The organism is Fusibacillus kribbianus (assembly GCF_030053595.1).
In the GTDB taxonomy this organism is placed as follows: domain Bacteria; phylum Bacillota; class Clostridia; order Lachnospirales; family Lachnospiraceae; genus Lientehia; species Lientehia kribbiana.
In genome coordinates this window covers 1-57,671 of the sequence record NZ_JASGBQ010000014.1, presented here as the reverse complement: position 1 = coordinate 57,671, position 57,671 = coordinate 1, and the positions used below count along the sequence as shown (strand labels likewise).

53 protein-coding genes, 2 tRNA genes and 1 rRNA gene (1 of these 56 running past the window's edge) are annotated in these 57,671 nt (G+C 51.9%); 47 read left to right on the top strand and 9 right to left on the bottom strand.

Annotated features, from left to right (window positions below):
• The 3 genes in view from ispE to QJ036_RS08730 are tightly spaced (at most 3 nt apart) and all read left to right on the top strand, a layout consistent with a single transcriptional unit that may run on beyond the window.
• Nucleotides 1-487, top strand: the 3' portion of a protein-coding gene (gene ispE / locus QJ036_RS08740) for a 4-(cytidine 5'-diphospho)-2-C-methyl-D-erythritol kinase (RefSeq protein ID WP_283231007.1). Its footprint begins 401 nt before the window's first position; the window shows 487 of its 888 coding nt (coding positions 402-888); its start codon lies beyond the left edge, outside the window; the stop codon is at nt 485-487.
• Between the two features lie 3 nt (nt 488-490).
• On the top strand, nt 491-1,165 hold the full coding sequence (locus QJ036_RS08735; RefSeq protein ID WP_283231006.1) for a GntR family transcriptional regulator: 675 nt from the start codon (nt 491-493) through the stop codon (nt 1,163-1,165).
• The gene (locus QJ036_RS08730) at nt 1,162-1,356 is read left to right on the top strand and encodes a hypothetical protein (RefSeq protein WP_283231005.1); all 195 of its coding nucleotides are present in this window, start codon (nt 1,162-1,164) and stop codon (nt 1,354-1,356) included. Before QJ036_RS08735 ends, QJ036_RS08730 begins: the two co-directional genes overlap by 4 nt.
• Here QJ036_RS08730 and spoIIR read toward each other — a convergent pair.
• A complete protein-coding gene (spoIIR, locus tag QJ036_RS08725; protein ID WP_283231004.1) occupies nt 1,353-2,015 on the bottom strand; it encodes a stage II sporulation protein R in 663 nt (220 codons plus the stop codon). The two genes, QJ036_RS08730 and spoIIR, sit on opposite strands and share 4 nt — an antisense overlap.
• 137 nt (nt 2,016-2,152) lie before the next feature.
• On the opposite strand from spoIIR, the gene QJ036_RS08720 reads away from it, so the two are divergent.
• From QJ036_RS08720 to QJ036_RS08710, 3 genes are read left to right on the top strand one after another with little or no spacing between them, the layout of a single operon-like run.
• Nucleotides 2,153-3,214 carry a D-alanine--D-alanine ligase family protein gene (locus QJ036_RS08720; protein ID WP_283231003.1) on the top strand — a complete coding sequence of 354 codons (1,062 nt, stop codon included), beginning with the start codon at nt 2,153-2,155 and terminating at the stop codon, nt 3,212-3,214.
• The gene (murI, locus tag QJ036_RS08715) at nt 3,215-4,036 is read left to right on the top strand and encodes a glutamate racemase (protein ID WP_283231002.1); all 822 of its coding nucleotides are present in this window, start codon (nt 3,215-3,217) and stop codon (nt 4,034-4,036) included.
• 24 nt (nt 4,037-4,060) lie between these two features.
• Nucleotides 4,061-4,507 (top strand): YwiB family protein, encoded by a 447-nt coding sequence (locus QJ036_RS08710; protein ID WP_283231001.1) that lies wholly within the window; start codon nt 4,061-4,063, stop codon nt 4,505-4,507.
• 21 nt (nt 4,508-4,528) lie between these two features.
• Here QJ036_RS08710 and QJ036_RS08705 read toward each other — a convergent pair whose 3' ends face one another.
• Both QJ036_RS08705 and QJ036_RS08700 read right to left on the bottom strand, forming a co-directional pair.
• Nucleotides 4,529-5,275 carry a pseudouridine synthase gene (locus tag QJ036_RS08705; RefSeq protein ID WP_283231000.1) on the bottom strand — a complete coding sequence of 249 codons (747 nt, stop codon included), beginning with the start codon at nt 5,273-5,275 and terminating at the stop codon, nt 4,529-4,531.
• Nucleotides 5,276-5,277: 2 nt separating this feature from the next.
• Nucleotides 5,278-6,483, bottom strand: a complete 1,206-nt coding sequence (locus QJ036_RS08700; RefSeq protein WP_283230999.1) for an MFS transporter — start codon at nt 6,481-6,483, stop codon at nt 5,278-5,280.
• Nucleotides 6,484-6,721: 238 nt separating this feature from the next.
• Between QJ036_RS08700 and QJ036_RS14340 the strand changes: the two genes are divergently transcribed.
• The 18 genes from QJ036_RS14340 to QJ036_RS08610 all read left to right on the top strand — a co-directional run bounded on the left by QJ036_RS14340 (nt 6,722) and on the right by QJ036_RS08610 (nt 28,508).
• Complete coding sequence (locus tag QJ036_RS14340; protein WP_283230998.1) at nt 6,722-7,585, top strand: DUF1653 domain-containing protein; 864 nt, start codon at nt 6,722-6,724, stop codon at nt 7,583-7,585.
• Between the two features lie 160 nt (nt 7,586-7,745).
• Nucleotides 7,746-8,159 carry a 30S ribosomal protein S12 gene (gene rpsL / locus QJ036_RS08690; protein WP_283230997.1) on the top strand — a complete coding sequence of 138 codons (414 nt, stop codon included), beginning with the start codon at nt 7,746-7,748 and terminating at the stop codon, nt 8,157-8,159.
• 154 nt (nt 8,160-8,313) lie between these two features.
• Nucleotides 8,314-8,784 (top strand): 30S ribosomal protein S7, encoded by a 471-nt coding sequence (rpsG, locus tag QJ036_RS08685; protein ID WP_283230996.1) that lies wholly within the window; start codon nt 8,314-8,316, stop codon nt 8,782-8,784.
• A 15-nt stretch (nt 8,785-8,799) separates the two neighbouring features.
• Complete coding sequence (gene fusA / locus QJ036_RS08680; RefSeq protein WP_283230995.1) at nt 8,800-10,917, top strand: elongation factor G; 2,118 nt, start codon at nt 8,800-8,802, stop codon at nt 10,915-10,917.
• Nucleotides 10,918-11,025: 108 nt separating this feature from the next.
• Complete coding sequence (gene tuf, locus QJ036_RS08675; RefSeq protein WP_283230994.1) at nt 11,026-12,213, top strand: elongation factor Tu; 1,188 nt, start codon at nt 11,026-11,028, stop codon at nt 12,211-12,213.
• 220 nt (nt 12,214-12,433) lie between these two features.
• The gene (locus tag QJ036_RS08670; protein ID WP_283230993.1) at nt 12,434-12,853 is read left to right on the top strand and encodes a hypothetical protein; all 420 of its coding nucleotides are present in this window, start codon (nt 12,434-12,436) and stop codon (nt 12,851-12,853) included.
• A 142-nt stretch (nt 12,854-12,995) separates the two neighbouring features.
• A complete protein-coding gene (locus QJ036_RS08665) occupies nt 12,996-13,631 on the top strand; it encodes a TetR/AcrR family transcriptional regulator (RefSeq protein ID WP_283230992.1) in 636 nt (211 codons plus the stop codon).
• Nucleotides 13,632-14,726, top strand: coding sequence for a radical SAM protein (locus QJ036_RS08660; RefSeq protein ID WP_283230991.1), 1,095 nt, complete (start codon nt 13,632-13,634; stop codon nt 14,724-14,726). It begins immediately after the preceding gene.
• A gap of 107 nt (nt 14,727-14,833) precedes the next feature.
• A complete protein-coding gene (locus tag QJ036_RS08655) occupies nt 14,834-15,673 on the top strand; it encodes a MerR family transcriptional regulator (protein ID WP_283230990.1) in 840 nt (279 codons plus the stop codon).
• A gap of 141 nt (nt 15,674-15,814) precedes the next feature.
• Complete coding sequence (locus QJ036_RS08650; RefSeq protein WP_283230989.1) at nt 15,815-18,661, top strand: translation factor GTPase family protein; 2,847 nt, start codon at nt 15,815-15,817, stop codon at nt 18,659-18,661.
• Nucleotides 18,606-19,508: an RluA family pseudouridine synthase gene (locus tag QJ036_RS08645; protein WP_283230988.1), complete on the top strand. Its 903-nt coding sequence runs from the start codon at nt 18,606-18,608 to the stop codon at nt 19,506-19,508. Before QJ036_RS08650 ends, QJ036_RS08645 begins: the two co-directional genes overlap by 56 nt.
• Entirely contained in the window at nt 19,505-20,146 is a 642-nt protein-coding gene (locus QJ036_RS08640) for a trimeric intracellular cation channel family protein (protein WP_283230987.1), read from the top strand. Before QJ036_RS08645 ends, QJ036_RS08640 begins: the two co-directional genes overlap by 4 nt.
• Before the next feature lie 45 nt (nt 20,147-20,191).
• The gene (gene ltaE / locus QJ036_RS08635) at nt 20,192-21,220 is read left to right on the top strand and encodes a low-specificity L-threonine aldolase (RefSeq protein WP_283230986.1); all 1,029 of its coding nucleotides are present in this window, start codon (nt 20,192-20,194) and stop codon (nt 21,218-21,220) included.
• Between the two features lie 24 nt (nt 21,221-21,244).
• Nucleotides 21,245-22,570 (top strand): sodium-dependent transporter, encoded by a 1,326-nt coding sequence (locus QJ036_RS08630; RefSeq protein ID WP_283230985.1) that lies wholly within the window; start codon nt 21,245-21,247, stop codon nt 22,568-22,570.
• Between the two features lie 209 nt (nt 22,571-22,779).
• Nucleotides 22,780-23,958 (top strand): alanine dehydrogenase, encoded by a 1,179-nt coding sequence (locus QJ036_RS08625; RefSeq protein WP_283230984.1) that lies wholly within the window; start codon nt 22,780-22,782, stop codon nt 23,956-23,958.
• A 22-nt stretch (nt 23,959-23,980) separates the two neighbouring features.
• Nucleotides 23,981-25,390, top strand: a complete 1,410-nt coding sequence (locus tag QJ036_RS08620) for a Na+/H+ antiporter NhaC family protein (protein WP_283230983.1) — start codon at nt 23,981-23,983, stop codon at nt 25,388-25,390.
• 334 nt (nt 25,391-25,724) lie between these two features.
• Nucleotides 25,725-27,044, top strand: coding sequence for a C40 family peptidase (locus QJ036_RS08615; protein WP_283230982.1), 1,320 nt, complete (start codon nt 25,725-25,727; stop codon nt 27,042-27,044).
• A 189-nt stretch (nt 27,045-27,233) separates the two neighbouring features.
• Complete coding sequence (locus QJ036_RS08610; RefSeq protein WP_283230981.1) at nt 27,234-28,508, top strand: C40 family peptidase; 1,275 nt, start codon at nt 27,234-27,236, stop codon at nt 28,506-28,508.
• A gap of 63 nt (nt 28,509-28,571) precedes the next feature.
• Here the strand turns inward: QJ036_RS08610 and QJ036_RS08605 are convergent, their stop codons facing one another.
• Nucleotides 28,572-29,486, bottom strand: coding sequence for a LysR family transcriptional regulator (locus QJ036_RS08605; RefSeq protein ID WP_283230980.1), 915 nt, complete (start codon nt 29,484-29,486; stop codon nt 28,572-28,574).
• 123 nt (nt 29,487-29,609) lie between these two features.
• Between QJ036_RS08605 and QJ036_RS08600 the strand changes: the two genes are divergently transcribed.
• Both QJ036_RS08600 and QJ036_RS08595 read left to right on the top strand, forming a co-directional pair.
• The gene (locus tag QJ036_RS08600) at nt 29,610-31,346 is read left to right on the top strand and encodes an ABC transporter ATP-binding protein (protein ID WP_283230979.1); all 1,737 of its coding nucleotides are present in this window, start codon (nt 29,610-29,612) and stop codon (nt 31,344-31,346) included.
• A gap of 1 nt (nt 31,347) precedes the next feature.
• Nucleotides 31,348-33,108: an ABC transporter ATP-binding protein gene (locus QJ036_RS08595; RefSeq protein ID WP_283230978.1), complete on the top strand. Its 1,761-nt coding sequence runs from the start codon at nt 31,348-31,350 to the stop codon at nt 33,106-33,108.
• Here QJ036_RS08595 and QJ036_RS08590 read toward each other — a convergent pair.
• From QJ036_RS08590 to hpf, 3 genes are all read right to left on the bottom strand, one after another.
• Nucleotides 33,103-33,408 carry an AzlD domain-containing protein gene (locus QJ036_RS08590; protein WP_283230977.1) on the bottom strand — a complete coding sequence of 102 codons (306 nt, stop codon included), beginning with the start codon at nt 33,406-33,408 and terminating at the stop codon, nt 33,103-33,105. The genes QJ036_RS08595 and QJ036_RS08590 overlap by 6 nt on opposite strands.
• Nucleotides 33,398-34,120: an AzlC family ABC transporter permease gene (locus QJ036_RS08585; RefSeq protein WP_283230976.1), complete on the bottom strand. Its 723-nt coding sequence runs from the start codon at nt 34,118-34,120 to the stop codon at nt 33,398-33,400. Before QJ036_RS08585 ends, QJ036_RS08590 begins: the two co-directional genes overlap by 11 nt.
• Nucleotides 34,121-34,454: 334 nt before the next feature.
• The gene (gene hpf, locus QJ036_RS08580) at nt 34,455-34,982 is read right to left on the bottom strand and encodes a ribosome hibernation-promoting factor, HPF/YfiA family (RefSeq protein WP_283230975.1); all 528 of its coding nucleotides are present in this window, start codon (nt 34,980-34,982) and stop codon (nt 34,455-34,457) included.
• Nucleotides 34,983-35,543: 561 nt separating this feature from the next.
• Between hpf and secA the strand changes: the two genes are divergently transcribed.
• Both secA and prfB read left to right on the top strand, forming a co-directional pair.
• Nucleotides 35,544-38,120 carry a preprotein translocase subunit SecA gene (gene secA, locus QJ036_RS08575; protein WP_283230974.1) on the top strand — a complete coding sequence of 859 codons (2,577 nt, stop codon included), beginning with the start codon at nt 35,544-35,546 and terminating at the stop codon, nt 38,118-38,120.
• Nucleotides 38,121-38,164: 44 nt separating this feature from the next.
• A protein-coding gene (gene prfB / locus QJ036_RS08570; protein ID WP_283231014.1) for a peptide chain release factor 2 occupies nt 38,165-39,284 on the top strand; the annotation gives its coding sequence in 2 pieces (ribosomal slippage) (nt 38,165-38,239 and nt 38,241-39,284; 1,119 coding nt in all).
• Nucleotides 39,285-39,416: 132 nt separating this feature from the next.
• Here the strand turns inward: prfB and QJ036_RS08565 are convergent.
• Nucleotides 39,417-40,175 (bottom strand): GntR family transcriptional regulator, encoded by a 759-nt coding sequence (locus tag QJ036_RS08565; RefSeq protein WP_283230973.1) that lies wholly within the window; start codon nt 40,173-40,175, stop codon nt 39,417-39,419.
• 120 nt (nt 40,176-40,295) lie between these two features.
• Here QJ036_RS08565 and deoC point away from each other — a divergent pair, with 120 nt between their 5' ends.
• From deoC to QJ036_RS08485, 16 genes are all read left to right on the top strand, one after another.
• Complete coding sequence (gene deoC, locus QJ036_RS08560; RefSeq protein WP_283230972.1) at nt 40,296-40,979, top strand: deoxyribose-phosphate aldolase; 684 nt, start codon at nt 40,296-40,298, stop codon at nt 40,977-40,979.
• Complete coding sequence (gene xylB, locus QJ036_RS08555) at nt 40,957-42,480, top strand: xylulokinase (RefSeq protein WP_283230971.1); 1,524 nt, start codon at nt 40,957-40,959, stop codon at nt 42,478-42,480. Before deoC ends, xylB begins: the two co-directional genes overlap by 23 nt.
• Nucleotides 42,481-42,705: 225 nt before the next feature.
• On the top strand, nt 42,706-43,149 hold the full coding sequence (locus QJ036_RS08550; protein ID WP_283230970.1) for an ACT domain-containing protein: 444 nt from the start codon (nt 42,706-42,708) through the stop codon (nt 43,147-43,149).
• A gap of 12 nt (nt 43,150-43,161) precedes the next feature.
• A complete protein-coding gene (locus QJ036_RS08545) occupies nt 43,162-44,373 on the top strand; it encodes a homoserine dehydrogenase (RefSeq protein ID WP_283230969.1) in 1,212 nt (403 codons plus the stop codon).
• Nucleotides 44,374-44,414: 41 nt separating this feature from the next.
• The gene (locus QJ036_RS08540) at nt 44,415-45,626 is read left to right on the top strand and encodes an aspartate kinase (protein ID WP_283230968.1); all 1,212 of its coding nucleotides are present in this window, start codon (nt 44,415-44,417) and stop codon (nt 45,624-45,626) included.
• 6 nt (nt 45,627-45,632) lie between these two features.
• Nucleotides 45,633-46,073 carry a DUF2752 domain-containing protein gene (locus tag QJ036_RS08535; protein ID WP_283230967.1) on the top strand — a complete coding sequence of 147 codons (441 nt, stop codon included), beginning with the start codon at nt 45,633-45,635 and terminating at the stop codon, nt 46,071-46,073.
• 23 nt (nt 46,074-46,096) lie between these two features.
• Entirely contained in the window at nt 46,097-48,238 is a 2,142-nt protein-coding gene (locus QJ036_RS08530; RefSeq protein WP_283230966.1) for a Tex family protein, read from the top strand.
• 13 nt (nt 48,239-48,251) lie between these two features.
• Nucleotides 48,252-48,773, top strand: coding sequence for a YcxB family protein (locus QJ036_RS08525; protein WP_283230965.1), 522 nt, complete (start codon nt 48,252-48,254; stop codon nt 48,771-48,773).
• 2 nt (nt 48,774-48,775) lie between these two features.
• Entirely contained in the window at nt 48,776-49,234 is a 459-nt protein-coding gene (tsaE, locus tag QJ036_RS08520; protein ID WP_283230964.1) for a tRNA (adenosine(37)-N6)-threonylcarbamoyltransferase complex ATPase subunit type 1 TsaE, read from the top strand.
• Entirely contained in the window at nt 49,215-49,931 is a 717-nt protein-coding gene (gene tsaB / locus QJ036_RS08515) for a tRNA (adenosine(37)-N6)-threonylcarbamoyltransferase complex dimerization subunit type 1 TsaB (RefSeq protein ID WP_283230963.1), read from the top strand. The genes tsaE and tsaB overlap by 20 nt, the downstream gene beginning before the upstream one ends.
• Nucleotides 49,928-50,452: a ribosomal protein S18-alanine N-acetyltransferase gene (gene rimI, locus QJ036_RS08510; protein ID WP_283230962.1), complete on the top strand. Its 525-nt coding sequence runs from the start codon at nt 49,928-49,930 to the stop codon at nt 50,450-50,452. The genes tsaB and rimI overlap by 4 nt, the downstream gene beginning before the upstream one ends.
• Before the next feature lie 22 nt (nt 50,453-50,474).
• Nucleotides 50,475-50,699: a hypothetical protein gene (locus QJ036_RS08505; RefSeq protein ID WP_283230961.1), complete on the top strand. Its 225-nt coding sequence runs from the start codon at nt 50,475-50,477 to the stop codon at nt 50,697-50,699.
• Nucleotides 50,700-50,715: 16 nt separating this feature from the next.
• Nucleotides 50,716-51,630: a ribonuclease Z gene (locus tag QJ036_RS08500; RefSeq protein ID WP_283230960.1), complete on the top strand. Its 915-nt coding sequence runs from the start codon at nt 50,716-50,718 to the stop codon at nt 51,628-51,630.
• Nucleotides 51,631-51,633: 3 nt separating this feature from the next.
• The gene (gene tsaD, locus QJ036_RS08495) at nt 51,634-52,674 is read left to right on the top strand and encodes a tRNA (adenosine(37)-N6)-threonylcarbamoyltransferase complex transferase subunit TsaD (RefSeq protein ID WP_283230959.1); all 1,041 of its coding nucleotides are present in this window, start codon (nt 51,634-51,636) and stop codon (nt 52,672-52,674) included.
• 38 nt (nt 52,675-52,712) lie between these two features.
• On the top strand, nt 52,713-53,423 hold the full coding sequence (gene ispD, locus QJ036_RS08490) for a 2-C-methyl-D-erythritol 4-phosphate cytidylyltransferase (RefSeq protein ID WP_283230958.1): 711 nt from the start codon (nt 52,713-52,715) through the stop codon (nt 53,421-53,423).
• Nucleotides 53,424-53,600: 177 nt separating this feature from the next.
• Complete coding sequence (locus QJ036_RS08485; RefSeq protein ID WP_283230957.1) at nt 53,601-54,236, top strand: hypothetical protein; 636 nt, start codon at nt 53,601-53,603, stop codon at nt 54,234-54,236.
• A gap of 88 nt (nt 54,237-54,324) precedes the next feature.
• Here the strand turns inward: QJ036_RS08485 and QJ036_RS08480 are convergent, their stop codons facing one another.
• Nucleotides 54,325-55,731 (bottom strand): amidophosphoribosyltransferase, encoded by a 1,407-nt coding sequence (locus QJ036_RS08480; RefSeq protein ID WP_283230956.1) that lies wholly within the window; start codon nt 55,729-55,731, stop codon nt 54,325-54,327.
• A 305-nt stretch (nt 55,732-56,036) separates the two neighbouring features.
• Between QJ036_RS08480 and QJ036_RS08475 the strand changes: the two genes are divergently transcribed.
• The 3 genes from QJ036_RS08475 to QJ036_RS08465 all read left to right on the top strand — a co-directional run.
• A tRNA-Ser gene (locus QJ036_RS08475) sits at nt 56,037-56,122 on the top strand.
• 36 nt (nt 56,123-56,158) lie between these two features.
• Nucleotides 56,159-56,248 (top strand) — tRNA-Ser (locus QJ036_RS08470).
• Between the two features lie 297 nt (nt 56,249-56,545).
• Nucleotides 56,546-57,671: ribosomal RNA gene (locus QJ036_RS08465) — 16S ribosomal RNA — on the top strand; the annotation flags it as partial.

Here is a 57,671-nt window from a genome sequence, read left to right as displayed (position 1 = left end):
CCTGGGTGCCGATATTCCCTATTGCATCATGAGGGGAACAGCTCTGGCAGAGGGAATCGGGGAGAAGCTTACGAAGCTTCCGCCCATGCCGGATTGTGCGATCCTGTTGGCGAAGCCACCCATCAGTGTATCCACAAGATTTGTTTACGGAAATCTCAGGGCGGACAGTCTTCCCTGGCATCCGGATATTGACGGGATGACGGAGGCACTGGCGGAGGGAAGTCTTTCGGGAATCACGGCCCGTCTGGGCAATGTGCTGGAGACGGTAACTATTCCGGCCCATCCCCAGATTCAGAAAATAAAAGATGTGATGTCGGAAAACGGAGCGGAAGCGGCGCTGATGAGCGGCAGCGGCCCCACGGTTTTCGGGATCTTTAAGGATAAAGAAACGGCAGGCAGGGCAGGCAGGAAGCTGCGGTCTGCAGGATTGGCAAAACAGATTTATACGGTGAGGCCATTTAATGTGTGCAGAAATGGCCGGAGGTGACAGATGGACGGACTGAAAGTGAATGAAAATGAATATTTACCGCTGCGGGACGTGGTGTTTAATACCCTTCGCAGGGCGATCCTTCGGGGAGAACTGGTACCCGGGCAGAGACTGATGGAGATTCAGCTGGCGGAAAAAATGGGAGTCAGCCGTACCCCGGTGCGGGAAGCCATCCGCAAGCTGGAGCTGGAGGGGCTGGTGGTAATGATTCCGAGAAAGGGAGCTGAGGTGGCACATATCTCCGGCAAAAATCTCCGGGATGTGCTGGAGGTGCGGCGTGCGCTGGAGGAACTGGCCGGAGAGCTGGCCTGTGAGCGCATGACAGAGGAGGAATTCCGCCTTCTGGAGCAGGCCAATCATAAATTTACTGGGGTTGTGGGCAGCGACGATATCACAGTCATTGCCCAGGCGGATGAAGCCTTCCACGGACTGATCTATCAGGCCACGGAGAATGAACGGCTGATCCAGATGGTGAACCATCTGCGGGAGCAGATGTATCGGTACCGGATCGAGCACATCAAGGACCGCTCTCAGAGAAAAGTCCTTGTACAGGAGCACCAGGAAATCATGCGCGCATTGGCGGCTCGGGATGTGGAGGCTACCAGGAGAGCCATACGCAATCATATTAACAAGCAGGAAGTGGCTGTGTCAAAAAATATCAGGGAGCAGGAAAAATGACATTTAAAGAACGATATCTGGCCGGAGAGATCGAATTTGAGGGAATCGATGATTATATTGCCGACTGGAATGAAAGCGACGATCTTCGTACGCTTCGGGAGTATCTGGGACTGAATGCAGAAGAGGAGGACGTCTGGATCGACGAAAGTGACGAGGCGCTCAAAGCGCTTTTGGACAGACAGAGGGGCTAAAACAGCCCCTCCAGCCATTCTATGAGACGAAAGCGGACCCGAATCTCTTTCGGGGAGCTGTCGGAGGTGTCTGAGGCAGAGCGGTCCTCTGTCTGGAGAGCCGCATAGGTGTCCTCGTCCAGAATGGTGCGCAGCTCCTCCTTGGATTCCTCCGGCACAACGCCCCAGGCGGCATCCACGAAGCAGAGGGAGGGGTAGAGAACACACCACCAGTTTTTACCGGCACCGTCTCCGATGACGATGCGGAAGGCCTCATAGGTGCCGCAGGGGAAGGTGAGATCTCCGTAGACCTTAGTGGGAAAATACCAGGGTTCCAGAAAGAGGGACACAGGATAGTCAAAGCCCTCCTTTTCAATGACTGCTTCGGCAGTTTTTTGTATTTCTGTTTTATGGGTCTTTAAGAAGGCCTTCGTCTCCTCAAGTCCGGAATCTTCGGGAAGGTTTTCTTCAATATAATGGAGCACGGCAGCCTTGACGGTAAGCTTGAGGGCCTGATCCTCGTCGGAATCGCTGTTGGCGAGAATATGGAACCGGAGGATCTTTTCAGAAAGCTCCTGGTGGATGGCCGTCACGGTTCGGGAGGCGGAAAAGCAGAGAAAGCCTGCGCCTGCACAGAGAAGGAAAAGCAAAAGGGAAAGAATGATCCGTTGTTTTTTCATAAATAGCAGCTCCTTTATGTAGATTGGTATAAAAAGAGTTTTCCCTGTTTTCGGAATTTATTACAATTAAACATTGAAGAAGTGAAAAAAGCAGGGTACAATGAGAAGTGAAATTTTGACAGAAAGAAGGAATGAAAGTGGAAAAACAGACAGTGGCAGTACTCTTTGGAGGACAGTCGTCCGAACATGAAATTTCCTGCATTTCAGCAGCGACCGTGATTGAGAATATCAATCGGGATAGATACGATGTGATTTTGATCGGCATTACCGAGGACGGAAGATGGCTTCTCACCGAATCGGTGGAGGAGATCCGTTCCGGCGCGTGGAAAAACGGAACCGTCAGGGCGGTCGTTTCTCCCGACAACGGACACCACGGCGTACTTCTCATTGACGGGGAGCAGATAACCTGCCGGAGAGTGGATGTGGCGTTTCCAGTTCTCCATGGCCTTTACGGCGAGGACGGCACGGTTCAGGGTATTTTTGAACTGGCCGGGATCCCGTATGTGGGCTGCGGCGTGCTGGCATCGGCCGTCTCCATGGATAAGCTTTATACAAAAATTATCGTGGATACTTTGGGAATCCGTCAGGCCGGATATGTGGCTGTCCGGAAAGAGGAGCTTTCCCGCATGGATGAGGTGACGGCACGGGTGGAAGCAGCCCTTGCTTATCCGGTGTTCATAAAGCCCTGCAATGCAGGCTCTTCCAAGGGCGTTTCCAAGGCGGGCAACAGGGAGGAACTGATTTCCGGTCTTCTTGAGGCCGCAAACCATGACAGAAAGATCCTGGTGGAGGAGACCATCATCGGCCGGGAGATCGAGTGTGCAGTCCTGGGAGGCACCGAGGTGAAGGCCACCGGTGTCGGAGAGATCCTGGCAGCGGCAGATTTTTATGATTTTGAAGCAAAGTATCACAATGCCGAGTCCAAAACCGTTCTTGATCCGGAGCTTCCGGCGGAAACGGTGGAGGAGATCCGGAGAGATGCCGTTGCCATTTTCAAGGCGGTGGACGGCTTTGGTCTTTCCCGGGTGGATTTCTTTGTCACCAGAGACGGGGGCGAGGTCGTGTTCAATGAGATCAACACCCTTCCCGGATTTACCGCCATCAGCATGTATCCCATGCTTTGGGAAAACAGGGGGATCGCAAAGCCTCAGCTGGTTGAGAAGCTGATCCAGATGGCGTTTTCCAGAAAGGAGAGATAAATGGGAGTCAACGCACCCATTGGAGTCTTTGATTCCGGAGTGGGAGGGCTTACGGTGGCCCGTGAGATCATGCGGCAGCTTCCCGATGAGCGCATGGTTTATTTCGGGGACACGGCGCGGCTTCCCTACGGAACCAAGTCCAAGGAGACAGTGATCCGTTTTTCCAGGCAGATCGTCCGTTTTTTAAAAACAAAGAATGTGAAGGCCATTGTGGTGGCCTGCAATACGGCCACGGCCCAGGCACTGGAGGAACTGAGAAAGGAATCGGACATTCCCGTCATCGGCGTCATTGATGCGGCGGCCAGGGTGGCCAGCACGGTTACCAGAAATGACCGGATCGGGGTGGTGGGGACCACCGGGACCATCGAGAGCGGGATGTACACAAGGGTCTTAAAGGAGTATAATCCCAGAGTCCAGGTATATGGTAAGGCCTGTCCGCTTCTGGTATCTCTGGTGGAGGAGGGATGGCTCCATGATCCTGTCACCGAGGAGGTGATCAGTCGTTATCTGAAGGACCTGGAATATAAATCCATTGATACGCTGATCCTTGGCTGTACCCATTATCCGCTGCTTCGTTCTGCCTTCCGTAAGGTGGCAGGCGAGGATGTGACGTTAGTGAATCCGGCCTACGAGGTGGCTGTGGAGTTGAAGGAGATTCTGGACGAAAAAAAGCTTTCCTGTGACGGGGAAGTGGATCAGGCAGGGAAAAAGTATGAGTTTTTCGTCAGCGATGCTGCAGAAAAATTCTGTGATTTTGCAAATTCGATTCTGCCCTATGACATAGAGCGGGTTCAGCAGATCAACATCGAAGATTTTGACTGAGGAAAGCTTTCAAGAGGAGAGTACATGCAGAAAGATGTGATTCTGTTTATGGCGAGCCGCCAGGCAGGCGGTGCCATAGAAGAAGACCGGGTGGAGGTCATCACCGCAGGTCAGTATTATAAGAAAAACGGAGCTCATTTCGTGGTTTATGAGGAGCTTTCCGAAGATGGCCGAACGGCAGCCAGAAATATGATAAAGATCCGGGACGGAAAAACCGAGGTCATAAAAAATGGAGAAGCCAGTGTCCATATGGTCTTTGAGCTCCATAAAAAGAATTTTTCCTATTATGATATGCCTTATGGAAAAATGATGGTGGGTCTTGAGACGGAAAGAATGGATTGTACGGAGGAGGAAGACAGGCTTTCTCTGCTGCTTCAATACCGCCTGGAAGTGGATTATCAGTATATGGCAGACTGTACGGTGGAAATCAGAATTGAATCAAAAGATACCTGTGAAATAAAGCTGGGGTGACGGCAATGGCCGCCGCCCCTTTTACAATTCATGGAGTTCGGAAATTTCGTCCTTTGTCAGGGGACGAAAGGCACCGGGAGCCAGCGCTTCATCCAACACAAGGGAGCCCATAGAGACACGCCTGAGATGGGTCACAGGTTTTCCGATGGCCTGGAACATCCGTTTAACCTGATGGAATTTTCCTTCGTGGATGGTAAGTTCTACCAGACTGGAAACGGCTGGCTCTGCTCCTTTGACGGGACAGAGATCGGAGGAGAGCAGCCTGGCCTTTGCCGGCAGGGTGGGAGCCTTTTCTCCGATGTCGACCCCGGCTTCCAGCTTTCTCAGATCGCTGTCGGTGACAGCTCCGGCGGCCCGGACCAGGTAGGTTTTGTCCACATGGTGTCTGGGAGAGAGCAGATGATGGGCAAGGGCTCCGTCATTGGTAATGAGGAGCAGCCCTTCGGTATCCTTGTCCAGACGGCCGACCGGAAAAAGCTCCTTTCCAGGGGCATCCTTCAAAAGGCTCAGCACCGTGGGAGCCGTATTGTCGTCGGTGGCGGAAACGTATCCGGCCGGTTTGTTGAGCATATAATAAAAAAATTCCGTGTAGGTAAGCTGCCGGCCCTGACAGACCACCAGATCCCTGTCCGGCGATATTTTCTGCTCCGGCTTTTTTACCGGCTCTCCGTTGACCGTGACAAGGCCCTTCCGGAGAAGCGTTTTTACCTGGCTTCTTGTGCCGACGCCGGAATCGGCCAGAAATTTATCGAGTCTTACCGGTTTCATGGTCACTCCTTTTCTGCAGCTGCCCTGGCAGGGGAAACGTCGATCTTCCTGGCGAACAGTGCAAACAGGAAAGCTGCTGAAGCGAAGGCGAAGCAGAGCCAGAATACTGTCCGGCTTCCCGATGCCTCATAGACGCCGCCGAAGATCAGACTGAAAATGGCACGGCCTCCCATGAATACAGCGTTGTAAATGGAGGCGGCGGAGCCGATGGAATCCTCAGGGACGACCTTTCCGATATACTGTACATTGAGCCCTGTGGTGCAGGCGGTCGTCAGGAAGGTGAGGAGGGACGCCGCAAAGAAGAGCGGGACATTGGGTACCCAGGCAAACAGGAACATCCGAATGCTCATGGCTGCAGCAGAACAGAGGAAGAGCCTGCGGAAGCCCAGCTTCGGCAGCAGATATTTATTTAATAATAGAAGAAACAGGATCTCCGGACCTGCACCGAGCATGGAATAGATGCTTACCAGATATTCCGGTGCATGGAGGGTGGAAACCAGATGAAGGGAGGCATAGGCGGTTACCACCTCCGCCAGTCCTCCTGTCAGCAGAGCGAAAATAATAATGAAGAGAAAACGGGAATTCTTCAGAAGAGAACGGATATCTCCCGATTTCACTTCCTCTTTTTCCTTTTCCTGGGAAACCGGTTTTTCCGATTTCTTCGGCAGGAAGAAAATGTTCACCAGGGAACAGGCCATGGCTGCCATGAAGAAACGGAAGAAAATGTGATCGAGTCCAAACTGGCGTACAAGAAACGCGCAGAGAGCGCTTCCGGTGATCCAGCCGATGCAGCCAAAGCAGCGGATGCTGCCGTAGGGGCTCCCGGAATCGGTGCAGTAGCGGATGGTCTGAGTATCCGCCATGGCAAGAATGGAGCATCGGTTCAGTTCAAAACCGATTCCCATGATGATCAGCAGGGCAAAGCCTGTCTGCATGGAAAGCAGAAAGGAAAACAGAATGGTTCCTGCGGTACAGATCATCAGAATTTCCCGGTATTTGCCGGTCCTGTCGCCGATGGCGCCGTAGAGCGGCATGATCACAAGCCCGGCTACCATGGAGACGGAGATAAAGCAGCCGATCTGAAATCCGCTCATATGCATGTACTGCTCCAGATAAACGCTGATGTAGGAGTCGTAGCAGCATAAAGCGATCAAAGTCAGCAGATAATAGAGACGGAAACGATTGGAATAATTCTTGGTCTGGTTCATGACGGTTCCTCTTTCTTCTCGCGAGTGATCAAGTGCCGGGAAAGTGATATGATTAGCCGCACTGTTGAGACGATTCTATCATGGACGCAGGGAACATGCAACCGGTTTTTCTGCTTTCCGGAAGGCGGACAGAACATTGACTGGAAGGGCAGATTCAGTTAAAATAAGAGAGGTGTTATATTAATGAAGAAACTATGCTGAAAACAAGGCACCGGGCAGGAGAGGAGACAGACGGAATATGGCAGAACGGATACCGAGAGCGGGGGAATTTTACCGGCATTTTAAGAACAGGCTGTATCAGATTGTGGCCGTTGCGGAGCATTCGGAGACCGGCGAAGCGATGGTGGTATATCAGGCAATGTACGGGGATTTTAAGATTTATGTGCGGCCTCTTGAATTGTTCACCGGAAGGGTGGACCGGGATAAATATCCGAAAGTGATTCAGGAGTACCGTTTTGAGCGGGTGAATCCTGCAGAGCTTTCTGACCGGAGCGGAAGGGAAGAAGAGCGTCCTGTGTTCAAAGCCCGGGGAAATGAGAGAACGGAAACGGGAAAAGTCCCTGCGGACGAGACAAAGGCGGCAAGGAGAGTTCTTCGAAAAAAAACAGAACGGGTACCTGTTGAGGAGACAAAAGGTCAGGAAAGGCAACGGGAAGAGGATACCTGGAAGAAGCCGGTCATAGGCATCCAGGTGATGCACGGACCTCTCACCGATTACGAAGATTATGGGGAAGCGGAGTTTGTTGCTGCCCAGGAGAAGGTGGTGATCCCCAGAGGCGGACGGGCAGAGCGGGCAGAGGATGAGCTTTGGGAATCTCTGACCGATGAGGCTTTGCAGGCTGCAGAGGCCTGTGGTGAGGAGGGACTTCAGGGCGGCGATACAGTCAGCCCCAAATTCCTTGATTTTCTGGAAGCCAGGACCTATGAGGCCAAGGCGGTGATCCTGGAATCTCTCCGCGAGGAGCTGGATGATGAGATGATCGACGGCCTTGCCATGGCTGTGGATGTGGAGATCCCGGCAGGCTCTCTGGATGAACGGTATCATCAGCTGGAGCAGTGTCTGAAAACCATGGCGCGGTACGAGGACACGCGGCTTCGATAGGCCTGTTTACCTGGTCTTATCCGAGAAATTCCGTAAAATTATGAAGATTTTTATTGACATTCTTTTTTTCACTATATATAATGATATGGCGTGCATAAAAGCAATGCTGTTTTTTGTGCGCAAAAACCGATAGTTACCAATTATACAGGAGGTGAAAAACATGCCCACATTCAACCAGTTAGTAAGAAAGGGTAGACAGACAACCGTAAAGAAGGCAACCGCTCCCGCTCTGTTAAAGGGATACAACTCTTTAAAGAAGAGAGCAACTGACGAAGCAGCTCCCCAGAAGAGAGGCGTCTGCACCGCAGTAAAGACCGCTACCCCCAAGAAGCCTAACTCAGCACTGAGAAAGATTGCCAGAGTACGTCTTTCCAATGGTATCGAAGTAACAAGCTATATCCCCGGTGAAGGCCACAACCTTCAGGAGCATAGCGTTGTACTGATTCGTGGCGGCCGTGTAAAGGACTTACCCGGTACCAGATACCATATCGTCAGAGGAACCCTCGATACAGCAGGTGTTGCCAACAGACGTCAGGCCCGTTCCAAATACGGCGCTAAGAGACCGAAGAAGTAAGGCAGTCATTGAAATTTGTATAAGTGCACGGAATGTAGCATATTTTTCCCTGTAAAACGGGTCCAAAATAGAGTTCACATAAACCGGGCGCGAACATACAAAAACGTGTGAGTACCGACGATTTAATGTAATCATAATTAAGGAGGGAAGTAACGTGCCGCGTAAAGGACATACCCAGAAAAGAGATGTGTTAGCAGACCCGCTTTACAATAACAAGGTTGTTACAAAGCTGATTAACAACATCATGTTAGACGGCAAGAAGGGTGTTGCTCAGAAGATCGTATACGGAGCCTTCGAGCAGGTAGCAGAGAAGACCGGCAAGCCTGCACTGGAGGTATTTGAAGCAGCAATGAACAATATCATGCCTGTACTGGAAGTAAAGGCTAAGCGTATCGGTGGTGCCACCTATCAGGTGCCCATCGAGGTTAAGCCCGAAAGACGTCAGGCGCTGGCTCTTCGCTGGATCGTTCTCTACTCCCGCAAGAGAGGCGAGAAGACCCAGGAAGAAAGACTGGCAAACGAGCTTATGGATGCAGCCAATAACACCGGCGCAGCCGTAAAGAAAAAAGAAGACATGCACAAGATGGCAGAAGCAAACAAGGCATTTGCGCATTACAGATTCTAAAAGGAGGAAAATCCCTTGGCTGGAAGAGAATATCCATTGGAGAGAACCAGGAACATTGGTATCATGGCTCATATCGATGCGGGTAAGACCACTCTGACAGAGCGTATCCTGTACTACACAGGCGTTAACTACAAGATTGGCGATACCCACGAGGGAACAGCCACCATGGACTGGATGGAGCAGGAACAGGAGAGAGGTATTACCATCACCTCCGCTGCAACCACCTGCCACTGGACACTGGAAAAAGAAACCAAACCCATGCCGGGCGCTCTGGAGCATCGTATCAATATCATTGATACCCCCGGACATGTTGACTTTACCGTTGAGGTAGAGCGTTCCCTGCGTGTACTGGACGGCGCTGTAGGCGTGTTCTGTGCAAAGGGCGGTGTAGAACCTCAGTCAGAAACTGTATGGCGCCAGGCTGATAAGTATAACGTACCCAGAATCGCATTCATCAACAAGATGGATATCCTGGGCGCAAACTTCTACAATGCAGTGGAGATGATCAAGACCCGTCTTGGTCACAACGCTGTGCCTGTTCAGCTGCCGATCGGCAAGGAAGATGACTTCAAGGGAGTAATCGATCTGTTTGAGATGCAGGCCTACATCTACAACGATGAGAAGGGCGACAACATCTCCATCACTGAGATCCCCGAAGACATGAAGGAGCAGGCAGAAGAATACAGAACTGCAATGATCGAATCCATCTGCGAGACAGATGATGATCTGATGATGGAGTATCTGGAGGGCGAAGAGCCTTCTACAGAAGCTCTGAAAGCAGCTCTGAGAAAAGCAACGATTTCCGTTGAAATTATCCCCGTACTGTGCGGTACTGCTTACAGAAACAAGGGCGTACAGAAGCTTCTGGATGCCGTTATCGAGTACATGCCCGCACCTACGGATATCCCTTCTATTAAGGGAACCGATATGGATGGCAATGAGGTTGAGAGACATTCCTCCGATGAGGAGCCTTTCTCCGCACTGGCATTCAAGATCATGGCTGACCCCTTCGTAGGAAAGCTGGCATTCTTCCGTGTGTATTCCGGTACCATGAATGCAGGCTCTTACGTGCTCAATGCCACCAAGGGCAAGAAAGAGCGTGTCGGCCGTATTCTGCAGATGCACGCCAACAAGAGAGCTGAGCTTGATAAGGTTTACTCCGGCGACATCGCAGCAGCAGTTGGATTCAAAGTAACAACAACCGGTGATACCATCTGTGACGAGCAGCATCCGGTTATCCTGGAATCCATGGAATTCCCGGAGCCCGTTATCGATATCGCCATTGAGCCCAAGACAAAGGCCGGTCAGGATAAGATGGGCGAGGCTCTCGCAAAGCTTGCAGAGGAGGATCCCACCTTCCGTGTATCCACCAACAAGGAAACAGGACAGACCATCATTGCCGGTATGGGCGAGCTCCATCTGGAGATCATCGTAGACCGTCTCCTTCGTGAGTTCAAGGTGGAAGCAAACGTTGGTAAGCCTCAGGTTGCTTATAAGGAGACCTTCACCAAGACCGTTGAGGTTGACAGCAAGTATGCAAAGCAGTCCGGCGGCCGCGGTCAGTACGGTCATTGTAAGGTTCGTTTCGAGCCCATGGATGCCAATGCTGAGAAGACCTACGAGTTCGCTTCCGAGGTTGTCGGCGGTGCTATTCCCAAGGAATACATTCCTGCTGTTGACGCAGGTATTCAGGAGGCTGCCAAGTCCGGTATCTTAGGCGGATTTGAAGTGCTTGGTATCAAGGCAACTGTATATGATGGTTCCTACCATGAAGTCGACTCTTCCGAAATGGCATTCAAGATCGCCGGTTCCATGGCCTTCAAGGATGCAATGGCAAAGGGCGGCGCAGTGCTTCTCGAGCCCATCATGAGAGTGGAAGTAACAACTCCCGAGGATTACATGGGCGACGTTATCGGCGATATCAACTCCCGCCGCGGACGCATCGAGGCTTTCGAGGATGTGAACGGTTCCAAGCTGATCAAGGGCTACGTTCCACTGTCCGAGATGTTCGGATATGCAACTGACCTGCGTTCCAAGACTCAGGGACGTGCAGCCTACTCCATGTTCTTTGAAAGATACGAGCAGGTACCGAAGAACGTTCAGGAAAAAGTTCTTGCCGAAAGAGGCAAATAAGGCTTGAAAAACCTGTAGTTTTGCAATATAATTGTATTCAGTCGTGAAACTTTGAAACGTAAATAAAATGAGAAGCCCGCCAGGGCAAATTTAAGGAGGACTTTTAAAATGGCTAAGGCTAAATTTGACAGAACAAAGCCGCATTGTAACATCGGTACAATCGGTCACGTAGACCACGGCAAAACCACTCTGACTGCTGCTATCACCAAGGTTCTGGCAGAGAGAGTTGCCGGAAATGAGAAGGTTGATTTCGAGAACATCGATAAGGCTCCCGAAGAGAGAGAGCGTGGTATCACCATTTCTACCGCTCATGTTGAGTATCAGACTGAGAAGAGACATTACGCACACGTTGACTGCCCCGGACATGCTGACTATGTAAAGAACATGATCACCGGTGCTGCTCAGATGGACGGTGCTATCCTCGTAGTTGCTGCTACTGATGGTGTTATGGCTCAGACCAAGGAGCACATCCTTCTGTCCCGTCAGGTAGGCGTACCTTATATCGTAGTATTCCTGAACAAGTGCGATATGGTTGATGACGAAGAGCTGATCGAGCTGGTTGAGATGGAAGTTACCGAGCAGCTGGAAGAGTATGACTTCAATGACTGCCCGATCGTAAAGGGTTCCGCTCTGAAGGCTCTGGAAGATCCCATGGGTGAGTGGGGCGACAAGATTATGGAGCTGATGGACACTGTAGACAGCTACATTCCTGATCCTCAGCGTGATACTGACAAGCCTTTCCTTATGCCCATCGAGGATATCTTCTCCATCACCGGCCGTGGTACCGTTGCTACCGGTAGAGTAGAGAGAGGTACTGTTCATGTATCTGATGAAGTTGAAATCGTTGGTATCAAGGAAGAGACCCGCAAGGTTGTAGTTACCGGCGTTGAGATGTTCCACAAGCTGCTGGATGAAGGTCAGGCTGGTGATAACATTGGTGCTCTGCTTCGTGGTGTTCAGAGAACTGAAATCGAAAGAGGACAGGTTCTTGCTAAACCCGGTTCTGTAAAGTGCCACAGAAAGTTTACCGCTCAGGTATACGTTCTGACCAAGGATGAAGGTGGACGTCATACTCCTTTCTTCAACAACTACAGACCTCAGTTCTACTTCAGAACAACTGACGTTACTGGTGTTGTAAACCTTCCCGAAGGCACTGAGATGTGCATGCCTGGCGACAACGTTGAGATGACCATCGAGCTGATCCATCCCATCGCTATGGAGCAGGGTCTTACCTTCGCTATCCGTGAAGGCGGACGTACCGTAGGTTCCGGAAGAGTTGCTTCCATCATCGAGTAATCTGCGCGAAAGCAATGAGATAAGCGCCAGTTAAGGCGATAATAATAGGGACTCCAAGTTCACTTGGAAGTCCCTATTTTATTGCCTGCGCGGGCATTTGACGAATGCCCGCGACCGAGGAAATGCGAAGCATTTGCGAGGGCGCTTATCGGCTTGCAGGCATTCCACTATCTTTATTTTTGCGATCGCCTTTGGCGATTTGAAGGAAAGCTTGCGATCTATGTGTCGGGAGCAGCCGGTTATTGTGCAGTTATCGCTTGCGGCGGCCGCAATCAATCTGATATTAAGTGCACTGGTCATGATCGGGCTGCCGGTGATCATCACGCAGATGCTGGAATTGGACGGTGAAACGTCAAATCGTCTGTATGGATATGCCGAAAGTGTCTTTGCCATGGGGGCCTTGTGCGGCGGAGCGGGAGCCGGTTTATTTGCTAAAAGGATAAAGGCAAAACACGGATATCTTTTACTGCTGTATGATGGATTGACTCTGATTCCGATCGGTCAGGCAATTTATGGAGGCTTGTTCGAGGTGCTCGGGAAACGAATATTCCTTTTGTTTTTTGCAGCTATGCTGTTGACGGGAATGCTGGCGTTATTGTTGAAAAGGATATTTCAAAAGCTGGAAGCGTTGCTGGAGTGATTGTCTTCCGGTATTACCGGGACTCCTGTTTCGGACGGCCTGATTATTAGTCACTTGACAACTAGTGAACACTAGCATATAATAAAGGAAGACTAGTGATCACTAGGATCTAGACGATTGAAGATATGGAAAGAGGAAACATATGACAACAAAGGAAAAGATCACAGAAGAGGCGCTGACCCTTTTTGCCCAAAAGGGTTATAAGGGAACAAGCGTTAAGAATATTGCCGATGCGGTCGGAATCAAAGACGCTTCCTTATATAACCATTTTAAGAGTAAGCAGGAGATCTTTGACTCGATCGTCGAATTGATCATGGAGCATATCTCCGGCCTTTCTCAGACACTGGGAATCCCGCAGTATGACAAATCGGATGCTCCTATCTCGGGTTTTTATATCAAACTTGATCTGGATGGTCTGAAAAAAATTACGAACGAAGCTTTTGTGTTTTATCTCACGGATCCATATATTTCCCGGTTCTGGCGGGTCGCTCATATGGAGCAATATGGAAATCCTCAGATCTATACCATGTTTCGAAAAATCTTTATGGAAGATGCGATTGCCTACCAGGAAAAGCTTTTTGCAGAGATGATGGAGCAGGAGGTGTTTTATCCGGGAGATGCAAAAGCAGCGGCAATCAGCTTTTATTCACCGATCTATCTGCTTTTGTCCATGTACAGTGATCAGCCGGAACGCAAGGAGGAGGCACTGGAAATACTTGACAGACAGATTGAAGAATTTTTTCGGATTTATCGAAAGAAGGATGAGGAGGAAGATTAAATGGGAGGAACGTGGAGCATACAGGAATATATGACGGCCGGTGTTGAGAATCTCGTCAAAAACGCAGTAAAAGTCACCTTGACAAATCCGGCACAAAGTGTTTTTATGGCCAGATTTGCAGCAGCGTCCAGAGCGGCATCCAGGAAACGGAAAATATCTGAGCAGGCAGGAGAACATATTCCGGCTTTTCTGATTGCCAGTATTACAAGCAGCTGCAATCTTCATTGTGCAGGCTGCTACGCCCGGGCAGTCCATTCCTGTACAGATGAGAAGCCGAAAGAGCAGCTTTCGGCAGAGGAGTGGGATGCTGTTTTTGCACAGGCAGAGGAGATGGGAATCAGCTTTATTCTTCTGGCAGGAGGAGAACCGATGATCCGCACAGATGTGATCGAAAAGGCCGGCAACAGACAGAATCTCCTGTTTCCGATTTTTACAAACGGAACGCTTTTGGATGATACCTATATGAGAATGCTGAAAAAATGCAGAAATCTCCTTCCCATCTTCAGCATCGAGGGAAAAGAAAAACAGACAGACGGCAGACGGGGAGAAGGGGTATATGAGAGGGTTCTTGCTGCCATGGAAGACCTGCAGAAAGAAAAACTGCTGTTTGGCTCTTCTGTAACGGTCACGAAAGAAAATCTGGAAGAGGTGACATCCGATGAATTTCTGAAAAAGCTGGAAGAACGGGGCTGTAAGGCACTGTTCTATGTGGAATTTGTGCCGATGTCGCCGAAACTAAAAGGTCTGGCACCAGGGGATGAAGAAAGAAAATACATGAACCGGCGCCTCTCGGAGCTCAGAAATAAATATTCGGATATGATCTTCCTGTCTTTCCCGGGAGATGAAATCTCCTCTGGAGGATGTATCGCTGCGGGAAGAGGCTTTTTCCATATCAATTCCCATGGCGGTGCGGAACCGTGCCCTTTTTCACCTTATTCCGATGTGAATGTCAGAGATACGTCTTTGAGAGAAGCACTTCATTCCGGGTTATTCATGAAATTACAGAATAACGGAACATTGACGGGAAATCATGAGGGGGGCTGTGTATTGTATGAGAAACGGGACGAGGTGGAAAGCTATTTGATACGTTTTTAGGCAATCGGAGGCTTTTTTGCGGAACGGATCATAGAAAAAGGTTGACTGTAAACCTGGTTTATACCTTACAATAATACATACAGAACTTTCTGCATGGAGGATTTGGTATGACAATAAAGGAAACAGAACAGATAACCGGTTTGACACGCTCCAACATTCGGTTTTATGAAAAAGAAAAACTGATCACTCCGATCAGAAACGAGGAAAATGGATATCGCGAATATTCAGAGGAAGATGTAAAAAATCTGAAAAAAATAGCTTATCTGAGAACCCTGGGAATCTCGATAGAAGATATCCGAAGACTTGTAAATAAAGAAGCCGATTTATTAGAGGTGGTAAAAAAGCAAAAAGGAATTTTAGAGGGGCAGATGTCGGAGCTGGAGCATGCAAAAATTCTCTGTGAACGTATGCTTCAGTCGGGAGAAGAGATAGATTATGCGGATCTGGATGTGGAGCAGTATGTTGCCGATCCGGACGATTACTGGAATAAAAACCGCAGCCTTTTGAAGTGGGATTCTGTCAGCTTCTTCTACCTGTGGGGCGGGAAGCTTGTATGGATCATCATAACAGTTGTCAGTCTGTTGACGGCGGCGGTTTCTTTCCGGTATCTGCCGGCGGAGATCCCTGTTCAGTGGAGCCATGGTATGGCAGTTTCCTTTGCGGACCGGAAATTCGTGTTTGCCTTTCCTGCTGCATGTGTCGTGATCCGGTTTCTGCTTCGACCATTCATTTGGAGATGGCTGAAAAAGAATATCATTGACTGTGATATGAGGGCAGACTACATTGCCAATTATTTGTGCTTTGTTGTCTTATCCGTAGAACTGTTTATCCTTCTCTATGTGAAAGAAATCGTAAGGCATGTGACCATCGTGCTTGCAGCGGACACGATTGTATTTTTCGGATTATTATGGATGGCTTTCCGTAAAAAAGCGGGGGACAGGCGGTGAAGCCGGTCTGACGCTTCAGCGGAAACAGGAATCGTAAAAAACTATAAAAAGATACAGCTTCTCATCGAGGCTGCATCTCGACTATTGCCTCTTCTTGTGGTATAATGCTTCTATTATGCAGTCACGGGAGGAGGCGTTTTCATGGGCGGACAGGAGACTGCAGGAACAAAATCCCATATCTGTATCGGCCTTTTGGCCCATGTGGATGCTGGCAAGACAACTCTTGCGGAGAGCATTCTTTATCTGACCGGCAGTATCAGAAAACCGGGGCGGGTAGATCATGGAGACGCCTTTCTGGACACGTATGCGTTGGAAAAGGCGAGAGGGATCACCATATTTTCCAAACAGGCGGAGTTTAAGCTGGGAGATCGGGATGTGACCCTTCTCGATACTCCGGGCCATGTGGATTTTTCGGCGGAGATGGAGCGGACTCTGCAGGTACTGGATGCGGCGGTGCTTGTCATCAGCGGTGCGGATGGGGTCCAGGGCCATGTGGAAACCCTTTGGCGGCTGCTGCGTCGCTATGATATCCCCACATTTCTGTTTATTAATAAGATGGATCAGCCGGGAACCGACAGGAACGGGATCCTTCGGGAACTGGAAAAAAAGCTTTCGGAGCATTGTCTGGACTTCGGTCAGAGCCTTTCGGATGAGACGTTTATGGAGAGCCTGGCCATGTGCGACGAAGCTCTTCTGGAAAAATATCTGGAGGAGGGCAGGATCGGGAATGCGGATCTGGCTTCCCTTATTAAAGAACGCAAGGTATTTCCCTGCTATTTCGGCTCGGCTCTGAAGATCCAGGGGGTGGAGGAGCTTCTTGACGGGATCGGAGCTTATGTCTCAGACCGGGAATATCCGAAGGAATTCGGGGCAAGAGTTTACAAAATTTCCCGTGACGGACAGAATACGAGACTTACCCATATGAAGGTGACCGGCGGAACTCTGAAGGTGAAAATGCCGGTGGAAGGCGAGAAAGCGGATCAGATCCGGATTTATTCCGGTGCGTCCTTCCGCATGGTCAATGAGGCACCGGCCGGAACTATCTGTGCCGTCACCGGACTGGAAAAAACCTTCAGCGGTCAGGGGCTGGGAATCGAAGAAACCGTTTTGGCGCCGGTCCTTGAGCCGGTGCTCAATTACCGGATCGACCTGCCGGAGGGAAGCGATGTTCATGCGGCGTTTTTGAAGCTTCTGGAACTGGAGGAGGAAGAACCGCTCCTTCATATCGCGTGGGAGGAGCAGCTGAATGAGATCCATGCCCAACTCATGGGAGAGGTTCAGATCGAGATTTTGAAAACCATGATCAGGGAACGGTTCGGCATGGATGTCTCCTTTGGCGCCGGTAATATTGTATATAAGGAAACGATCCGGCAGCCGGTGGAGGGAGTTGGCCATTTTGAACCGCTGCGCCACTATGCGGAAGTCCATCTTCTGATGGAGCCGGGGGAGCCGGGCAGCGGACTGCAGTTTGCGGTCTCCTGCAGTGAGGATCTGCTGGATAAAAACTGGCAGCGGCTGATCCTGACCCACCTGGAGGAAAAAAAGCACCGGGGCGTGCTGACCGGTGCGGAGATCACCGATATGAAAATTACTCTGGCTTCCGGGCGTGCTCATTTAAAGCACACAGAGGGTGGGGATTTCAGACAGGCCACTTACCGGGCGGTCCGGCAGGGCCTTAAACAGGCAGAATCGGTACTTCTGGAGCCGGTCTATGAATACCGGCTGGAGATCCCTGCAGAAAATCTGGGACGTGCCATCCATGATCTGCAGCGGATGAACGGGAGCTTTTCGGCACCGGAAACAGACGGCGATACGGCGGTGCTTCACGGCACGGCGCCGGTGGCCTGCATGCAGGGCTATCAGGCAGAGGTATTGTCCTATACCAGGGGCCGGGGGCGGCTGTTTTGCGTGCTCAAGGGCTATGAACCCTGCCACAACGCAGCGGAGATCATTGCGGCAGCCGGTTATGACGCGGAAACGGATCTGGAAAATCCCACCGGTTCTGTGTTCTGCGCCCATGGAGCCGGCTTTACGGTGCCCTGGGATCGGGTGCCCGAATATATGCATCTGGAAAGCGTTCTGAAGAAAACGGAGGATGGGCCGGAGCAGACGGACAAAGACACCGGACAGAGGGGTGTTCCCGGAACTGCGGGAGCGCTGGCCGGTATTCCGGAGACGGGAAAACGTCCTGCGGTTCGGCAGGACTTCTATGCCATGCAGGCCGATGACAGGGAGCTGGAAACGATTTTTACCAGGACCTACGGTGCCGTGGAGAGAAAACGAAGCGGCTTTGGGAAAACGGTCTGCTCCGGAAGCGCTGAGGTGAAAAAGCTTTCCGTCCAGGGAATGTCTCATCGGCCCGGAGGAAGCGGCAGTGCGGACGGGAGAAGGAGAAGCACTCCGTTAAAAGAGCCGGAAAAGGAATATCTCCTGGTGGATGGTTATAATATTATTTTTGCCTGGGAGGAGCTTAAGGAACTGGCCGCTAAGAATATCGGGGGCGCCAGGGGAAAGCTCATGGATATTTTGTCCAATTACCAGGGCTTCCGGAAATGTACGGTGATCCTTGTGTTTGATGCTTACAAGGTGGAGGGCGGCGTCGGAGAGATCTTCAAATACCACAATATTCATGTGGTATTTACAAGGGAAGCAGAGACGGCAGATCAGTATATTGAAAAAACGGTCCATGAGATCGGAAAGAAATACAGGGTGACTGTTGCGACCTCCGACGGCCTTGAGCAGGTGATCATCATGGGACAGGGGGCCGGACGGATGTCGGCCCAGGATCTGAAGGCGGCCATTGAAGCGGCCAATATTGAAATCAGGGAAATCTGCAGTGCAAAGCCGGGAGGCGGCAGAAATTATCTCTTTGACCAGCTGTCCGATGAGATGGCCGGCTATGTGGAGGAGGTACGTCTGGGTAAAAAGGCATATGGAGAGAAGAATAACCTACAGAACGGCGGAGACGGAGGCGGGACTGCGCATTGAGCAGTTCCTTCGGAGACGAGGGTACTCGAGAGGATGTCTGGCCCTTTTGAAACGGACGCCGGACGGCGTTGCCGTGGACGGATGTCATCGCTATCTCAATGAACGGCTGAAGGCAGGAGAGCTTCTGGCGGTTCACATCTGCGAGACAGAAGTGTCCGATCATATTGTTCCGGTGAAGCTGCCGATAGAGATCGTCTATGAAGATGAGGATATTCTTGTCATCAACAAGCAGGCCGGAATGCCGACTCATCCGTCCATGAACAATTATGACAATTCACTGGCCAACGGTCTGGCCTGGTATTTCAAGGAGCAGGGAAAGCCCTTTGTCTTTCGGTGCACCAACCGGCTGGACCGGGATACGTCGGGGCTTACGGTGGTGGCAAAGCATCTCCTCAGCTCCTGTATTCTGGCAGATATGGCGGTGAAAAAAGAGATGGGACGGGAATACCGGGCGATCGTGCGGGGCCATGTGACTCCTTCGGAGGGAACGATTGACGCACCGCTCGGAAGAAAGCCGGGTTCCATCATCGAGCGGGAGGTGGATTTCGTCTGCGGAGAGCGGGCGGTGACCCATTACCGGGTACTGGAGGAGAAAAACGGGCACAGCCTGGTGGCTCTTACCCTTGAGACAGGACGGACCCATCAGATCCGGATCCATATGAAATATCTGGGATTTCCGCTTATTGGGGATTACCTTTACAATCCGGATATGGAATATATCACAAGGCAGGCTCTGCATTCCTTTCGCCTTGCCTTTCGCCATCCGGTGACCGGGGAATCGATGATGTTTGAAGCGCCGCTGCCGGAGGATATGAGGAGCGTGCTGGAAGAAAGGGAAAATGTATGATAGATTCGTTTATGTTTCTGATGGATGTGATCGGTACGGTGGCTTTTGCAATTTCCGGAGCCATGGCAGCAATCTGCAAGGAAATGGATATTTTCGGAGTCAATATCCTTGCGCTGACCACGGCCACAGGCGGCGGGATCCTTCGGGATATCCTGATAGGAAGAATTCCGCCCCTCATGTTCCGGACTCCCATCTATGCCATGACCGCACTGGCCACGGCAAATGTGGTTTTTGTTGTGCTGTATATCCGGAAAAAGCGGGGCAGAAAAGCACGTGCCGGAGCCTACGAAAGGATCCTGTTCTGGATCGATACCCTTGGACTTGCCGCCTTTACCGTGGAAGGAACCATAGCAGGAGCGGGAGCTCTGGGCGGCACAGGATTGTTTCTCATGTCCTTTGCCGGGGTGATCACCGGTGTGGGAGGCGGCGTGATGCGTGATGTGATGGCGCAGGAGCTTCCGTCGATCTTCGTGAAGCGGATCTATGCCTGTGCTGCACTGGCGGGAGCTGTGACGGTGGCAATACTTTCTTATTATATAGACCAGAAGCAGGCCATGATCATCGGATTTGTCCTGATCATCGTTATCCGGTGTCTGGCAGCCCATTTCCGCTGGAATCTTCCGCGGATCACTCAGTGAATAACGTAATGCCGGTGACAAACGGTATTAAGAAAGGATAGAGATATGAAAGTAATCGATGTGCGAAGTGATACGGTGACAAAACCCACCAGAGAAATGCGGCTTGCCATGGTCGACTGCCCGGTGGGGGACGATGTGTATCAGGATGACCCGACGGTCAATGAGCTGGAGGAGGAAGCGGCACGCATCCTCGGGAAGGAGGCTGCCCTGTTTATGGTCAGCGGAACCCAGAGCAACCAGACCGCGGTCATGACCTGGGCCGGACGCGGCGAGGAGATCATTCTGGGGGAGGAAGCCCATATTGCCTGCCACGAGGTGGGCGCCGTTGCCGTTTTGGCAGGGGCCAATATGCGGACTCTTCATTTTGAAAACGGGATGCCAGATTGTGCCATGATCGAGGATGCCATCCGTGAGGAGGACATCCATTGTCCTGTGACGGCGCTGATCTGTCTGGAAAATGCTCTGGCAAACGGACGCGTGGTGCCGGTTGCCGTCATGAAGGAAATCTATGAGATGGCAAAGAGACACGGAATTCCGGTACATATGGACGGGGCGAGGTGCTTCAATGCGGCGGTGGCCCTCGGTGTGGATGTAAAGGAGATCACCCGGTATACGGATTCTGTTTCCTGCTGCCTTTCCAAAGGACTTTGTGCACCGGTTGGTAGTGTTCTGGCCGGAAGCCGGGAGTTCATTGAGCGGGCGAGAAAGAACAGGAAGCTTCTGGGAGGCGGCATGCGGCAGGCCGGCGTATTGGCGGCTCCGGCGCTGATCGCCATCAAAGAGATGCCGAAGCGTCTCCATGTGGATCACGAAAACGCCAGGTGCCTGGCGGAGGGCCTGAAGGAGATTCCGGGAATCTGCTGCGACAGTTCAGCCGTGGAGATCAATATGGTGTTTTTCCGGATCAACGCCGATGAAGCCGTCTGGAAAGGCCTGTCCGGATATCTGAAGGAGCGGGGTATCCTGGTGAATCCCGGGCAGAAGGGCGAATTCCGTATGGTGACCAACGCCGGCGTGAACCGGGAGGACATCGACACGATACTCCGTGAAGTGAAAGCATACATGGAACAATAAAAGGATAATTGTGAGGGGGATTTTATGAGTCAGAAAAACCATGTAAACGGTGGATTTTCCAGTTCTTTTGGTTTTGTCCTGGCCTGCGTCGGATCGGCGGTGGGGCTTGGAAATATCTGGATGTTTCCCTACAGACTCGGGCAGTACGGAGGGGCAGCCTTTCTGGTTCCCTACTTTCTCTTTATTGCCCTGTTTGGCCTGGTAGGCCTCTCAGCGGAGTTTGCCATCGGAAGAAGGGCAGGAACCGGAACTCTCGGCGCATATGAATACTGCTTTGAACGGATCAAAAATGGAAAGTTGGGCCGCCTTCTCGGCTGGATCCCGCTTCTGGGATCCCTCGGCATAGCCATCGGCTATTCCATCATCATCGGCTGGGTGCTTCGCTCTTTTGCAGGTTCCCTGACGGGAGCGATCCTGGCGGAGGATTCTGCGGCCTATTTTGCCCAGGCTACAGGCCATCTGGGAAGCGTGCCCTGGCATGTGGCGGTCGTTGCAGTCACGGTGGTGATCCTCATTGCCAATGCGGCTTCGGGAATCGAGAAGGCCAATAAGATCCTGATGCCGATCTTTTTCCTGCTGTTTGCAGTGCTGGCCGTTCGGGTGGCTTTTCTTCCGGGCGCATGGGCCGGCTATGAGTTTTTGTTTGTACCCAAGTGGGAATATCTCCTGCGGGCGGACACCTGGATCATGGCCATGGGACAGGCCTTTTTCTCCCTGTCCATCACCGGCTCCGGAATGATCGTGTACGGCTCCTACCTGAAGAAGTCTGAGGACATTCCAAAGGCCTCAGTGCGCACGGCGGTGTTTGACACGGTGGCAGCGCTCCTGGCAGCCCTTGCCATCATGCCTGCAGTCTTTGCCTTTGGGATCGAACCGGGCAGAGGGCCGTCCCTCATGTTCGTCACCCTTCCCAATGTGTTCCGGCAGATGCCCATGGGACGGCTTTTCGCAGCCATCTTTTTCCTGTCGGTGTGCTTTGCCGGGATCACGTCCCTGATGAATATGTTTGAGGCGGTGATCGAAAGCTGGCAGACAAAATTCGGCCTGGGAAGAAGGCTTTCCGTGCTGCTCTGCGGCGGTACAGCGCTCGCAGTGGGACTCTTCCTGGAGAACGAGATCGTTGTGGGAACCTTTATGGATTTTATCACCATTGTGATCGTGCCCATCGGTGCGGTGATGGGAGCCGTCTCCATCTATTATATTTACGGCTACCGGCGGATCAGGGAAGAACTGGACCTGGGAAGGGAAAAGCCGCTTTCTCCGGTCTTCGGCTTCCTTGCAAAGTATATTTATGTTCCGCTGACGGTCCTTGTTCTGATTCTCGGTTTTATTTATAAGGGAATCGGCTGACATTTATTGACAATTCCGGAGGACTGGGATAGAATAAAGCGAACGTATTTCAGAAAGTGCAGGATTGCTTTTACCGGACGCCATCCGGAGAAAAGAGAGCTGAGATACGTTAGGCGAAAGAAACATACGGCGATTTTGTACAGTCCGGGGGCTCTTTTGCTTCCGGGCTGCTTTTATTTCACCGGAATGATCATATGGAGGAAAAGAAAATGGTATTTGGTTTATTGAAGGACATTAAAAACGGCGAATACCGTGTGATCGCGACACCGTCGGAGATTGCGTCCATCGTGGCAGACGGCCATACGGCTCTGGTACAGAAGGGAGCCGGTGAGAAGGCCGGATTTGAGGATGAGGAGTACGTACGGGCAGGCGCAGAGCTGGTGGATACGGCAGAGGAAATGTATGCGCGGAGCGATTTCCTGACAAAGGTCAAGGAATTTGAACCCTGCGAGTTTGATCTGCTCAGGGAAAATCAGATCGTGTTTACCTGCATTCATCCGGCAGCTCATCCGGAGGAGGTACAGGCTCTTCTGAACAAAAAGGTGATCGCCTTTACGGCGGAGGATTCTCATCGTTACGGTTCTCCCAACTGTGAGGCAGCCGGCAAACAGGGAGCCCTCATGGGACTGGAGTCCATGCTTTCCATCAATGGAGGCAAGGGCAAGTTCGTCAGCGGTCTGGGCGGAGCTCCCGGCATGAAGGTGCTGATCCTCGGCGGCGGCGTTGTGGGACAGGCAGCTCTTTCTGTTCTCCATGCCCTCGGAGCCTGGGTGACCGTGATGGATATCAACATCGGTACCCTCAGAAGCATCAGCCGTCAGTATCACGAGCAGGTCAATACGATGATCTCCACCAAGGAGAATATTGCAAAGCTGCTGCCGGAGACCGATATGGTTCTCAACTGCGTGAAGTGGCCCAAGAACCGCACCGATCATCTCATTGACCGGGCGATGGTGAAGACCATGAGCAAGGGCTCGGTCATTGTTGACATCAGCAATGACGTGGGCGTGATCGAGACCTTCCACGAAACGACTCACGAAAATCCCCGCTATATCGAGGAGGGAGTGGTTCATTACTGTGTAAGCAACATCCCGGGAGCCATTGCAAATTCCACTTCCGTGGCTTATGCGGCCTCCGTGCTGCCCCATTTCAGAAGCATCATGAATCAGGGCGTGGCTGCAGCCTGCGCGAAGGATGGCTTCCTGAGAAGAAGTCTGACGGCCTACAAGGGTTATCTTACTCATGAGGAGACCAGTGCCCTGCAGGGAAGACCCTGGATCCGTCCGGAGGATATTCTGGGGCTGACTGGTCAGAACATCGATCCGGCTCCGCCGGCAACGGTGACCCGTTCCGAAAACTTCATTCCCCTGGAGGATGTGAAGCTGTAAATAAACATAAGGGAGAAAGAGTATGGAAGAGTTAGTAAATATGGGATTTATATCGGTTATCCCGCCCATTCTTGCAATCGTGCTGTCCTTTGTGACAAAAAACACCATTGTATCACTTGCCATTGCATGCATCACCGGTACACTGCTGGCAGGACAGGGGATTTTAGGATTTCCCACACTACTTAAGGAAAGCCTGGGTACCACCAGTTTTGCCTGGGTGATGTTACTGAATACCTTTATCGGCATTCTGGTGGCTTATTTTCAGAAAACAGGCGCCATTCAGGGCTTTTCCCAGTGGGTCCATGACAAGCATCTGAGCAGGAGAGGCGCCCAGCTCATGGCGTGGGTGCTCGGTATGTTCGTGTATTTCAGCGACTCCTTCAGCCCCCTGTTTGTGGGCTGCACCATGAGAAGCATCACTGACAAGGCCAGAATTTCCAGAGAAAAGCTTGCCTATATCGCAGACTCCACCTCGGCACCGGTCAGCGTACTGGTTCCCATCACCGGCTGGGCCGCATATTTGAGCGGTCTGGCAGTGGGGATCGGCTGCATCGTGACCCAGGCGGACGGAGCAGCGCTGTTCCTCAAGGCGATTCCTTTTAATTTCTATGCACTGCTTGCCGTGATCTTTGTGGGACTCATCGGATCCGGCATCGTTAAGGATTTCGGCCCCATGAAGAAGGCGGAGAAGCGTGCCATGGAGGAAGGAAAGGTACTGGCTGACGGGGCGACTCCCCTGACCGGAAAGGAACTGACTGATATGGAGCCTTACCCCGGCTTTAAGCCCAGGGTATTTCTGAACTTTGTTCTTCCGGTACTCATGATCATCTCGGCGGCCCTCGGCACCTACATTGCCTTTAAGTCGGCGAAGACCATGGAAGCGTTTCTGTATGTGGGAATTTTCATGATGATCAGCATGATGATCCAGGGCATTCCCTTCAAGGAAGTCATGAACACCATGATGGACGGCATCAAGGGAGCACTTCCCGCCATCGTGCTTCTGGCGCTTGCTTATTCAGTCAATGCCCTGAGCAAGCAGATGGGAACTGCCAATTATATTATCTCACTGTGTGAAGGCTTCTTAAGCCCTAATGTGCTTCCGGCTCTGATCTTCATCGTGGCGGCAGTCATGGCCTTTGCCACCGGTTCCTCCTGGGGGACCTTCGCCATCTGCATGCCCATCGCTCTGCCGTTAGCCTTCAGCGTCACCGGCGGTGAGCTGAACACCATCGTTGTGGCTGTGTTTGCAGCTGTGGCAGGCGGCGGTGTTTTCGGCGATCACTGTTCTCCGCTGTCCGATACGACGATCCTGTCTTCCATGGGCTCGGCATCGGATCATCTGGACCATGTAAAAACGCAGCTTCCCTATGCGATGGTCTGCGGGACTTTGGCGGTCGTCGGCTATCTGATCGTTGGTTTTGTGGCTGTATAGTTCTGTAACAATATAGTAAAAAAGAATGGGAAAGAGGACATTTTTCGGAGCGAAATCCGGGAAATGTCCTCTTTTTGAGAAAATATTACAAAATTGTTGACACCCCTTTGGAACGCTGGTATAATTTATTGCGTATAGAGCATATTGTGCTTTTTGCAGAAATGTGACAAAGTTGTTACATTGCTGTAAAAGAGTCCCGAGTCCTTTACCGAAAATTGGAACTGTTTTTTGTCGGAGAGCGGTTGACAGGGACAGGCACAGCGGCTATAATAATAACAGATGTAATAATTTTGTAACAAATGGGGCGGTTGAAAAACACTGGAGGATGATTTATATGAGAAAAAACAGGATTGCAGTCACAGTCGGCTGTATGTGCGCATCCGTGTTGATAGCGGGAATGCCCATCGCCAATGCGGCAAACAAGATCGAGATCGATTCCGCAGTAGCAGGCCTTTCCGTAGCGATGAACAACTTTTATGCAGGATCGGAGAATCCGGAGAATGAACTGAAGGATTATCTTCAGAGCACACCGACCGTTCAGGCAGCGGCTCCGGCCCCGGAGGTTTCTCCTTATGAGAATATCGCAGTATCCAGAGTCGGCGACGACGAAGGATATGTAAATATTCGTACAGATGCCAGCACAGAAGCAGAGGTAGTCGGAAAGATCTACAACAATTGTGCAGCGACCATCGAGGAGACCGTTTCCAGGGAAGATGGTGACTGGTACAAGATCAAATCCGGTACGGTTGAGGGCTACATCAAGTCTGATTTCTTTGTGACCGGCGATGAGGCTGAGAAGGTTGCCATGGAGATCGGCAAGAGCTTTGCAGAGGTTTCTGAGGGCGGTCTGAGGCTCAGAGAGGAGCCCAACACCGAGAGCGAGGTTATCGACACTCTGTGGCAGGGTGATATCTACACGGTAGTAGATCAGCAGGACGGCTTCGTGAAGCTGTCTCTTGGAAAAGACGATGACGGAAACGATGTGGTAGGATATGCCTCAAAGGAGTACGTGAATACATATGTAAAATTCGATGAGGCCATTTCTCGTGAGGAAGAGCAGAAGATGCTGGAAGAGAAGGCCAGACTGGAGGAAGAGGCCAGAAAGGCTGAGGAAGAGCTGAAGAAGGCTGAGGAAGAGGAGAAGCGCAAGGAAACTGAGGCGGCCAAGAAGGAAGAGACGGAGGCCACCAAGAAAGAGGAAACCAGTGCTTCCAGAGAGGAAACAACCTCAGCACCTACAAAGGAGGAGACGGAGGCTCCCAGACAGGAGAAACCGGAAGCTCCCACTGAGGCAGTTTCCAACGCCACTAGAAGCGCGGTTGTTGCATATGCAAAGCAGTTTATCGGAAATCCTTACGTTTATGGCGGAAACAGCCTGACTAACGGTACTGACTGCTCCGGCTTTACCAGAGGTGTATATTCCCACTTCGGTATCGGACTTCCCAGAACCTCCCGTTCCCAGGCGGGGGCCGGCACAAGAGTTTCCATCGGAAACATTCAGCCCGGAGATCTGGTATTCTACGCTCGGGGCGGAAGCATCTACCATGTGGCGATCTACATTGGCGGCGGACAGATCATCCACGCAATCGATGAGGCTCATGGCATTGGCATTTCCGGACTCGGAAGCCCCTACTGTGCAATATCTCTTCTGTAAATAAGAAATGAGATGATTTTTGCGAGACATAGGAATCGATCCTATGTCTCGTTTTTATATGGAGCTTTGCAAAGCAGCAGAAAGCCAGGGTTGACAAGCCTATAGGTCCCTGCTATAATTGTAATTGGTTGTAATAAATTCGTAATAAATAGCACCAAAATACAGCGAAAACAGGTCTGGAGGAATTCGATGAGAAGAACGAGGAAGTTGATTGTGGCAGGCTGCTTATGTGCGGCGATGGTGATGAATACCACTGCTTTTGCAATGCCTGGTGCAACAAGCCTGGTGACGGTAGCTCCCAAGACGGAGTCATCCGCCTCCTCAAATCATACAGAGGAACCGCAGAGTGCGGCAGTTCCGGAAAAAAGAACAGCGAATAAGGTGACAGCCGGTGCAGCATCCCTGACCCTGGCTGCCAATGTCAGCGTATCTGCAGGAAAGGCGGAAACTGAGGAAGCTCAGAGCGTTTCACAGACTTCGGAGACCGGAGATGAGGCCGCACAGCAGGAAGCAGTTCCCGCGGCAGCCCAGGTGCAGGAGGAGGAACCTTCTCCCTATGCCAATGTGGCAGTTTCTCAGGTGAATGGCGATGAGGATTATGTAAACATCCGTGATGCGGCCAGCACAGAGGGAGAGATCCTCGGAAAGATCTACAATAACTGTGCAGCCACCATTGAGGAGACCGTGGAGGCTGAAGACGGAACCTGGTACAAGATCCATTCCGGTTCTGTGGAGGGTTACATCAAAGCAGAATATTTTATCACAGGTGATGAGGCAGAAGCTCTTGCACTGGAAATCGGCAAGATGTTCGGATATGTGGAGGAAGGCGGCCTTCGGGTGCGTACAGAACCCAATACCGAGAGCGATATTATCACAACTCTCTGGAGCGGCGAAACTTATACTGTGGTGGAGAGCGGCAAGGATGGCTTTGTGAAGCTTTCCCTTGGTGATGATGATGACGGAAATCCCATTACCGGATATGTGGCAGAGCAGTATGTCCAGGTTTATGTGAAATTTGACAAGGCGATTTCGCTGGAAGAAGAAAAAGAGAAGATCGCGGAAGCAAAGAGACGTGAGGAAGAGGCAAAGGCAGCGGAGAGAAGCTCCACAAGAAATGCAGTTGTGGCATATGCAAAGCAGTTTATCGGGAATCCTTACGTTTGGGGCGGCACCAGCTTAACCAATGGAACCGACTGCTCAGGCTTTACCAAGAAGGTCATGGCCCATTTCGGAGTCGGACTTTCCAGAACCTCCAGAGAGCAGGCATATGATGGTTATCAGGTACCTCTTAGCAGTGTGGAACCCGGAGATCTGATCTTCTATGCCAGCGGCGGAAGTATCTTCCATGTGGCTATTTATATCGGCGGCGGAAAAGTGATTCATGCCATCGATGAGGCACACGGCATCGGCATCTCCTCCATGTACTGCATGACTCCTTACTGTGCAGTGGATGTGTTGGGATAATCAAAGCGAGAATAATGATTGGCGGTACGGCAGACAGGCTGTACCGCCTTTTTGCGGCCTTTGTCAGGAACCGGACACTCCGTAGAGCTCCCGGAGGTATTCGCCAAAGGCTTTGGCTGCGGCAGAAAGATAGGAGTTTTTGCCGTGGATCAGGGTGATGGTGGAGGTGAGTTCCTCGTCGTCAATGGTTTTCCAGACAGTTTCAGGATTGCGGAACAGGGAAACTGCCGATTCCGGCAGGATCCCCACGCCAAGGCCTGCATCTGCCCAGAAGGCGGTGGTTCTGGCATCATCATTTTTGCAGAGAGGTTCCAAGGACAGATTCCTGGAATGAAAGGCTTCTTTCAAAACCGGCTCCCACCGACGGTAAAGGATCAGAGGAAGCGCGGATAAAGCTTCCAGAGAAATTTTTCCGTCGGACGAGGGAGATATTTTATGGGATATATCCGGATTTTGGAAGAGGTGTTTGTGGCCGGCAGCCAGGATCGCCTCTTTTTTCAGTGGAATACACTGAAAGTCGCCTGACGGAAAAGGGGTGCGGACAATGGCCAGCTCGATGAGTCCGTTTCTCAGTTTGTCAAGAAGCCCGTAAGTGTTATCCTCGGAAAGCTCAAACTGGATGTCCGGATGAGATTCGTGGAAACCGCGGAACCATTGACAGAAAAGGGTACTGTTTACGGAGGAGACGATGCCCAGACGCAGAGTGCCATGGGATCCGTGCCGATATTCCCGAAGCTCTTCCTTCAGGAGGGAAGACATATGAAGCAGGGTGACGGCCCGCTCATACAGCATTTTTCCGGCATCGGTCAGCCGGATGGAGCGGGGGCCGCGCTCAAACAGCAGGCAGCCGGCTTCCTCCTCCAGAAGCTTCAGCTGGGTACTCAAAGGAGGCTGAGTCATATGAAGCTTCTCGGCAGCGGCGGAAATGGTTCCTTCATTGACGACGGTGACAAAGTAACGGAACTGTTTTAAATCCATGGGCTTCCTCCTATATGAAAAAAATATAAATACTATATAAATATAATAATTTTAATATATTGCTTTCTATGGTAGTATAAAGGGCGGAAAAAAGCAACAAAAATAATACAGAGGTGACAAACTATGAAACGACTTCTCGTTTATTTGAAGGATTACAGGAAGGAAAGCATCCTTGGTCCGTTGTTCAAGCTTCTGGAGGCTTCCTTTGAGCTTCTGGTTCCGCTTGTCATGGCGGCGATCATTGATAAAGGAATTGCAAACCGGGATACGGGATATGTGATCCGGATGTGTCTTGTTATGGTTGCTCTGGGCATCATTGGACTGATCTGTTCGGTGACAGCTCAGTATTTTGCGGCTAAGGCGGCAGTTGGCTTTGCCACGGGGGTGCGTCATGCGCTGTTCTCCCATATTCAGAAGCTGTCTTATACGGAGATCGATACCCTCGGTACCTCGACTATGATGACAAGAATGACCAGTGATGTCAATCAGGCCCAGTCCGGCGTCAATATGACCCTGCGGTTGTTTCTCCGGTCACCGTTCATTGTGTTTGGCGCCATGATCATGGCTTTTACCATCAATGTGAGAGCGGCAATGATTTTTGTGGTGACGATTCCCCTGCTGTCCATTGTGGTCTTTGGGATCATGCTGATCACCATGCCTCTGTATAAAAAGGTGCAGGCCGGACTGGATAAAGTCCTTGGAACCACCAGAGAAAACCTGACCGGTGTCCGGGTCCTTCGGGCCTTCAATAAGGAAGAAGAGGAACGGGAACGGTTTTCTGAGCGAAACGAATCATTGACGAAAATGCAGATTTTTGCCGGCCGGATCTCGGCCCTTATGAATCCGATCACCTATGTGATCATCAATGGCGCTGTGGCGGTGCTCATCTGGACCGGCGCCATCCAGGTGGACAGTGGGATCATTACCCAGGGGGAAGTGGTGGCTCTGGTCAATTACATGTCTCAGATCCTGGTAGAGCTGATCAAGCTGGCCAATCTGATCATCACCATAACCAAGGCACTGGCCTGTGCCGGTCGGATCGCAGCAGTTCTGGAGACAGAACCCGATATGACAGCGTCTGCTCCGGAGGAATGGAAGGCAGATCAGGACACCGGCCTTCGGGGGACTGTGGAGTTTTCCCATGCAAGTCTGATCTATAAAAATGCAGGTGCAGAATCCCTGACGGATGTGAATTTCCGGGCTGAGCGGGGACAGACCATCGGCGTGATCGGCGGCACCGGATCGGGAAAAACATCCCTGATCAATCTGATCCCCAGATTTTACGATGTGAGTGATGGTGCGGTTCTGGTGGACGGCGTCAATGTCAAGGATTATCCCTTTGAGGTACTTCGGGAAAAGATCGGTGTCGTTCCTCAGAAAGCGGTGCTTTTCAAGGGAACCATCGCTGAGAATCTGAGATGGGGAAAGAAGGACGCCGATGAGAAAGAAATGTGGGAGGCGTTGGAGCTCTCCCAGGCGAAAGAATTTGTGGAGAAAAAAGAGGGAGGACTTGACTGGTCCGTGGCCCAGGGCGGAAGGAATCTGTCCGGCGGCCAGCGCCAGAGACTGACCATAGCCAGGGCCCTTGTGAAAAAACCGGAGATCCTGATTCTGGATGACAGCGCTTCCGCTCTGGATTTTGCCACCGATGCAAGGCTCAGAAAGGCCATTCGGGGAATGAAGGAAAAACTAACCGTATTTATTGTTTCCCAGAGGGCTTCCTCCATTCAGTATGCAGATCAGATCGTAGTTCTGGATGACGGAGCGGTAGTAGGAATCGGAACTCACGAAAAGCTCCTGGAAAGCTGTGGGGTGTATCAGGAAATCTATTATTCCCAGTTCCCGAAGGAGGTGGAATGACATGAAGGAATACAGAAAAGCAGCGGGAAGGAAGGATACCTTCCGAAAGATACTGAAATACATTAAAAAATACCGTTTTTCCGTGGTGCTGTCCCTTCTCTTTGCAGCGGTGACGGTAGCCCTCACCCTTTATATCCCCATTCTGACCGGACGGGCCATCGACTATATTGTGGGGCCGGGAAACGTGGATTTTGCAGCAGTGGGGAAAGTTCTGGTGACCATTGTCATTGTCATTTTGCTGACAGCTGCCGCCCAGTGGATCATGAACGTATGCAATAACCGCATCACCTATCACGTTGTCCAGGACATCAGGCGGGATGCCTTCGCAAAGATCGAGATCCTGCCTCTCAAATATATCGACGGTCATTCCAACGGTGAGATCGTCAGCCGTGTCATTGCCGATGTGGATCAGTTTGCTGACGGCCTGCTCATGGGCTTTACCCAGCTGTTTACCGGAGTCATGACTATCGTGGGGACGCTGTGCTTCATGCTGTCGGTCAACGGGATGATCACCCTGGTGGTGATCCTTATCACACCGGTGTCCCTGTTTGTGGCAAGCTTCATTGCAAAGAAGACGTATTCCATGTTTAAGCTCCAGTCGGAGACCAGAGGGGAACAGACAGCACTCATTGAGGAGGCCATCGGAAATCAGAAGGTGGTCAAGGCCTTCGGCCATGAGGAGGAGACAAAGGCACGGTTCGATGAAATCAACGGAAGGCTCCAGAAATGCTCTCTTCGGGCGATCTTTTTCTCATCTCTGGTAAACCCCTGCACCAGATTTGTAAACAGTCTGGTGTATACCGGCGTGGGGATCGCGGGTGCTCTGGCGGCCATTGGCGGAATTATCAGTGTTGGACAGCTGGCCTGCTTCCTCACCTATGCCAATCAATATACGAAGCCCTTCAATGAAATCTCCGGAGTTGTGACGGAGCTTCAGAACGCCATCGCATGCGCCGCGCGGATCTTTGAGCTCATCGAGGAAAAGCCCCAGAGCCCTGATCGGGAGAATGCAGCGGAGCTTTCAGAGGCAGAGGGCCGTGTGAAACTGGAACAGGTGTATTTTTCCTATAATCCGGAACAGAAGCTGATCGAGAACTTCAATCTGAAGGTGGAGCCCGGACAGAGAGTAGCCATTGTGGGGCCCACCGGCTGCGGAAAGACTACCGTCATCAATCTTCTGATGCGGTTTTATGATGTGGACAGCGGAGAGATCCGGGTCGATGGAATAGAGACGCGGGATCTGACGAGAAAGAGCCTGCGGCAGAATTACGGAATGGTCCTTCAGGATACCTGGCTGAGAAACGGGACCATCCGGGAGAACATCGCCATGGGGCGGCCGGACGCCACCGAGGAAGAGATCGTGGAGGCGGCAAAGGCTTCTCATGCCCACAGCTTCATCAAGCGTCTGCCGAAGGGCTATGATACGGTGATCTCTGAGGACGGGGACAATCTGTCCCAGGGGCAGAAGCAGCTTCTTTGCATCACAAGGGTCATGCTGTGTCTGCCGCCCATGCTGATTCTTGACGAGGCCACTTCTTCCATTGATACAAGAACGGAGATCCGGATCCAGAAGGCCTTTGCCACAATGATGAAAGGCAGAACCAGCTTTATCGTAGCTCATCGTCTTTCCACGATCCGGGAGGCGGATATTATTCTGGTAATGAAGGATGGAAACATCGTCGAGCAGGGAAATCACAAAGAGCTCCTGCAGAAGGGGGGCTTCTACGCGGAGCTCTACAACAGTCAGTTTGCAGGATTATAAAAACAGTTCAGCAATATAAACGACGATGCAGGCGCATCCCGCCACGGTCAGAAGGCTTTTTCCCAGATACGCAAGGCAGGCGGCGGCGAGAAAGCCGAGGGCAGCGGAAACGGTGCTGGCTGTGGAATAGAGGATGGCCGGAAAGGTCATGGCAGCCAGAGTCGCATAGGGCACATAGTGAAGGAAGGACCGGATAAAGGGATTTTTGATCTCCCTGCGGATCAGGGTCAACGGCAGCATACGGATCAGATAGGTCACAGCAGCCATGACCAGAATATAAAGATAGATATTATGACTCATGGGACACCTCCTCTGCAACCGGAAACAGAAGCGCTGCCGCTGCTGCAGTCAGAACCGTAATGATAATGATCTGAAAGCCCGGAGAAATGGCGTTTAATCCGGGAGTATAATAAAACACTGTGCTCAGAAATACGGCACAGAGGACAACTGCCAGAACAGGCTTTTCTGCCCTGGCGACCGGAATGACGATGGCCAGGAACATGCCGTAAATGGCAATGCCAAGAGCGCTGATGATGCTTTCGGGCAGAAGGCTGCCGGAAATGACGCCGAACAGTGTGCCGAGGACCCAGCCGGGGACCGCAATGCTGATGAGGCCGTAGGAGTGGGCCGGTTCCAGTGGGCCGGGCCGACAAACGCTGACGGCAAAGATCTCATCGGTGACTCCGTAGGCGATGCCGAAACGGTGCCCCATGGCTGTTTTCTTTGTGAATTTCTGGGAAAGAGCACAGGACATCAGGCAGTAGCGCAGATTGATGATGAGCTGCGTCAGTGCCATTTCAAAATAAGGGGCGCCGGCAGCGATCAGCTGCAGAGACGCGTACTGGCCCGCCGAGGTCACATTGACAGCGGACATGAAAGCGGCCTGAAACGGAGTCAGACCGATGCCTTTGGCTTGAATGCCGAAGGCGAAGGATACCGCAAAATATCCAAGACAAATAGGAAGGCCGTCCTTCAGGCCGGCTTTCCAGGCATTAAATTTATTATATGACATAATTTTCCCTCCAAAGACAAGTATATACTCACTTGTACAGGAAGTAAACCTCAAAAATGAAACAGGCGCAGGATTATGCTTGTAGATGAGTTTAGCTCCTGCAGCTGCCAAAGTACCGCCGTAAAAGCTTGAAAAGTGATAATGCGGCGGTACGGATCAGGAGCAGAGTACCGCCGGCTCCGCGGAATCCCTCAAAGAGGCGGAAAAATCTTCCCAAAACAAAAGACTCCCGCACAAACAAAAAGCTCCACAGAAGCAATAAAAAGGAGCCATTGCCCCATTTGAAGCAATGGCTCCTTTACAATCAAAACATCCATCAGAATTCAAACTTTTATCAGAATTCGGGCTCAATCAGTCCGTAGGTATTGCCCTTTCTCTTATATACAACATTGACCTCGTCTGTTTCCGCGTTGCGGAATACGAAAAAGCTGTGGCCAAGAAGCTCCATCTGAATGCAGGCCTCTTCAGGATCCATGGGCTTCACTGCAAACCGTTTGGTGCGCTCGATCCGTACAGCTTCCGGCTCGTCAGCCTCTTCTTCCATATATGCTTCGGAGAAGGAGGTGGTGTTCTGCTTCTGCTCGACCAGCTTTGTTTTGTATCGCTTTAACTGCCGCTCAATAATTTCCTCCACCAGGTCAATGGAAACATACATATCGCTGCTGACCTGCTCAGAACGGATGATAGAACCTTTTACGGGAATGGTAACCTCGATTTTCTGCCGGTCTTTTTCGACGCTCAGTGTGACATGGACTTCTGTGGCGGGAGTGAAATACCTCTCAAGCTTGCCGATTTTTTCAAGGACAGCGTTTCTGAGGCCCTCGGTGATGTCGATATTTCTTCCTGTAATGATGTACTGCATAACATCAACTCCTTTTTCTGCATATTTTCGGAAACGTCTGTAAATACGTTCCTGAATCCATCCATGTCGCTGAATGGATTATATTGAAATTATACCATATTTCGAAAGATTTACAAGGCAAAAAGATAAAAAGACTATAAATTGTTTGACAACAAAATTGTGAAAAATGCAGGAACGTGGGGGCGGAAAAAGTCAAGGAGAAAATGAAGAAAAAGGTCGAAAATGTAAAATTTTGGTTAAGTTCACAAAACAGATGTTTTTTTGTACTGTCCACAGAAAAAGCAGATGTGGTTGTGGATAATGTGGATAAGTCCGTGGAAAAGTGAAAAACCGCGGAAAAACGCTCTGGATTTCCGTGGATAACTTTTGTGGATAATGTGGATAACTTTTTTTTGCCTGCGGGAAAACTCGAAAAAATGAGTGTCGAATTGTGTAAAATGCCTAAAAAGAAAAATAGTTGAAGAAAGCCCCGGATGGTGTTACAATAAGATAGATTGACTGAATATAATCGGACAGCTATGTACTTTTGAGATACTGAATAAGAGGCAGGTGCGTACAGATATGGGTTTGATGCAAAAATTTTTTGGAACACACAGCGAACGGGAAATCAAACTGATTAAACCGGTTATGGAAAAGATCGTTGCCATGCGTCCGGATATGATGAAGCTCTCAGACGGAGAGCTCCGGGCGAAGACCAGAGAATTCAAGGGTAGAGTGGCAGGAGGAGAAAGCCTGGATTCCATCATGCCGGAGGCATATGCGGTGGTCCGCGAGGCAGCAAGGCGTGTATTGAACATGGAACATTATCCGGTGCAGATCCTGGGCGGTATTATTCTCCATCAGGGCCGGATCGCCGAGATGAAGACCGGTGAAGGAAAAACCCTGGTGGCGACCCTTCCCGCATACCTCAATGCCCTGGAAGGCAGGGGCGTTCACATCGTGACTGTCAATGATTATCTGGCAAAGCGTGACGCCGAGTGGATGGGACAGGTCCATGAGTTTCTTGGGCTGACTGTGGGCGTGGTACTCAACAGCATGACAAACGACGAGCGCCGGGAAGCTTATAAATGCGACATTACTTATGTGACCAACAATGAGTTGGGCTTTGATTATCTGAGAGACAACATGGTGATCTATAAGGAGCAGCTTGTTCTCAGAGAACTTCATTATGCCATCGTCGATGAGGTGGACTCGGTGCTGATCGACGAGGCCAGAACGCCGCTGATCATTTCCGGTCAGAGCGGCAAATCCACCAAGCTGTATGAGGTCTGTGACAGCCTGGCAAAGCGTCTTCAGCGCGGTGAGGCCAGCGGCGAGATGACAAAGATGGCCGCGATTATGAAGGAGGAGATCACCGAGACCGGAGATTTTATCGTCAATGAGAAGGAAAAGGTCGTGAGCCTGACGGCCCAGGGCGTTGAGCGGGTGGAGCAGTTCTTCCATATTGAGAACCTGGCCGATCCGGAGAATCTGGAGATTCAGCACAACATTGACCTGGCCCTCAGAGCCAATTATCTCATGTTCCGCGATCAGGATTATGTGGTGAAGGATGATCAGGTGCTCATCGTAGATGAGTTTACGGGCCGTATCATGCCGGGCCGCCGGTATTCCGACGGACTCCATCAGGCTATTGAGGCCAAGGAGCATGTGAAGGTCAAGAGAGAGAGCAAGACCCTTGCGACGATCACCTTCCAGAACTTCTTCAATAAATTTGACAAAAAGGCCGGTATGACCGGTACTGCCCTCACAGAGGAAAAGGAATTCCGTGATATTTACGGCATGGACGTCATCGAGATCCCGACCAACAAGCCGGTGATCCGCGAGGACAGACAGGATGCCGTTTACAAGACAAAGAGAGAAAAACTGAATGCAGTGGTGAATGCCGTGATGGAAGCCCACAGGAAAGGACAGCCGGTCCTTGTCGGCACCATCAACATCGATTCCTCGGAAGAGCTCAGCAACCTGCTCCGCAAAAAGGGCATTCCCCATAAGGTGCTGAACGCCAAATTCCATGAGATGGAAGCGGAGATCGTGGCGGAGGCCGGTGTTCACGGAGCAGTGACCATTGCCACCAACATGGCAGGCCGTGGTACCGATATCAAGCTGGATGAGGAGGCGAGAGCCGCCGGAGGTCTCAAGATCATCGGTACGGAGCGCCATGAGTCCAGACGTATTGATAACCAGCTGCGAGGCCGTTCCGGACGTCAGGGCGATCCCGGCGAGTCTCGGTTTTACATCAGTCTGGAGGACGATCTGATGCGTCTGTTCGGCTCTGAGCGTCTGATGAGCGTGTTCAACACGCTGGGCGTGGAGGACGGCGAGGAGATCGAGCACAAGATGCTCTCCAGCGCCATTGAAAAGGCCCAGAAGAAGATCGAGGGCAACAACTTCGGCATTCGTAAGAGACTGCTGGATTATGACCAGGTCATGAACGAGCAGCGTGAGGTCATTTACGCGGAGCGGCGCCGGGTTCTGGACGGCGAGAGCATGCGGGACGTGATCTACAAGATGATCACAGACACGGTGGAAAATGTGGTGGATGCCACCATTTCCGACGATCAGTCTCCGGAAGACTGGGATGTCAAGGGTCTTAACGACCTGCTGCTTCCCTCTGTTCCGGTAAAACCGGTTCGGATTCCGGAGGAGGAATATAAATCCTTCAACAAGAGCAGACTGAAGCATATGCTGAAGGAGGAGGCTGTCAAGCTTTACGAGGAGAAGGAGGCCCAGTTCCCCGAGACCGAACAGGTCCGTGAGCTGGAGCGTGTGATCCTTCTCAAGGTCATTGACAGAAAGTGGATGGACCATATCGACGATATGGATCAGCTGAGACAGGGCATCGGCCTGCAGGCCTATGGCCAGAGAGATCCCCTGGTGGAATACAAGATGGCCGGCTATGAGATGTTCGACGCCATGACGGCCAATATTCAGGAAGAGACCATCAAGCTTCTGTTCCATGTGCGTGTGGAGCAGAAGGTGGAGCGTGAGCAGGTAGCTAAGGTGACCGGCACCAACAAGGATGACACGGTGGCCAATACACCGAAGAAACGGGAAACAAAAAAGATCTACCCCAACGATCCCTGCCCCTGCGGCTCCGGCAAGAAATATAAGCAGTGCTGCGGCAGAATGGAAAAGTAAGCAAATCAGAAATCGGATCAAGATGAAGAAAGAAGGTGAAGCTATTGGTAGAGCTTGATGCTTTTAAGGGCGAACTTGCTGCCCTGGAAAAACCTTTAGTGGAAGTGAGGGATTCACTTTAACCTGGCCGGGAAAAGTGAACGAATTGCAGAGCTTGAAAAATATCTGGAGGAGCCGGACTTCTGGAACGATGCGGCCCGCTCCTCAAAGATCATGCAGGAACTGAAAAATCTGAAGGATACGGTGGAGGAATTCCATCAGCTGGAGGAGAAAAAAGAGGAGATTCAGATCCTTTTGGAAATGGGCTATGAGGAAAATGATGCCTCTGTCCTTCCGGAGATCGAGGAGAGCTTAAAGGAGCTTTCCGATAAGCTGGAGGAGCTTCGGCTTTCCACCCTCCTTTCCGGCGAATACGACAGGGACAATGCCATACTGACTCTCCATGCAGGGGCCGGCGGAACCGAGTCCTGTGACTGGGCAGGCATGCTTTACCGCATGTACACCCGCTGGGCAGAGCGGAAGGGCTTTACGACGGAAGTCCTGGACTATCTTGATGGAGAAGAGGCCGGGATCAAGTCGGTGACGGTACAGATCAACGGGCTCAATGCCTTCGGCTATCTCAAGTCGGAGAGGGGCGTTCACCGTCTGGTTCGGATCTCGCCGTTCAATGCAGCCGGCAAGCGCCAGACCTCCTTCGTCTCCTGCGATGTGATGCCGGATATTGAGGAGGATATCGATATTGAGATCAATCCCGACGAGCTGCGGATCGATACCTACCGTTCCAGCGGCGCCGGCGGCCAGCATATCAACAAGACCTCATCGGCCATCCGTATCACCCATCTGCCCACCGGCATCGTGGTACAGTGCCAGAATGAGCGTTCCCAGCATATGAATAAAGATAAGGCCATGCAGATGCTGAAGGCAAAGCTTTTGCTTCTCAAGCAGCAGGAGAATGCGGAGAAGATCTCCGACATCCGCGGCGATGTGAAGGAGATCGGCTGGGGCAACCAGATCCGCTCCTATGTCATGCAGCCCTACACCATGGTGAAGGATCACAGGACCAACGAGGAAAGCGGTAATGTGGCTAGCGTCCTTGACGGAAACCTGGATAATTTCATCAGCGCCTATCTCAAATATATCAAGCTGGGCGGAGAGAAATCATAACAGAGACATTGCATGAATCAAACGTATAAAAGAAGACAGTGCGGAAGGTATATTGGCCTTTACACTGTCTTTTTTGTGTGGTCAGCGTCAGCGAATCAACGTCTTTTCAGGACGTGGGTTCTGCAGCATTTATTATCTCTCCCTGTGCAGCTCTACGCTCATCCGGTACGTGTCACCCCGGTAGGAGGCCAGGGAATATTCAAAGGGAATGCCCTCCTCGGTGTAGGCCACGGTGACAATGTACAAAATAGCCGAGTCCTTTGCCACACCCAGAAGCTTTGCCAGATACTCATCGGCCAGGGCTGCCTGGATCTGACGGGTCAGATGGCCGATGCGGATGTTCAGGCGGGCCTCCAGAGTTTCGTAGAGAGAGTTCTGTTCCAGATCCTCTGTGAGGACGGCACTACAGAGGGCCTCCGGCAGAAAGGTCTTCACATAGACCATGGGTTTCCCATCGGCGTAGCGGAGACGCTCAAGGCAGATGACCGGGTCTTTCTCCGACAGGGAAAGCTGGCGGGCCACCTCTTCTACGGCAGGGAGCGTCCGGAGGGAAAGAACCTTTGTGTCTGGAACCAGACCGAGCCCCTTCGTCTCCTGATTGTAATTCTGTATTTTCTGAATGAAATCGCTGTTGATCTTCGGATGGGTGATGTAGGTGCCCTTGGACCGGATCCGGTTTAAATACCCCTCGTGAACCAGCTCGGAGAAGGCCTGACGGACTGTGGGTCTCGACACATCGAGAAGCGTACACAGCTCCTCCTCGGTGGGAACCGCTTCCCCGTCGGTCAGGCTGCCATCCTGAATGTGGCTGCAGATAAAGGTCTTGATCTGGTAATAAAGAGGAACAGGAATGCTGCGGTCTAGCTTCAGCTTTTCGTAGATTGGATTCATAGCACACCTCCTGAGGAAATTATAAAGGATATGACCGGGAAAGACAATATGTGAGATTGACATTATTTATTTAATACATTATTATGTAATTACAAAGTAATTGTCACGGAGGAAGAAAAAATGGAACTGGAAAAGCTGGTAAAATTGTTTGATCATACCTATTTAAAACCTTACGCCACGGAGGCGGATATGGAGAAGCTCTGCGAGGAGGCAAAAACCTATGGCTTTGCCATGGTGGCAGTCAATTCCGTGCAGACAAAGCGCTGCAAGGAACTGCTGAAGGGGACCGATGTCCATGTGGGAGCAGCCATCAGCTTCCCGCTGGGACAGACGACCATTGAGACAAAGGTCTTTGAGACGAAGGATGCCATCGCAAACGGCGCCGACGAGATCGATTATGTGATCAATATCACAGAGCTTAAGGAGGGCAATTACGCTTATATAAAGGAAGAGATGCACCGGATCGTGGCAGCCTGCAGGGAGGCGGGAGTCATTGTCAAGGTGATCTTTGAAAACTGCTTCCTGACGGATGAGGAGAAGCGGGTGCTCTGCCGGATCGCTCTGGAGGAGAAGCCGGATTATATCAAAACCTCCACCGGCTTTGGGACCGGCGGAGCCACGCTGGAGGATGTGAAGCTGATGAAGAGCATGGTGGGAGACGCAGTGAAGGTGAAGGCCGCCGGAGGAATCCGGGATCTTGCTGCCTGTCTGGCCATGGTGGAGGCAGGGGCCGAGCGGATCGGTACCTCTGCATCGATTAAAATAACGGAGGAATTCAAGAATGGAATATCTGCTGGCGCATGATCTCGGAACCTCAGGCAATAAGGCAACCCTGTTTTCTTCTGACGGAAAGCTGATCGACAGTGTCACGTACCATTATTCGGTGTCCTACACCAACGGGACCTGGGCGGAGCAGGATCCGGAGGACTGGTGGCGGGCAGTGGTGGAGACCACCAGAACGCTGATGGAGAAGGTGGAGAAGGGAAGCATTGCCGCCGTTTCCTTCAGCGGACAGATGATGGGCTGTGTCTGCGTGGATGAGACCGGCGCTCCTTTGAGAAAAGCCATTATCTGGGCGGACATGCGGGCGGTGGAGCAGCAGAAGGAGATTGCGGAACGAATCTCAGAACGGGACTTTTACCGGATCACCGGCCATCGTCTGTCACCCTCCTACGGCGGTCAGAAATTTATGTGGGTGAAAAAGCATGAGCCGGAGGTCTACAAAAAAACCTACAAGCTTTTAAATGCTAAGGATTATGTGATTTTCAAGCTGACCGGAGCATTTGTGACGGAGTATACGGATGCCTCCTCCACCTGTCTTCTGAATCTGGATCAGCTTGCCTGGTCGGACACTCTTCTGGAAGCCATGGGGATCGACCGGGCGAAGATGCCGGAGCTTCACAGATCCACGGACATTGCAGGGCATATCACGGAGGAGGCTGCGGCCCTTGTGGGGCTCCTTCCCGGTACGCCGGTGGTCTGCGGAGGCGGAGACGGCGTCTGCTCAGCCATCGGAACCGGCTGCATTGACGAGGGAGTGGCCCACAGCAGCATGGGGACTTCGTCCTGGATCTCCATTACCAGCAAAAAGGCCATTTATGATGAAGAACAGAGAACCTTCAACTGGGCGCACATCGTGCCGGGTTATGTGCTTCCCACCGGAACCATGCAGAGCGGCGGCGGTGCCTATGCCTGGTATGTGGACAACTTCTGCGGGGAAGAGGCGGCGCTGGCGAAGGCCCGTGGAACCTCTGTCTACACGATTCTGGAGGAAAGCCTGCGAAAAAGCCCGCCCGGCAGCAACGGACTTCTGTTCCTTCCATATCTCATGGGAGAAAGGAGTCCCAGGTGGAATCCGGATGCAAGAGCCGGCTTTGTGGGAATCGGGATGGAACACAGACGGTCGGATTTCCTGCGGGCCATTGAAGAAGGCGTGGCCATGAACCTGAATATCGTCCTTGATATTTTCCGAAATCACGGTCAGACCATCCGGGATATGGTGGTAGTGGGCGGAGGAGCCAAGAGCGGTGTATGGCAGCAGATCCTTGCCGATGTTTACGGGGTAAGACTACAGATTCCGACCCTTCTCGACGAGGCCACTTCCATGGGGGCGGCCATCACGGCAGGCGTGGGAATCGGACTTTTCGAAGATTTCCGGGCTGCAGACCGGTTCCTTGAGATCCGTCACAGCGTGGAGCCGATCGGGGAGAACCGGGAGCTTTACCGGAAGCTTCAGCCGGTTTTTGATGCGGCTTACAACGGGCTTTTGCCCGTATATGAAGGCCTGAAGGCCTTTGCAGAATGATGTATGGAAGCGCCGTGCCAGAACTGTCATAAGGCAGCTCAGGTGCGGCGTTTCATGGTTTTCAAGAAGTGCATTGACAGCGAACGGCATATCTTGTATAACATAGGAAGCGGTTTTCATTTCTTTTGTAAAAAAAGGTTGCATAATCGCAGGAAATGTGCTAAGATTCTCCGTGGTGAAAACATTTGTGTTTGCCAGACGGACGCATGGAAAAACGGAGGAATTATGGCAGAGGATAATCAGTATTATGTAGTCAGAAACAAGGCTGTCCCTGAGGTGCTTTTGAAGGTTGTGGAGGCAAAACGGCTTTTGGCTTCTGAGCGGGCGATGACGGTGCAGGAGGCCACAGAACAGGTCGGCATCAGCAGGAGCTCCTTCTATAAATACAAGGACGACATTTTTCCGTTTCACGATAATGCCAGAGGCAAGACGATTACCTTTGTGCTTCAGATGGATGATGTGCCGGGCCTTCTGTCCACGGTGCTGAAGACGATTGCAGAGTATAACGGAAATATTTTGACCATTCATCAGACGATTCCCATCAACGGTGTGGCTTCCCTGACGCTGAGTGTGGACGTACTGCCGACCACCGGCGATACCTCAGCGATGCTGGAGACCATAGAGAAGCTGCAGGGGATCCATTATCTGAAAATATTAGCGAGAGAGTGAGAGGAAAAACAGATGAAAATTGCGATCATGGGATATGGCACCATCGGCTCAGGCGTGGCGGCTGTTGTGGAGAGAAATGCGGCGAGTATTGCAAAGCGGGTGGGAGAACCCATCGAAGTGAAATATGTGCTTGATCTTCGGGAATTCCCCGGAGACCCTATTCAGGAAAAGGTGGTCCATGACATTGACGTGATCGTCAATGACCCTGAGGTCGCCATTGTGGTGGAGACCATGGGCGGCGTGGAGCCGGCCTGCACCTTTGTGAAAAAGGCGCTGGCGGCGGGCAAATCGGTTACCACCTCCAATAAAGCCCTGGTGGCAAAGAAGGGCATTGAGCTTCTGGATCTGGCTAAGGAAAATCATGTGAGCTTCCTCTTTGAGGCCAGCGTGGGCGGCGGAATCCCCATTATCCGTCCTCTGAACCAGTGCCTGACTGCCGACGAGATCCTGGAGATCACCGGTATTCTGAACGGCACCACCAATTATATGCTGACGAAGATGGACCGGGAGGGCGTGACCTTCGACGAGGTCCTGAAGGAAGCCCAGGATAAGGGTTATGCGGAAAAGGATCCCACGGCGGATATCGAGGGCTTCGATGCCTGCAGAAAGATTGCGATCCTTTCTTCCCTGGCTTACGGAAGCCAGGTGGATTTTGAAGATATCTACACCGAGGGAATCACGAAAATTACCGATACAGATTTTAAATATGCCAGAAAAATGGGAACCTCCATCAAGCTTTTCGGCACCAGCAAACGGGCAGGAGAGGAATTCTACGCCATGGTGGCTCCCGTCATGATAAATGCAGACCATCCCCTCTATGCGGTCAACGATGTATTCAACGGGATCATGGTCGAGGGCAATATGGTCGATAAGCTCATGTTCTACGGACGCGGCGCAGGAAGCCTTCCCACCGCCAGTGCCGTGGTGGCCGATGTGGTGGAAATGGCAAAGAATCCCCATACCACACTGGTGACAAGCTGGAGCACCAAAAAGCTTCCGCTGGCAGACAAGGGAACATGGGTGAGAAAGTTCTTTGTCCGCGCGGCAGAAAATACAGAAGAGAAGAAGGCACAGGTGGAAGCAGCTTTTGGACCGGTATCATATATTGAATTAGAGGGACTCAACGAGTTCGCCTTTGTAACGCCGGAAATGGCAGAGGCTGAGTATGAAAAGAAGGCAGCTTTTGTGGACGGTATCCTTCAGATGATCCGTATGGATGTATAAATTGTGCTAAACAGTGAGAGACATAAAACGAGGAGGACAATATGTTAATTGTGAAGAAATTCGGCGGCAGCTCAGTCGCCGACAAGGAGAGGATCTTCAACGTGGCAAAGCGCTGTGTTGAGGATTATCAGAAGGGCAATGACGTGGTTGTGGTGCTTTCCGCCATGGGAAAGACAACCGACGGCCTGATCGCACAGGCTCATGATATCAATCCCAATCCGCCGAAGCGTGAGCTGGACATGCTTCTTGTGACGGGGGAACAGATGTCCGTGGCTTATATGGCCATGGCGCTGGCTTCCATGGGAATTCCGGCGGTTTCCTTAAATGCATTCCAGGTGGCAATGCATACCACCTCAGCCTACACCAATGCAAGGCTGAAACGCATTGACACGGAGCGGATCCGCAACGAGCTGGATGCAAAGAAGATCGTCATTGTGACCGGTTTCCAGGGTGTAAACCGTCATGATGATTTCACGACCCTCGGCCGCGGCGGCTCCGACACCACGGCAGTGGCACTGGCAGCGGCTCTTCACGCAGATGCCTGCGAGATCTACACCGATGTGGAAGGCGTTTACACGGCAGATCCGAGAGTTGTGCCCAACGCGAGAAAAATGAGTGAGGTTACCTACGATGAGATGCTGGAATTTGCATCCCTCGGAGCAAAGGTGCTTCATAACCGTTCTGTGGAAATGGCAAAAAGATACGGCGTACAGCTTGTTGTGCGCTCCAGCTTGAATTATGCGGAAGGAACCGTTGTTAAGGAGGAAACAAAAATGGAAAAAATGATCGTAAGCGGTGTCGCTTCAGATTTAAATACTGCCAGAATTTCAGTTATCGGTGTGAAGGATGAGCCCGGTATCGCCTTTAAGCTGTTCAATTACCTGGCTGCAAAGAATATTAACATCGATATCATCCTGCAGTCCGTAGCCCGTGACGGCAGACGTGATATTGCCTTCACCGTGCCGAAGACCGAGCTTCACGAGGCGCTGGCTATCATTGAGGAGCATAAGGATGCGTTTACGGCCAACTCCTTCAAGTACGATGAGCATGTGGCAAAGGTATCTATCATCGGTGCCGGCATGACCTCCAACCCCGGTGTGGCTGCCAAGATGTTCGAGGCTCTTTACGGAGCAAACATCAACATCCAGATGATCTCCACCTCTGAGATCCGCATCACTGTTCTCATCGACGAGAATGATGTGACCCGTGCCATGAGAGCAATCCATGACAAGTTTGACTTGGGCGAGGACTGATGTCTTTTGAATGACCGAAGTACAGAACAGACCTTATACAGGCTGGGGCTGGCGGCTATCCTGGTGGTAGCCGCCGCCGCATTTTTTATCAAAGTATTTGAGATCCCCCTCGGAGGCCCTCTTCTGGCCTGTCCGCTGTATTCCCTGACCGGACTTTTCTGTCCCGGCTGCGGCGGAACGAGAGCCCTTCGTCTGCTCTTCGAGGGAAGGATCCTTGCGAGTGTGATCTGCCACCCCTTTGTATTATACGGAGTGGCCGTTTTTAGTGCCTTTATGATAAGCCATACTCTGAGAATTTTGACCCGGGGGAAAATAAAGGGGTTTGCTTATCGGCATATTTATATTAAAATAGCAGTAGCGCTTTTAATCCTGAATGTCCTTGTGAAGAATCTGGCGTGGCTTATCTGGCATGTCGATCTGATCCAGTGGGCATCCGGGCATTTTTGATCAGTTGGAGGAATGATTGTTTCATGGATATCATAAAGACCCTTTCGGAGGAGCTTCACATCAAACGGAGTCAGGCGGAGGCGGCGGTTTCCCTCATCGACGAGGGAAATACCATTCCCTTTATCGCCCGTTACCGGAAAGAAATGACGGGCTCCTTAAACGATGAGGTACTCAGAAATCTGGATGAACGGCTGAAATACCTTCGGAATCTGGAGGAGAAAAAAGCACAGGTTCTGGAGACCATAGAGGCCCAGGGGGCATTGACTGCAGAGCTGAAGGCACAGATCGACGCAGCTGCTACCCTGGTGGCGGTGGAGGATCTGTACCGCCCGTACCGTCCCAAACGGCGCACCAGAGCCACCGTGGCAAAGGAAAAGGGGCTGGAGCCTCTGGCCGATGTGCTGATGCTGCAGATGCTGAAGACGCCGGCCCTTTCCGAGGCAGAGAAGTATATATCGGAAGAAAAAGGGGTGGAGACGGCTGCGGATGCCCTGGCGGGAGCCGGTGATATTCTGGCAGAGCGGATCTCCGACAATGCCTCCTACCGGACCTGGATCCGGGAGAAGACCGTTCAGCTGGGCATGATCAAATCCCAGGGAAAGAGTGAGGAACAATCGGTCTACGAGATGTATTATAATTATGAGGAGCCGGTGAAAAAGGCTGCAGGCCACAGGATCCTGGCGCTGAACCGGGGCGAAAAGGAAAAATTCCTTACGGTGCGCATCGAAGCACCTGAGGCGGAGATCCTTACCTATCTGGAGCGGCAGATCCTTGTCCGGGATAATCCGAACACGACTCCGGTCCTGAAAGAGATCATTGCCGACAGCTATGAGCGGCTCATCGCTCCGGCCATCGAACGGGAGATCCGGAGCAGCCTGACGGAAACAGCAGAGGCGGGAGCAGTCCATGTATTCGGCAAGAATCTGGAGCAGCTTCTCATGCAGCCGCCCATTGTGGGACAGGTGGTGCTGGGATGGGATCCGGCCTTTCGGACCGGGTGCAAGCTGGCCGTGGTGGACGCCACCGGCAAGGTATTGGATACCGTGGTGATCTATCCCACGGCGCCTCAGAATAAGGTGGCCGAGGCGAAGGCCGTGGTCAAGCGGCTCATAAAGAAATACGGGATCACGCTGATCTCCGTGGGCAACGGAACGGCCTCCCGGGAATCGGAGCAGATCATTGCAGAGCTTCTGCGGGAGATCCCGGAAAAGGTTCAGTATATTATTGTAAGTGAAGCGGGAGCTTCCGTGTACTCTGCCAGCAAGCTGGCCACCGAGGAATTTCCTGATTTTGATGTGGCACAGAGAAGTGCGGTGTCCATTGCCAGAAGGCTTCAGGATCCGCTGGCGGAGCTTGTCAAGATCGATCCCAAGTCCATCGGCGTCGGCCAGTACCAGCATGACATGAACCAGAAGAATCTGGATGAGGCGCTGACGGCTGTGGTGGAGGACTGCGTAAATAAGGTAGGCGTGGACTTAAATACGGCCTCCGCCTCCCTCCTTGAATATATTTCCGGCATTTCAAAGACAGTGGCCAAAAATATTGTGGCCTACCGGGAGGAAAACGGCCGGTTTGAGGACAGAAAGGAGCTCCTCAAGGTGGCAAAACTGGGCCCCAAGGCTTATGAACAGTGCGCGGGCTTCATGCGGATCCAGGGAGGAAAAAATCCGCTGGACGCAACGGCAGTCCATCCGGAGAGCTACCGGGCAGCGGACGCCCTGCTTTCCAGACTGGGCTTTGATAAAGAGCAGCTGGCTTCGGGAGGGATCAACGGTATCAGTAAAAAGGTGAGCCGGCCGGAGAAGCTGGCGCAGGAGCTGGGAATCGGCGAGATCACCCTGAAGGATATTTTGAAGGAGCTGGAGAAGCCGGCCAGAGATCCGAGAGACGAGATGCCCAAGCCCATTCTCCGGACGGACGTGATGGATATGAAGGATTTAAAGCCCGGCATGATCCTCAAGGGAACGGTGCGCAACGTCATTGATTTCGGTGTCTTTGTGGATATCGGCGTCCATCAGGACGGACTGGTCCACATTTCCCAGATCTGCGACCGCTATATCAAGCATCCTCTGGAGGCGGTCAGCGTCGGCGATGTGGTTGAGGTACAGGTCATGAGCGTGGATCCCGGCAGAAAACGGATCCAGCTCACCATGAAGATACAGTAACGGAGGCAGATAGATGGAACATAAAACATTTACCACAAAAACAGAAGCCAAGGATCTGTTCCGGTTTCAGATCTATCACACCTATTTCGGAGTTACAGGAGTCCTTCTGGGACTGCTGGCGGTGCTTGCCACTGGGGATCTGATCGGTAACTTTACGGAAATGTCGACGGGGACGAAGGTCATCTGCATCCTTCTGGTGGCATGGGCGGTCGTTCTGAACCCGGTCAACCTGTATTTTAAGGCAAAAAAGCAGGCGAAGACCGTGGAGCTTTTTAAAAATCCCATCGACACGGAAATCACAGAAGAGGGAATTTCCATGAGCCAGGGAGAGAACGGCGGTCTGGTGGAGTGGAAGGATGTCACAAAAATCGTGATCCTTAAAAACCTGGTGATCTTTTATCTCGGCAAGGTCAGAGCTCATCTCCTTCCTCTGGAGCAGCTGGGCGAAGCGGATGCCGATGAGGCGGTGGAGCTGATCAAAAAGTACGGCGTTGGGAAGAAGATCGTAAATAAGAGAAAAAAGCGGAGGAAATAGTCATGGAGGTTCAGACCACCGTGTGGGAGACAAACCGTCCGGAGGAGACATTTGACCTTGGAAAACGGTTGGGGGAAGCAGCAAAGCCGGGAGACATCTACTGTCTGGACGGGGATCTCGGCGTGGGAAAGACTGTTTTTACCCAGGGATTTGCGGCCGGACTTGCCATCACGGAACCGGTGAACAGCCCTACCTTCACCATTGTTCAGGTCTATGAGGAAGGGAGGCTTCCGTTGTACCATTTTGATGTGTACCGGATCGGGGATCCGGAGGAAATGGACGAGATCGGCTATGAGGATTATTTCTTCGGCAACGGCGTGAGCCTCATCGAATGGGCTTCCCTGATCGATGAGCTGCTTCCGGAGAACGCAGCCCGGATCCTCATAGAAAAGGATGTGGAACAGGGCTTTGATTATCGCAGAATAACGGTTAGGAGCAGTTATGAAAATATTAGGGATTGAAAGTGCGTCCCTGACGGCCTCAGCGGCCATCTGGGAGGACGATTTGCTGACGGCAGAGTACACAGTCAATTACAAAAAGACCCATTCCCAGACTCTGCTTCCCATGATCGATGAGATCGTAACAATGACGGAAACGGATCTGGAAACTCTGGATGCCATCGCGGTGTCCGGCGGCCCCGGCTCCTTCACGGGCCTTCGGATCGGATCGGCAACAGCCAAGGGGCTGGGACTGGCCCTTCAAAAGCCGCTGATCCATGTGCCGACTCTGGATGCCATGGCCTACGAGCATTTCGGCACGGACCGGGTCATCTGCCCCATGCTGGATGCCAGAAGGAGCCAGGTATACTGCGGCCTTTACGAGCATCATGACGAGTTTAAGGTGCTGAAGCCGCAGGCTGCGCTGGGACTTTCGGAGATTATGGAGGAGATCAATACCCTGGGGCGTCCCGTGGTCTTCCTGGGCGACGGAGTACCGGTGGGAAAAGAGATCATCCGGGAGAAGTGCCGTGTGCCCTACGTGTTCGCACCATCCTTTGCGGCAAGACAGCGGGCAGGCGCAGTGGCAGCCCTGGGTGCCGTCTATTTCCGGGAAGGAAAGACTGAGACGGCCGCAGAGCATGGACCGGAATATCTGCGTATGTCCCAGGCAGAACGGGAAATGGCGGAACGGAAAAAACGGGAGGCAGAGACACCGTGAGCGGGAATAGAACCCGGGACGAGGGGAAGGCTGTAAATGGGAAGGACCGGATCGCGATCCGCCCCCTTTGTCCGGGGGATGGATCGGCAGTGGCGGCTCTCGAACAGCAGATCTTCGGTACGCCCTGGTCGGAAAAGACTGTGGCTGATTCCATTGAACAGGCAAACCGGTGCCTGACGGACCGGGAAGGGACAACAGGGGCAGCCTGGGGGGCCTTCGGAGCCTTCGAAGGCGGCGTACTTTTCGGCTATTTCTTTTCGGCGGCGGCAGCCGGGGAGGGAGAGCTCCACCGAATCGCCGTGGCGCCGGAGAAGCGGAGGCTGGGCCTTGGCGACGCGCTGATGGAGCGGTTCCTTGACTGGCTTTCGGAAAACGGGGCCGGGACTGCTTTTCTCGAAGTGCGCTCCGGCAACGATGCGGCCGTTTCTCTGTATGAAAAGCACGGCTTTTCGGAGATCGGGCGCCGGAGAAATTATTACAAAAATCCATGCGAGGATGCTCGTATTTTTCAATACCTGTGACAGAAGGAAAGGCTGTGAAGCAATGACAGAACAGGAATATACGATCTGCAACGGCTGCGGAAATCAGGTAAAAACAGGCGGTGCACCACCTTACGCGGAGGGACTTTCGGTGACGAAGACCTGGGGATATTTCTCCGGAAAGGACGGGGAGCGACACCGTTTTTTCCTGTGTGAAGAATGTTATGACCGGCTGACGAAAACCTTTGCCGTGCCGGTGGAAATAGAAGAGGAAACAGAACTTTTGTAAACAGAGAGGAATTATCATGCTTGATGTATGTTTGCTGGGAACCGGCGGAATGATGCCTCTTCCCTATCGGTGGCTCACATCCCTGATGACAAGATGCGAGGGAAGCCATCTGCTCATTGACTGCGGAGAGGGAACCCAGATCGCACTGAAGAAGAAGGGATGGAGCGCCAAGCCCATCGATGTGATCTGCTTTACCCATTACCACGCTGACCATATCAGCGGTCTTCCGGGACTTTTGCTGACCATGGGCAATGCGGAGCGGACGGAGCCCCTTCTGATGATCGGTCCCAAGGGGCTGGAGCGGGTGGTGACAGCCCTCCGGACCATTGCGCCCGAGCTTCCCTTCTCCATCGAATTTCTGGAGCTTTCCGAGAAGGAGCAGGAGATCCGGACGGGGCCCTATACGATCCATGCCTTTAAGGTGAACCACAATATTCCCTGCTACGGTTACTCGGTTTCTCTGCCGAGAGCAGGAAAATTTCAGGTGGAAAAGGCGCAGGCACTGAATCTGCCGGTCCGTTACTGGGGAATCCTCCAGCGGGGGGAGACCGTGGAGCTTGACGGACAGATCTATACGCCGGATATGGTCATGGGGCAGGCCCGAAAAGGGATCAAGGTCACCTATTGCACGGATACACGCCCCCTTCCCGTCATATCGAAGGAAGCGGAGGACGCGGACCTTTTCATCTGTGAGGGCATGTACGGGGATAAGGAAAAGGCAGCCAAGGCCAGAGAAAACAAGCATATGACCATGTATGAGGCAGCGCGCCTGGCGCGGGATGCAGATACAAAGGAGCTTTGGCTGACCCATTACAGCCCGTCCCTGGCATGGCCGGAGGACTATATGGGTGAGGTGCGGAAGATCTTCCCACGGGCCATTGCGGCAAAGGACGGTCAGTCGGTGGAGCTTCGTTTTGAGGATGAGGAATAGAGCATGAAGACAGAGGAAAAAGAAGTGAAAGATGTTTATATTCTTGCCATTGAAAGCTCCTGTGACGAGACAGCAGCCGCTGTGGTAAAGAATGGCCGGGAGGTCTTATCCAATGTGATCTCCTCCCAGATCGCGCTGCACACCCTGTATGGCGGCGTGGTGCCGGAAATCGCATCGAGAAAGCATATTGAGAAGATCAATCAGGTCATCGAAGCGGCCCTTTCGGAGGCGGGAATGACTCTGGATGAGATGACAGCCATCGGAGTGACCTACGGCCCCGGCCTGGTGGGCGCTCTTTTAGTGGGCGTTTCGGCGGCAAAGGCCATCGCCTATGCAAAGAAGCTGCCGTTGATCGGCGTTCATCATATTGAGGGCCACGTCAGCGCCAACTTCATTGAGAACAAGGAACTGGAGCCGCCGTTTCTGTGCCTGATCGTGTCCGGCGGACATACCCATCTGGTGATCATGAAGGATTACGGAGAGTTTGAGATCATCGGGCGCACCAGGGACGACGCGGCAGGAGAGGCCTTCGACAAGGTGGCAAGAGCCATCGGCCTCGGCTACCCCGGCGGACCGAAGATCGACAAGGCGGCCAGAGAGGGAAATCCCCATGCCATGGAATTTCCGAGAGCTAAAATTGAGGGCTGTCCTTACGATTTCAGCTTCAGCGGCTTGAAATCAGCGGTACTCAATTATCTCAACCATGAGAAAATGATGGGAGTCGAGGTGAACCGGAACGATCTGGCGGCCTCCTTCCAGAATGCGGTGGTGGAAGCGCTGGTGAGCCGTACCATTTTGGCAGCAAGGGAATACGGAATCCATGACGTGGTCATTGCCGGAGGCGTTGCCTCCAATTCAGCACTGCGCGCTGCCATGGCAGCGGCCTGTGAGAAGGAGGACTTCCGGTTCTATCATCCGTCGCCCATTCTCTGCACGGACAATGCAGCCATGATCGGAGCGGCAGCTTATTACGAATACAGGAAAGGGGTCCAAAGCGGCTGGGATCTCAACGCTGTTCCCAATCTGAAGCTGGGAGAACGGTGAGAACGCCTGTAAGGATGAAACAGAAACGGGGGATGCCGATGGAATACGGAAAGGTAACTGCCATTGTACTGGCAGCAGGAAAGGGAAGCCGGATGGGAAGCCAGGTGCCGAAGCAGTATCTGACTCTTCTGGGCCACGAGGTCCTTTATTATTCTCTGAAGGCTTTCGAGGAGAGCATCGTGGACCAGGTGGTTCTTGTGACAGGAGCCGGTGATATCGACTATTGTCGGAGCGAACTGGTGGAAAAGTACGGATTTTCCAAGGTAAAAAAGATCATTGCCGGGGGCGCAGAGCGGTACGATTCTGTTTACATGGGATTGAAAGCGGCAGCCCCCTGTGATTATGTGCTGATCCATGACGGCGCCCGCCCCATGGTGACGCCGGAGATCATCTCCCAGGTTCTGGAAGGGGCAATTGCCTGCGGAAGCTGTACCACGGCGGTGCCGGTGAAGGATACCATCAAGATCGCCGATGCAGAAGACATGGCTGTCGACACGCCGGAACGGCGGGGCCTCTGGGCCATCCATACGCCCCAGGGCTTTTCCTATGAGGTGATTCTGGAAGCTCATGAGAGATTCCGGCAGGGAGCATACCGGATCCCTGTGACCGACGACACCATGATGGCGGAGATCTTCCTGCGCAAGCGGGCAAAGCTTGTGAAGGGCAGTTATCGGAACATCAAGGTGACAACGCCGGAGGATATGGAGATCGCGGAAGTCTTCCTGAAAAAACAGGAGGCGGGCAGGTAAGGATGATCTGATCTGCCGGGAAGCGGAGGCAGGTTGCACAAGCTTGTGTGCGGGAGCTGCTGGTCTGCCGCAGGCTCTATAGCATGTTGCACATGCAACGAAAAGCTATCACCAAAGTAACTGTTAGCCAGTGTAGATGAGATAGGCTGTACTCTTGTAATATGGAGGAATGATGACATGAAAAAATTAGGCGTTTTGGTATTGATTGCTTTGCTCTCTTTGAATCTGATTGGCTGTGGAGGAAAAAATGCAAAGGAGGAGCCACAGACGGAAGCGGCTGTGGAGGAGAAAGAAGAACAGAAAAAGGAAGCGCAGGAAACAAAGGGTAAAGAAACACAAAAGGTTGAAACGCAAACGGAAGAGCCGAAGGAAGTGGAGACCACGGAAGCCGAGGTGGCGGACAAAGAAGAAGCGGTACTTTTGGATACGGAGAATGTGAAGATCACTTATGCCAGCAGCATGATCTGTAACTGGGACATTGAAAATGAGTTCTCGTTTTACTTCGATGTAGAGAACCGTATGGAAAAGGAGCTGACGATAACTGCAACGGAATTTGTGCTGGATGGCTATACCATATGGAGCGGATATCTGTCTTTTGCGGCGGAAGCTTCTTCTACAACAAATGATTTTATCGGATATGCAGATCACGATTATCAGGGAGAGCCTGAATATAACGAATGGCTGAAACAGGAAAGTGAAAAGGGAGTGCGGGAACTGAACATTACGCTGGCTGTGACAGATGAAGATGGAAATCAGATCGAAGAGCCGTTGTCCGTGATCATTGATGTGAAAAACGGAACAGTTATAAAGTAAGCTCAAGTATATGATAGCAGAAACAATTCCGGGGCACCTTCCGTATGGAGGGTGCCCCGGGTAATTAATACGCAAATAATCAACTTGATTACTCTCTTCCGTCCCAGCAGTAGGTGCAAAGCTTGCTTCTGTCGATGCCGACGGAATCCATCATATCGTCCAGACGATGGTAACGCAGGGAGGTGAAGTCCAGTTTCTCGCCGATACGCCGCACCATTTCCTGATACTCGCTGCTTTCCGGATCGGTGTAGACATCCAGGTGGGCGAATTTGTCATTCCCCTCCATCTCTTTGATGACCTGTCTTGTGATCAGATCCATTTCTGAAGAGGAACGGGAGAAATTCAGATATTTACAGCCGAAAATCAACGGCGGGCATGCAGGACGGATGTGAACCTCCTTTGCGCCGCTCTGATACAGGAACTGAGTGGTTTCCCGCATCTGGGTTCCGCGGACGATCGAATCGTCGATGAGCAGAAGCTTCCGGTCCTGAATCAGATCGTGCACAGGGATCAGCTTCATTTTCGCGATCAGGTTCCGCTGGGTCTGCATGGTAGGCATAAAAGAGCGAGGCCAGGTAGGAGTATATTTAATGAAGGGACGGGAAAAAGGAATCCCGGATTCATTGGCGTAACCGATGGCGTGAGCGGTACCGGAATCGGGCACGCCTGCCACAATATCAGGCGTTACATTATCGCGCTTGGCAAGCTGGGCGCCGCAGTTATAGCGCATCTGCTCAACGCTGATTCCCTCGTAGGAAGAGGACGGATAGCCGTAATACACCCAGAGGAAGGTGCAGATCTTCATGTCCTTTCCCGGCTGTACAAGAGTTTTGACATATTCCGGAGTGATGACAACGATCTCGCCGGGGCCCAGCTCCTTATAATCGGTGTAACCAAGATTCAGATAGGCAAAGCTTTCAAAGGCGGCGCAGAACGCATCCTCCTTTTTTCCGATAGCGACAGGAGTACGTCCCATTTTGTCTCTGGCGGCATAAATACCCTTGGGAGTCATAATGAGCATGGTCAGGGAACCGTCGATCAGTTCCTGAGCATACTGGATACCCTCGATCAGATTCTCCTTCTGATTGATCATCGTTGCAACCAGCTCGGTAGCATTGATGAGGCCGCCGCTCATCTCAAAGAAATGGGAGTGAGAAGACTGCAGAAGCTTCTCAGCAATGGCGTCTGCATTATTGATCTTACCGACAGTGGTAATGGCATAAGTTCCGTGGTGAGAACGAATCAGAAGCGGCTGCGGCTCATAATCGGAAATGCAGCCGATTCCCAGGTTGCCCCGCATGGAATTGGCGTCGTGGTCAAATTTCGTACGGAACGGTGAATTTTCTATATTGTGGATGGCACGGTCAAAGCCCTTTTCTTTATCATAAGTAACCATGCCGGCACGCCTTGTCCCAAGGTGGGAATGATAGTCAGTGCCAAAGAATAAATCGAAAACGCAGTCGCTTTTGGAAGCGACACCAAAGAAACCACCCATAGTTCATCCTCCGAAGTGTAATCTGAAAAGTGTATGAGTTATAAAACCAGTAACAGTATACTAGAAACAGGGGGGAATCTGCAAGAGGGAAATGGATTTCCTTTATTATATAAAGAAAATCCCCGATTCGGGATAATTTTTCTGCAGTATTCTTCGATTTAACTATTGACAGGAAGAGAAACAAGTGATAGAATAAATTTCGCGCGTGTGAAAGCGATCAGATGGATTTGAATAAAATCAAAAAAAGTAAAGGCTTCCTATTGACAAGACCTTTCTGGTGTAGTAAAATGTTCAAGCACACTTTTGGAGAGGTATCGAAGTGGTCATAACGAGGCGGTCTTGAAAACCGTTTGTCCGCAAGGGCGCGTGGGTTCGAATCCCACCCTCTCCGCGCAAAGAAAAAGAGAAAATTATGATTCAGGCACATGGAGAAGTACCCAAGCTGGCTGAAGGGGCTCCCCTGGAAAGGGAGTAGGTCGTTAATAGCGGCGCGAGGGTTCAAATCCCTCCTTCTCCGTTCGATCGAAAGATCGAAGCACCTTGATAACTGAACAGTATATTCCAACCCCTGAAAATTCGATACAGGCTTTTGGAGCACGAAGTGCTTCGGCAAGTTGATGGGCGTCGGGCGTGCTTGCACGTTGAGACGCACAGCAAATTGACGAAAAATACGTCAGTATTTCAAAAGCCAACGAAAGCGAAAGAAGCTTTGCTTCTTGAGCTTAGTTGAGAAAATTCAGAGAACAACCTTTAAGTAAAGTAAACGGGATAAAAGGAAAAGCTAGAGCTTATCTTTGAACCGAGGACAAAATCTAAACATGAGAGTTTGATCCTGGCTCAGGATGAACGCTGGCGGCGTGCTTAACACATGCAAGTCGAGCGAAGCACTTAAGTGAATTCTTTCGGGATGAAGCTTATTTGACTGAGCGGCGGACGGGTGAGTAACGCGTGGGTAACCTGCCTCATACAGGGGAATAACAGTTAGAAATGACTGCTAATGCCGCATAAGCGCACACTACCGCATGGTAGAGTGTGAAAAACTCCGGTGGTATGAGATGGACCCGCGTCTGATTAGCTAGTTGGTGAGGTAACGGCCCACCAAGGCGACGATCAGTAGCCGACCTGAGAGGGTGACCGGCCACATTGGGACTGAGACACGGCCCAAACTCCTACGGGAGGCAGCAGTGGGGAATATTGCACAATGGGGGAAACCCTGATGCAGCGACGCCGCGTGGGTGAAGAAGTATTTCGGTATGTAAAGCCCTATCAGCAGGGAAGAAAATGACAGTACCTGACTAAGAAGCCCCGGCTAACTACGTGCCAGCAGCCGCGGTAATACGTAGGGGGCAAGCGTTATCCGGATTTACTGGGTGTAAAGGGAGCGTAGGTGGCCTGGCAAGCCAGAAGTGAAAACCCGGGGCTTAACCCCGTGGATTGCTTTTGGAACTGTTAGGCTTGAGTGCAGGAGGGGCAGGCGGAATTCCTGGTGTAGCGGTGAAATGCGTAGATATCAGGAGGAACACCGGTGGCGAAGGCGGCCTGCTGGACTGTAACTGACACTGAGGCTCGAAAGCGTGGGGAGCAAACAGGATTAGATACCCTGGTAGTCCACGCCGTAAACGATGAATACTAGGTGTCGGGGAGCAAAGCTCTTCGGTGCCGCAGCAAACGCAATAAGTATTCCACCTGGGGAGTACGTTCGCAAGAATGAAACTCAAAGGAATTGACGGGGACCCGCACAAGCGGTGGAGCATGTGGTTTAATTCGAAGCAACGCGAAGAACCTTACCAAGTCTTGACATCCCGATGACCGGAACATAACCGTTCCTTCTCTTCGGAGCATTGGAGACAGGTGGTGCATGGTTGTCGTCAGCTCGTGTCGTGAGATGTTGGGTTAAGTCCCGCAACGAGCGCAACCCTTGTCCTTAGTAGCCAGCGGTA

Bases quoted from the DNA above. Each gene is read 5' to 3' on its own strand.
- QJ036_RS08585 (WP_283230976.1), bottom strand. From the start codon at position 34,120: ATGTCATATAATAAATTTAATGCCTGGAAAGCCGGCCTGAAGGACGGC.
- QJ036_RS08605 (WP_283230980.1), bottom strand. From the start codon at position 29,486: ATGGATTTAAAACAGTTCCGTTACTTTGTCACCGTCGTCAATGAAGGA.
- QJ036_RS08640 (WP_283230987.1), top strand. From the start codon at position 19,505: ATGATAGATTCGTTTATGTTTCTGATGGATGTGATCGGTACGGTGGCT.
- spoIIR (WP_283231004.1), bottom strand. From the start codon at position 2,015: ATGAAAAAACAACGGATCATTCTTTCCCTTTTGCTTTTCCTTCTCTGT.
- ispD (WP_283230958.1), top strand. From the start codon at position 52,713: ATGGAATACGGAAAGGTAACTGCCATTGTACTGGCAGCAGGAAAGGGA.
- QJ036_RS08650 (WP_283230989.1), top strand. From the start codon at position 15,815: ATGGGCGGACAGGAGACTGCAGGAACAAAATCCCATATCTGTATCGGC.
- rpsL (WP_283230997.1), top strand. From the start codon at position 7,746: ATGCCCACATTCAACCAGTTAGTAAGAAAGGGTAGACAGACAACCGTA.
- QJ036_RS08615 (WP_283230982.1), top strand. From the start codon at position 25,725: ATGAGAAAAAACAGGATTGCAGTCACAGTCGGCTGTATGTGCGCATCC.
- QJ036_RS08530 (WP_283230966.1), top strand. From the start codon at position 46,097: ATGGATATCATAAAGACCCTTTCGGAGGAGCTTCACATCAAACGGAGT.
- QJ036_RS08735 (WP_283231006.1), top strand. From the start codon at position 491: ATGGACGGACTGAAAGTGAATGAAAATGAATATTTACCGCTGCGGGAC.
- QJ036_RS08545 (WP_283230969.1), top strand. From the start codon at position 43,162: ATGAAAATTGCGATCATGGGATATGGCACCATCGGCTCAGGCGTGGCG.
- QJ036_RS08500 (WP_283230960.1), top strand. From the start codon at position 50,716: ATGCTTGATGTATGTTTGCTGGGAACCGGCGGAATGATGCCTCTTCCC.
- murI (WP_283231002.1), top strand. From the start codon at position 3,215: ATGGGAGTCAACGCACCCATTGGAGTCTTTGATTCCGGAGTGGGAGGG.
- QJ036_RS08705 (WP_283231000.1), bottom strand. From the start codon at position 5,275: ATGAAACCGGTAAGACTCGATAAATTTCTGGCCGATTCCGGCGTCGGC.
- tsaD (WP_283230959.1), top strand. From the start codon at position 51,634: ATGAAGACAGAGGAAAAAGAAGTGAAAGATGTTTATATTCTTGCCATT.
- QJ036_RS08565 (WP_283230973.1), bottom strand. From the start codon at position 40,175: ATGAATCCAATCTACGAAAAGCTGAAGCTAGACCGCAGCATTCCTGTT.
- QJ036_RS08550 (WP_283230970.1), top strand. From the start codon at position 42,706: ATGGCAGAGGATAATCAGTATTATGTAGTCAGAAACAAGGCTGTCCCT.
- deoC (WP_283230972.1), top strand. From the start codon at position 40,296: ATGGAACTGGAAAAGCTGGTAAAATTGTTTGATCATACCTATTTAAAA.
- QJ036_RS08595 (WP_283230978.1), top strand. From the start codon at position 31,348: ATGAAGGAATACAGAAAAGCAGCGGGAAGGAAGGATACCTTCCGAAAG.
- QJ036_RS08600 (WP_283230979.1), top strand. From the start codon at position 29,610: ATGAAACGACTTCTCGTTTATTTGAAGGATTACAGGAAGGAAAGCATC.
- QJ036_RS08525 (WP_283230965.1), top strand. From the start codon at position 48,252: ATGGAACATAAAACATTTACCACAAAAACAGAAGCCAAGGATCTGTTC.
- QJ036_RS08610 (WP_283230981.1), top strand. From the start codon at position 27,234: ATGAGAAGAACGAGGAAGTTGATTGTGGCAGGCTGCTTATGTGCGGCG.
- tuf (WP_283230994.1), top strand. From the start codon at position 11,026: ATGGCTAAGGCTAAATTTGACAGAACAAAGCCGCATTGTAACATCGGT.
- QJ036_RS08540 (WP_283230968.1), top strand. From the start codon at position 44,415: ATGTTAATTGTGAAGAAATTCGGCGGCAGCTCAGTCGCCGACAAGGAG.
- QJ036_RS08730 (WP_283231005.1), top strand. From the start codon at position 1,162: ATGACATTTAAAGAACGATATCTGGCCGGAGAGATCGAATTTGAGGGA.
- QJ036_RS08630 (WP_283230985.1), top strand. From the start codon at position 21,245: ATGAGTCAGAAAAACCATGTAAACGGTGGATTTTCCAGTTCTTTTGGT.
- QJ036_RS08645 (WP_283230988.1), top strand. From the start codon at position 18,606: ATGGAGAGAAGAATAACCTACAGAACGGCGGAGACGGAGGCGGGACTG.
- QJ036_RS08485 (WP_283230957.1), top strand. From the start codon at position 53,601: ATGAAAAAATTAGGCGTTTTGGTATTGATTGCTTTGCTCTCTTTGAAT.
- tsaE (WP_283230964.1), top strand. From the start codon at position 48,776: ATGGAGGTTCAGACCACCGTGTGGGAGACAAACCGTCCGGAGGAGACA.
- hpf (WP_283230975.1), bottom strand. From the start codon at position 34,982: ATGCAGTACATCATTACAGGAAGAAATATCGACATCACCGAGGGCCTC.
- QJ036_RS08590 (WP_283230977.1), bottom strand. From the start codon at position 33,408: ATGAGTCATAATATCTATCTTTATATTCTGGTCATGGCTGCTGTGACC.
- QJ036_RS08670 (WP_283230993.1), top strand. From the start codon at position 12,434: ATGTGTCGGGAGCAGCCGGTTATTGTGCAGTTATCGCTTGCGGCGGCC.
- QJ036_RS08620 (WP_283230983.1), top strand. From the start codon at position 23,981: ATGGAAGAGTTAGTAAATATGGGATTTATATCGGTTATCCCGCCCATT.
- QJ036_RS14340 (WP_283230998.1), top strand. From the start codon at position 6,722: ATGGCAGAACGGATACCGAGAGCGGGGGAATTTTACCGGCATTTTAAG.
- xylB (WP_283230971.1), top strand. From the start codon at position 40,957: ATGGAATATCTGCTGGCGCATGATCTCGGAACCTCAGGCAATAAGGCA.
- ltaE (WP_283230986.1), top strand. From the start codon at position 20,192: ATGAAAGTAATCGATGTGCGAAGTGATACGGTGACAAAACCCACCAGA.
- QJ036_RS08480 (WP_283230956.1), bottom strand. From the start codon at position 55,731: ATGGGTGGTTTCTTTGGTGTCGCTTCCAAAAGCGACTGCGTTTTCGAT.
- QJ036_RS08710 (WP_283231001.1), top strand. From the start codon at position 4,061: ATGCAGAAAGATGTGATTCTGTTTATGGCGAGCCGCCAGGCAGGCGGT.
- QJ036_RS08700 (WP_283230999.1), bottom strand. From the start codon at position 6,483: ATGAACCAGACCAAGAATTATTCCAATCGTTTCCGTCTCTATTATCTG.
- tsaB (WP_283230963.1), top strand. From the start codon at position 49,215: ATGAAAATATTAGGGATTGAAAGTGCGTCCCTGACGGCCTCAGCGGCC.
- QJ036_RS08660 (WP_283230991.1), top strand. From the start codon at position 13,632: ATGGGAGGAACGTGGAGCATACAGGAATATATGACGGCCGGTGTTGAG.
- QJ036_RS08665 (WP_283230992.1), top strand. From the start codon at position 12,996: ATGACAACAAAGGAAAAGATCACAGAAGAGGCGCTGACCCTTTTTGCC.
- secA (WP_283230974.1), top strand. From the start codon at position 35,544: ATGGGTTTGATGCAAAAATTTTTTGGAACACACAGCGAACGGGAAATC.
- QJ036_RS08505 (WP_283230961.1), top strand. From the start codon at position 50,475: ATGACAGAACAGGAATATACGATCTGCAACGGCTGCGGAAATCAGGTA.
- QJ036_RS08655 (WP_283230990.1), top strand. From the start codon at position 14,834: ATGACAATAAAGGAAACAGAACAGATAACCGGTTTGACACGCTCCAAC.
- QJ036_RS08625 (WP_283230984.1), top strand. From the start codon at position 22,780: ATGGTATTTGGTTTATTGAAGGACATTAAAAACGGCGAATACCGTGTG.